Below are 57671 nucleotides of genomic sequence, written 5' to 3'. Positions count from 1 at the left end.
AATGATCCGGTCATTCCCTGCAGTTGGCTGCCTTGCAGGTTTGCCAGTTGCTGGAGTCTTGGGTAGAGCCTGTAGGCATCGGCACCCAGCGCGTAAAGTGTGCCCAGTTGGCCTTTGGATTGTTGCCACAGGGTATTGATCTGTTGTTCCAGCGGGTCTGGTGTTCCGGGAATTAACCACGGCATAACAGGAACCCGAATACCGTCCATATCCTGATCCTGACTGGTATTGGTGATGCCTGAAAATGCGCTGGATGTTGCATAGACCGGAATATTGCGAGCGTATTGATAGGCCAGGGCAGGTTTGATCTGTCTTGCTTCCTGGGGGCTGGCACCAATAAAGACCATGTCCACGTCCTGGCGTCGACGAGCCTGAAATCCCAGTTTTTCGCCCAGGACACGTTTCAGCTGTCTGGCTCTCGCTTCGCTTTGATCGGTGTGCAACAGGCTGCCGGCCAGGGCACTGAACTGGGTTCGCGGGTCAAATTCGCCGGAGCCGACAACTTCACCGCCGAGCTCTGCCCATCGGGCGGCAAAAGTGGCGTTGATTTTCTTGCCCCACTCGGTGTTCGGCGTAATGATAATGGCCGTCCTGTGTCCATCCAGTTTGCCTCGTTCAGCGGCCATAATGGCTTCATCTTCTGCCGAGAGCCCGAATTGGTAGAGACCTGCACGATACCCGGCCGGTGTTGCCGATGCGCCATCAACGGACAGCGGGTCGGCGGCGTCCTCAATATAGTTCAGCGCCAGAACCGGGATACGGTTGGTAATATCACTGTTGATCGCTTTTACCCGGCTTTTACTCAGAGGGCCAATAATCAGCTGTGCTCCCTCCTCAATGGCCCGGGTGGCCAGATCGTTGATATCGGTGTCCTGGGTATTATAAAACTGAAGTTCCGGGAGAGGTTCTCCGGACCCCACGGCTTCATAGTGAGAGGCCAGCAGGCCGTCTCTAAGGGCTTCACCGACCTTGCTCAGCCTTCCGGACAGGGGCAGTAGAAGAGCGATTTTGTCAGGACGCCTGGTTGAGCTGCTCTTCAGGGTTTCAAAGTCCCCGGGCAGATACTTGTGCGCCGGATGGGATGACCAGTCCCGCTTCCACTGTTCAAGTCCGGCCAGTTGCTGATCCAGGCTGCGACCAGTTTGATAGATTATGGCCAGGGCCAACCAACCTTTCAGTTTTTGTGACTTTTCCTGTTGAAGCAGGCTGTTGAGGCGCTCTGCCGGGACATGCAGGAGTGTCTGCCAGAAACTGTCGTAATGGGGTTCACGTTCTGCTTCTGTCAGGTAGGGGCCAGCCAGCAGCCACTCATCCAGGGAAGCCTGATATTCACCAAATCTGGCATAGGCCAGTGCTTTCAGAGTGTGCGCCCGGGCATTAATGGCGGTGCTGTTACTGACAATAACCGCCTCGCGATCAAGCCACTCAAACACCGCCCAGTCCTGACTGTTGATCTGGGCAATCTGAGCCTGCTGAACCGCCAGTTCCGCCTGGATTGGCTTTGGCAGTTGCTGGTACGGCATTTGATCCAGAATCTGCTGTGTGCGGGTCGGTTCCTTACTCATCAGCTCTCTGGTGATGGCAAGCGTCCGGGTGGCTCGCTCCGGGTAACTGAGTCGCACTGCCTCGGCCAGCCGCTGGTCGAGGCTTTTGATCGATTTTGCGATTGGCACAAGTGGGCTTTTGGGCTGTGATGAGCAGGCAGTCATCAGTGCAGGAATCAGCGCAGCGATAGCAATGGCTGCCAGCTTTCGGGGCAGGCTGTTACTCAGAGCGGTTGTATAAGTCATCATTTGCAGTCGTGGGCCAGGGGGCTTTGTTAATAGCTTCGATTGTACACAGGCCATGGAATCGACACTATAGGTGATGGTTATTGTTGGTTCGAATTTATTTATCTGTGATCGTAATGCATACCCAGCGGAGCCGATGGTTAATCATGTCCCGGAGGGAGATCGATCAGGTTAAATGGTATGAATTGTCAGTTTTGCTTGCTGCTTCGTCACTCCAGTTTTGGTAATGACAAAGTAAGATATTCCAATTCTCAACCATTGTTGGGTTGTAACAGCTATTCAGGGAAGAAAATATGGGTGTTGCTATCAGTGAAGGTTATGTGCAGTTTTCCGGTCGTGATGCTGCATCCTGTATCTACAATACCGGGAAGGGATTGGGCAGGCTTAAAGGGTTTGCCTATTGGCTGTTTCGCTGGAAAGTGACGGTGCCGGAATCCGATGTGGTCAGGCAAATCTGGGATTTGCGTGATGCCAGATTTATCAAGTCTTACCTGGGCAGCAGGCGCGTAACATTGGTTGGTGCAAATCACTTCGATACCTTACCAAAGCAACAGTACAACAATAGCTGTGCGGCAAGGTGCCTGCAGCAGGCAGCTTATGAGCTTGGTATACATCAAATACCCAGCAATAGACTCTATCAATTTAATGGCCAGTCCATTCTGGACAGCAGTGCTGAGGCAGCGATTTATGCAATTACCGGCAGACTGGTCAGTGGTGATGGGGAGTTGCAGCCTGATCTGCTGGGAGACCTGAATAACGGCCCTGCTTCTGGCCCGGTGGGTATCAGGAATGCTGCCAGACTGCTTGGGCTGGATAGTCGCTTATATTGCTCATCATGGCTTACCGAGTGGTATTTCGGGCAGAGAGATCCTGTCAACTGGAGAGAAATTAAACAATATTGTCCGGTGCATCGCACTTCACCGCCGAGGTTGTGCCAGAATGAGCGGCTGCTGGTACATGTTTGCAATTACTCCATGCTTGGTCTGGATGATCATGGTCTCAAAGTCCGGCGGGATCACTATATTATGCAGCGGCCAGATGGCAGTTGTTATAATCCGGACACAGGAATCAACTACCCTTCCGTGAAAGCCTACGCCAGGCGAACGGGAATAAGGCCCAGTGGTGTTTATATGCTGGTCAGCGATAAAGATTCCTATGCAACACTGCCTTCCCTTAAAAGCAGGACAGGTAATGTTGGAACAGGCAGGAGTGCTTTTGCTGGTGGTTAAAACTAAACGCTTCTGATTACCTCCTTGTTATCCGGGCAGGAATTTTCGACTCTCCTGCACTCAATCCAAGGTGAGTACAAAAAATATTTCTTTCGCGCCACCAGCCACCCCGTTCATATTCCCTGAACACCGCATCCGGAGTGACCGGCTGGCCATTCAACGGCAGATTTCTCAGGCAACATGCCTCTTTGAAGCGTGCCAGTTCCAGTGTTGCCTCGAGTGACTGATAATTCTTAACCACCTCATCCGGAGTGATCGTCTGGCCATTCAAGGGCAGATCTCTCAGGCAACATTCTGCCTTGAAGCGTGCCTCCTCCAATCTGGCCCCGATGGCCCGGAAATCTCTAACCACCGCATCCGGAGTGACCGGCCAACCATTCAGTGGGAGCCTCCTCAGGCAACATTCTGCTTTGAAGCGTGCCAGCCCCAGGGGTTCCCAAGTGGCCAGAAAACACTGAACCACCATATCCGGAGTGATCGGCTGGCCATTCAGTGGCCGCCTCCGCAGGCAACATTCCGCTATGAAGCGCGCCAGCGACACTGCTGCCCCGGTTGCCTGATAACCCCTAACCACCGCATCCGGTGTGACCTGTTGACCATGCAACGGCAGTCTTCTGAGGCAACATTGATCCAGAAAGCGCGCTATCGCTAATTTGTATTTATGATTTCGGTCTGGCATCCGGGTGAATTCCTGAATGACCTGATCCGGAGTAATCTTTCTTCTGTTAAATCGCATGTTCCGTAAGCAGAGCTTTTGCAGGAAGAAGCCGCTTCTCAGAGAACTGCTGTCCATTCCGTATACCGTAAGCACATCAGCCGGGGTTACTTTACGTTTTTGTAATGGTTTTTTTTCCCAAAAGGCATCCTCAACATCTTTGCCATCCAGGGGAATGGCGGTACCTACATAATACAGATGGCTGGTGACTCTTTTACCGTTAAAGGTACTTTCGAAGCGGTCAGGAAACCGGCTTGCACCGGCTTGTTGATCAACCCGGCTGGCAGGCCCCGGGTGATAGTAAGCTGAGGCTGTTGCTTGCAAAATAAACCCCTGATACAAATAACGACATTTGACCTCAATATAACTGTCAGGTTCCATTTATGTTGGGGGAGGCTATCAAACATGCCACTCTTTGTTGCAGCAAAACGTGGTTAATGAACGGCAGTCTATTTCTATAAGTATCTTAACTGGCGTTATGTTCATGAAATCATGAAATACTTAAAAATAACTCAGATTTTGCAGGCAATGGCAGATGATAATAAAAAAAATCCCGGTCATCTAACCAGCCTCCCCGTTCGTATTCCTTAACCACCTCATTTGGTGTGACCAGCTGGCCATTCAACGGCAGGCCCCTCAGGCAAAATTCCGCCTTGAAGTGTGCCAGCTCCCGGGTTGCCCTGACGGCCCGGTAACCCTTAACCAGCTCATCCGGTGTCACCAGCTGGCCATTCAACGGGAGATGCCGCAGGAAACAGGCGTTTTTGAAGCGAACTATCCCCAGTTTACCTTCCAGACTATTCGGGAATTGCTTGTCCAGCTCATCCGGTGTGAACTGCTGGCCACTCAACGGCAGGCCTTTCAGGTAACATGCCGCTCTGAAGTACGATAACTCCAGTTTGGCCTGAAGTGCCTGATAGTGCTTAATCACTGTATCCGGTGCAACCTGCTGGCCACCCAACGGTAAGCCCCTCAGGCAGCATTCCGCTTTGAAATACGCCATTCTCAGTTTGCCATCCGGACTCACCGGGAAACCCTTGACCACCTCATCCGGTGTGACCTCCTGGCCATTCAACAACAGCCCCCTCAGGCAACATTCCGCTTTGAAACGTGCCAGCTCCAGTGTCGACCTGGCTGTCTGAAAATCCTTAACCACCTCATCCGGCATGACCTGCTGGCCATTCAACGCCAGGCCATTCAGGCAGCATTGCTCTTTAAAGTGCAATGCCCCCAGTTTGCCTTCCGGACATTCCGGGAAATCCTTCATCACCTCATCCGGTGCAACTTTATGGCCATTCAACAGCTGGCCCCTCAGGCAACACTCTGCTTTGAAGCGTGCCAGTTCCAGTGGGGCCCTGGCGGACTGATAATCCTTAACCACTGAATCCGGTTTGACCGGCTGACCATTCAATGCCAGGCCCAAAAGGCAACATTGCCCCTTAAAGTTGGCCAGTTCCAGTATTAATTTGGCGGCCTGAAAGTCCTTAACCACCGCATCCGGTGTGACTGGCTGGCCATTCAATGGCAGGTTTTTCAGGCAACATTCGGCTTGGAAGCGCACTAATTCCAGTGGTGCCCTGATTTCCTGAAAGTCCCTGGCCACCTCATCCGGTGTGACCTGCTGGCCATGCAACAGGAGGCCCCTCAGGCAACATGCCTCTTTGAAGCGTGCTTTGCCCAGTTTGCCTGCCGGGCTGTCCGGGAACTCCTTGTCCACCTCATCCGGGGTGACATGATGGCCATGCAACGGCAGACCTTTCAGACAACATTCCGCTTTGAAGCGCACCAGCTCCAGAGTTGCCCTGGCAGCCCGAAAATCCTTAACCACCGCATCCGGTGTGACCTGCTGGCCATTCAGCGTCAGCCCCCTGAAACAACAATCCTCTTTGAAGCGTGCCAGGTCCAGTGTCGTATTGGCTGCCTGAAGATCCCTGGCTATTGTCCCCGATGCAACCTGCTGGCCATTTAAAGACAAGCCCTTCAGGTAACATTCCGCTTTGAAACGTGCCAGCTCCAGTACGGCACCGGCTGTCTCATAATCCTTAATCACCTCGTCCGGTGTGACCTGCTGGCCATTCAACGGCAGGCCTTTCAGGTAACATGTCTCTTTGAAGCGCGCCAGCTCCAGTATTGCATTGATGGCCAGATAACCTCTGGCCACTGTATCCGGCGTGACTTGCTGGTTATCCAGCGCCAGCCCACTCAGGTAATATTTTTCATTGAAACGCGCTATCCCCAGTCTGCCTTCCGGACTATCCGGGAAACTCTAACCACCTCATCCGGTGTGACTTCCCTGCCATTTAACGGCAGGTGGTTCAGGCAACATTCCTGCTTGAAACGGGCTAGCTCCAGTGTGGCATTGGCCGCCTGATAACCTTCAACCACTGCTTCCGGTGTGACCTCCCGGTTATTCAACAACAGACCCTTCAGGCAACATTCCGCTTTGAAGCGTGCTATCGCCAATGCCTGCTTGTTGCTTTGCACGGGTTCCCGGTTGAGTTCTTGCATGACCTGATCCGCGGTAATCTTTTTATTGCCATGTAGAATGTTCTGCAAGCAAAGTTTTTGCAGGAAGAGGCCAGGCCTCAGAGAGCTCTTGTCATATTTATAATAAGCTTGCAGCACCACCGCCGAGGTCACTTGACGCCCGTTTAATGGTTTTCTTTTCCAAAAGGCATCCTCAATCCATTTGCCTGCATCCGGGGCAGTGGTTCTCCTTCTGTGAGACTGATGATTTGAAATTCTTTTACCGATAAATGTGCTGCCGGAGGGGGCAGGAATCCCGTTGGAACCGGTTTGTTGACCGACCCGGAAAACAGGTTTCGGGTGAGAGTAGGTTAATGCTGTCGCTTTCAAGATAAACCCTGCACACTTGGTTATAAACACCGCCTTTCGACCTTAATATGATTATTTGGTTCCATTTATGGTGTTGTGGGGGGAGGTGTAAGCATCCCTCTATATCCAAAAAGTTGTTGATAGTGGTGAGGCGTTTGTCTTGTTTTCTGGGTATCTATATTCCACACCATGGAATAAATTGACACATCTGAGTGTGAACCAAATAGTCAGTTTGAGGTCAAACAGTCGCTGATATTCAAAGCCAGGACTTTATTATGCAAGCAACAGTAACACCATCTATCTACTCCCACCCGGAGCCTGCCAGTGACCTGCCAACCGACTCAAGCGGGACGACTGACCACGCCACAGGTATATTCAGTGGTAAAAAAATCTCAAGCCATCGGTATCTTGAAGACACAGCCTCCAGCCTGATCGAAGACCAGGGTATTGAGGATGCCTTTTGGGGAAAAAAAACATTACATGGGCGTCACATCACCTCGGCTGATGTGCTTGGTGCTTATGGAAAAGATAACACGTCTCTCAGGAGTGGCCTCTTCCTGGAAAAACTTTGCTTACATAACATTCTACACGACAATCGAAAAGTAATTCCCTATGACGTTATTCAAGAATTCAACCGGTTGCCAGATCAAGATAATTTGTGCAAATCAGCGATAAGGGATTTCAGAGAAAAATTAGCGATATCCAATTTGGAATGTAATGTTAGGAGGGTGCTCATGCCGGCTGGCATGCAGGTGACACCCGATGAGATGAGGCAGGATTGGCTGGCAGCCAGTAACCATCGTTGCAAGCAAGACCCACTCCTATTGTTGTTAGTGCGCTATGAATGTTACCTGAAGGGGATGACGTTGAATGACCAACAGGTGACACGGGATGAAGTGATACGGGATTATCAGACACTCAGAGCCACGCTGGAGCAAAAGTGCCTCAGATTTGAAGAACTCCTGACCAGTCAGCCGCCGGGTGACCAGCAGATGATACCAGATAAAATGATTCAGGATTATCAGGCAGCCAAAGCCTCACTGGAGGAGCTGGAGCACCTCACAGTGGAATATCGCCTGACTGACTAGCCGTCGGGTGACCAGCAGGTCACACCGGGTAATGCAGACGCAGTATCTGCCAGTCAGCCTGAGGCTTCTGCTGCCGTTGATAGAGAGCACCCTTCTTCAAATGAACCTTCTTCAAAAAAACAGAGTACAGACCCCCCCCCCGGACTGGCTTGCTCGGTGAGGAAACAGAAATTACCTGAGCCACTGGGCATTTGGCTGTCGAAGAATGGCAAAAGCACTGCGAAGCAAGGGTTACAGCATAGGTCGCCATCAGGCAACAACACTGATGAAACGGTTGGAGCTGGTCGTGAAGTATGCGAAAAAATTCAAGGTGACGACGAATAGCAGGCACAAGTTTCCAGTTGCAGAAAATCTTCTGAACAGGGAGTTTGCAGTCACGAAGGCGAATAAGGTCTCATTATATTTTCGAAACAAGAGCAGATGTTGAAGCAGCGGTTGTTGATTACATTTTGTTCTACAACAACCGCAGACTTCATTCCTATCTTGATTACGTGAGCCCTGTGGACTTTGAGCAACAGGAATTCAGGAAAGCGGCTTAATCAGGTGTCCATTTTGACCACTACATAAAAAAAGGGACTCAACTATTGAGTCCCCGCATAAAGATCAACGATCAGGCCTTACCAAACTGCCGCTGTTTAACCAGCAGGTAGAGGGAAGGAATCACAGTCAATGTTACCATCATCGAGATCACGCAGCCCCAGCCAACGACCAGCGCCATGGGCGACATGTAGTTATCGTAGCCGCCGAGGCCATAGGCCAGGGGGGTCAGACCGGCAACAGTGGTCACCGTTGTCAGCAAAATAGGACGTACACGGCTCTGGGTACCCTTGATGACAAACTCCACCATATTCTCCCTGGTGCACGCCTGCTCGGTCTCCATCAGGTGCCATACCAGCACCAGGCTGTTGTTTACCATAATACCGATCAGGGCGATCATACCGATAATGGCGAAGAAGCTCAGTACCTGACCATGGATGAACAGGATAAACAGTGCACCGCAGATACCCAAAGGAATAACAGACAGTACGATCAATGTTTCGAAGACACGGTCAAACAGCAGCAACAGCAGTAGCAGGATGCCAAACAGGGCAAAGCCGATAGCAACAGAAAATCCTCGCTCCGCCTCCAGGGTTTCCAGAATCTGGCCGGTAACGATAATACTCGCACCCTGATAATCGGTGCTCATGTTAGCGGTAGCGAACCGGGTCTGCACCTGATCAAAGACTGCCACCGGATCGGTTATGGTGGTATCCAGACCCGCCGAAACCCGAATTACCCGCTTGCCGTTGTAATGGTCGATACCAGCCAGAGCATTGGTAAATTCCCAGCGTACCAGCTTGCGTAACGGTATCAGCTGGTTATTCTTGCCGCGCACCAGCAATTCATCCAACTCAGTTAGTAGACGATCATTGTCGTCAAGTGCTACACGAAAGTGAACCTCTTCCTCACCGTTGAAGACCCGCGTCACGCGCTGGCCATCAATAGCGTACTTGATAATATCTCCGACCTGCGTAGCGCTGATACCGTAATAGTTGAGCCAGTCGTACTGCAACACTGCCTGCGCCTATGGTGATGGTGCATTGAGATCTCGCCGTACCCGATGACTGCCGGGTATCTCCTGCAAAAATGCCACCAGGTCATTGGCCAGCTTCTCCCGGCCTTCGTCACTGCCGCCGACAACCCGCAGGTCTACCGGACGACCAGCCGGTGGACCACCGCCATCGACATCAAACTCGATCTGGGCAAGACCGGTAATACTCTCGGCCTGCTTCTCCCAGTCGGCGACGATCTGCTCGGCATTGCGATCGCGCTGGTTGGCCGGTATCAGGGAGACACCCCAGGTGCTGACCGGTGTTCCGACCTGACCGTACCAGGTCGCCACTTCCGGGGTATTCTTGATGATCTTTTCCAGTGCCTGGGTCTCTTTCCAGACTTCATCCAGGGAAAGTTCAGTATCCGCCTCCGCTTCCATCTCGATAAGGTAAGCACCATCGACCGGAAAGAACAGATAGGTCAGACTCTGGTACGAAACCACCCCCAGACCAATAATGGTGGCCACCATAACCGGCAGGAAAACAGCACGCTTGCGAATCAGGCTGGCAACGATGGTATTCAGCCACTTAAGCTGGCTGGAACCTTTTTTGGCAACCACCTCTCCCTGCTTGAACACGCCTTTCAGGTGTGCCGGGATAAACAACAGTGCATCAATAAACGAGAAACAGAGGGCGATAATGACGGTGAGCGGAATCACATACATCATCTTGCCACTGTTACCGGGCAGGAACAGCAGCGGCACAAAGGCAATCATGGTGGAAAGCACGCTGGCCAGCACCGCTGGAAACACGCTTTTTATACCTTCGGTGACGGCACGTTCCAGCTCGTAGCCCTCTTCCACCAGTGCCACTATACGATCACTGACCACGACCGCGTCATCGACAATAATGCCGATAATCAGGATCAGTGCAGACAGGGTAAAGACATCGAGAATCTGACCAAAGGCCGGCAACACTGCCAGGGTACCGAAAATACAGACCGGGATAGATATTGCCACCCACAGGGCGATCCGCTTTCTCAGGAACAGTGCCAGCGTTACCAGCACCAGACCGAGGCCAACCAGACCATTATTTTGTACAATCGAGGCTTTCTCCTGAATCTCGTTAGAGAGATCAAAGCCGACACCCAGCGTATAGTTCTTGCCCAGCAGCTCCTGCTCTTTCGCCAGCAGATTGCGGACGCTTTCAGCCGTACTCAGTACATCGCCACTCTCATTGGTCGCAGGTCGAAAACAATACTCTTGTTGCCATTGATCGAACCGTAGACCTCGCCCTTTGCAAAACTCTCCCGAATATCTCCGGCCACATCCTTGAGCTTCAGACGAGGGGCAAAACCGATCATCATCTCCCGCAACTGTTCGACACTTTTCAGCTCGGCAGCGGTAATCAGCTCAGGGCTGTTTTTCAGCTGATCCAGACGACCACCGCTGATCAGTGCATTACGCTGGGCAACCAGTGCGGCCACTTCATCGATGGTCAGACCGTAGCGCTTCAGGGATATGGGTTCCAGGGCGATCAGAAACTCGGGATCACGAAGGTCTGTGGTATGAATATCACCGATACCTTCAATTTGCCGTATTTTTAGCTCCAGATCCCTGGCCTGCTTTCGCAACTCACTGTACGACACCGCATCGGAACCGGCGATACCGACCACCATAAAGTCCAGACTATAGGACTTTGTCGCAGAAAAGGTCGGCCCATCGGTGACACCGGCAGGCAGCCCAGAGACCTTGGTCAGTGCATCACGAATATCCTGATAGGTCGCATTTGGGTCGGAGACATCGCTCTCCAGAGTCACCCGGATACTGGAGCTACCGTTCTCAGACGTGGAGGTAAACTCCTTGATGCTGGATATCGACAGTAACTCTTTCTCGATCTTGCTGGTGATATTGCTCTCGATATCCAGTGCCGTGGCACCGGGATAACTTGTGGTGATATTGCCGCTCATCATGTCGTAACGGGGCTTTTCTGCCATCGGCAGGCCGATGGCGATAAACACCCCGATAGCGATGATCAGAAAGGTCAGCGCCTTGGCAGCAAACTTGCGCAGTGATAACAGTTCCAGCAATGTGTTCATCGTGCTTCCCCGGCGATTGTGCGACCAGTGACGTCCAGATAAACACGAGACTCCATACCGGCACTCAGTTTGCCGGCACGGTTATTGACGGTGACCTCCACCAGAAATCCGGGGGCATCTGCCTGAATAGCAGGAGAGAGTACAGTCACATGACCGGTCAATGACTGCCCGATGGATGGCACAACCACCTTCAGCTGGTCGCCTTTTTTCAGGCGAGTAAAGTCCGCTTCCAGAAGATGAAAACGTGCTTTGAGCTGCTGGGTATCAACGATGGTATAGAGAGGATCGCCGACAGAGATAAACTGCCCAAGCTCGACAGTACGCTTAACAATCACACCGGAAAACGGTGCCTTGGGAGCAGACTTGTTCAGGGTTTCCCGGGCAATGTCGTATCGGACATTGCTGGCATTACGCTGTGCCTGGCTGATATTGGTCAACCGGGTCTGGTTATCCAGATCACTGGCGGAGATACCTTTGGTCTTGTACAGGGACTGAAAGCGTGCCAACTGTTTCTGCTGGGTTGTTTTGCTCACATCCAGCTCATATCTGGCCAGATTGAGATTGAGCGTGTAATCCCTGGCGGAGATGGCTAACAGAGGGTTGCCCTTTTTGACCGGATCCCCATTTTCAAAGTTGTAGGCATCGACAACACCGGACACCTGGCTACGCACCACAACCAACTTTTCGGGCAACAGTGGTGCAACGCTGTACTGACCGGGATCGAATTCATTTGCGCGTAGCAATGACGAAAATAAAAGACATGTAAGTAATACAATTTTTTTCATGATAGTGATCAGACTCCAAATTTTAAATCTCGTTAAAGCAGTGTCTCTTTTTTCCGTTTTGATCCGGTTGGTGATCGTATGCCAGGTAGCGTGAAAAAAATGTTGGTTATGTGAAAATCGTCTATATTCAGTCTGCATTGCTGACCGGTAAAAGACTGGAAAGATAATATAAAAGCGCACGTTGCCCTTGAGCTGGATAAGAAAGAGCTGAGCCAAGGGGAGTAATACGGGCAAGGGGGATGTACTGTTTCATATAGTTGTGGCAGAAGCAACCCAAAACAGTGTGCTGCTTAGTTTGGCCCGGCAGCTCAAAAAACGAACAAATAACCCGGCTATCAAAGTTTCCAACTCCAGCCAAGGCTGCAATCATTGAGAGGATAAAATCCAGAGGCGGAATATTTCCTGTCGTATAGTAAAACCAGGCTGCTCAGCGATATTGGGCAACTGAGAGTGATGTACGTCAGTAGTTTTTTAATTAACTGAAGTGCTCATCTTGTTCAGCCTTGGTCATCTGAATTTTTAAGACTTGATGCCCAGTGAATAAATTTTATTAATGGTTTTTTGAGTTAAACAGCCTGACTTAATCAAACCAGTGATGATGTTAGTTATTGGTTGACAGATGCCTTTACAAAACATGAACGCTGACTTAAGCAAATCTTCACTGTGGGGTACTTTTTTTCCAGGGTTGAAGTTTAAATCAAGGATATCCGGGTTTGACCTGAAAACAGTGTACAGCATGTCAGGGTTGAGGTTACTTTTTAATAATATACCTTCAATCTTTTCAATAGTTTTTTCGTTCCGTGGTACCCAGGTATTGCTTTTTTTGATTTCTTTATAAACGGCCTTTTGCCAGCTTGACCAATCTGACTTAATCACTTTGGTCGGATTCTTGCCGAACTGCCCCGGATTAACGCCTATGACACTGACACCACACCTGTGAGTTTCATTCAGAATGGAAGTAAACTGATGCATTAGTTCAATTTTATCGGCATCAGTATCTTTCCCACTGGTAATAGCGGTTGTTATGAATTCTCCAGCCAGATCACAGGCTGAGACGATCTCAAGTTGGTTGCATGAAGTATTGTAATCCGGCAGCTGGCTATCGGGTGTTTCGTCGTTTACTGAACTGGCTTGATCCCCAGAACCCTGGGCGTATATCTTGTTAACCAGTTCTTCGTCCACGAGTCCCATTGAGATGGCTTTCGTAATAAAGTCTTTTGCGGGTATACATCGGCCTCGCATCAGCCAGGCCACCTGCTGAAAAGGCTTCTCTTTGTTTAAAATAGAAGTTATGGAAAAAAAGTCATAACACTTCGGGTCCAATGGTGGTAAAAATGCAAACAGCAGTTTTTCTGTGTCCTCCGATCCGATCTTGTCTCCTATTTCCTTGATGGCACCATATCCCTTATCAAAATCCTTCTGGTCGACGTTGTCTTGCCACTTTTTCCAATCGCAATGGCTAAAATTCTTTGGGTTGGTTAGTGCGCTCAGTTCAGTCGGGAGTATAAAAGGTCTGGGGATGCGCTCATTTAATTGCTTGATCATTCTGGCAAACAGTGATTTTTTGCATTGGTTAATGTCCCCCTGGTTGGATTTACGGATTGCTTCGGCGTTGACAATAAATTTTCTTGCCAGCTGTTCAATGGAATAAAGACTGTCATCGATGGCTTCCTGGTAAGTGGGGGGAGCATCAGTATTTAAACAGGTGGAAGTAGAAATGCCCATGATCATAGATTATCTCTGTAATTGCAGTAAAAACACATTGTGTGGAAAAAAGCATTCACCACTCATTGACCTATTGATTAAAAAAAAGTTCAGTACACTAACCTGGGGTCGTGAGTTCACAATGGCGTCTGGTGACTTATTGCGGGTGTTCATGTTCGTCGCTGGGGCTAAAGTCTTCTGCCACAATGGCAGTCAGGGTTTTGATCCTGTCTGGATTTTTTTCGGATGTGAAGTGGTCAAAATGGTAAGATAAGTAGTTGGCCAAATGGAATCGTATATTTCTGGCTAAGTGGACAGTTACTATGCAAGGCACAACGCAGGGAGCATAGCCGTAGCTATGTGACCGGAGTTGTAACGCCGCAGAGTGACTGTCCACTTAGTCAGAAAATATGATTTCATTTGGTTAACTACTTATTGCCTGAAAATTCATATCGGTTTTTTTTTGTCATGTCTGACCCGCTTCTTTATATAGTTTCTACGCCAATGGGTAATCTGGGTGATATGACGCCCAGGGCCATAGAGGTGCTTCGTCAGGTTGACGTTATTGCCGCAGAGGATACCCGGCACAGTAAGCGTTTGATGAATCACTTTGGTATTGATACTCCGCTGATTCCCTGCCATGACCACAATGAACGACATCAGGCCGGGATGATTGTGCGACGTATGCAGGCGGGGGAGACCATTGCCCTGATCAGTGATGCCGGTACGCCGTTAATTTCTGACCCGGGCTTTTATCTGGTCCGGTCGGTGAGAGAGGCCGGGTTTCGGGTGGTTCCCATTCCCGGGGCCTGCGCATTTATCGCCGCGCTGTCAGTCAGTGGTTTGCCCACGGATCGTTTTTATTTTGCAGGTTTTCTGCCCGCGAAAGGGGCGGGGCGTCGCAAGCGAATAGAATCGTTGGCGGCTTTTGCCAGTACCTGGGGGGTTTATGAGTCGCCACACCGTATTATGGAACTTCTGGAAGATCTGGCAACGGTGCTCGGTGGTGACCGGTACATTGCTCTTGCCCGGGAAATCACCAAAACCTTTGAAACCGTGATGACCGGGACGGTGTCGGAGATTCAGGCCGTTTTGCAATCCGATGCCAATCAGCAGCGTGGCGAGTTTGTGGTGCTGATCGAGGGCTTTAAGGAGGAAGAGGATTCTGAAATCAGCCCCGATATTACAAAAATGCTGCAACGTCTGTTACAGGATTTGCCCATTAAAAAAGCAGCTGCAGTGGTCGCTGATCTGACCGGGTTGAGAAAGAAAGACCTCTATGAATTGGGTTTGGACATGAAGAAGGGGGAGTAGCTGCTGTTCCCGGGAGTTGTCCTGAAATAGACGCTTCCCGCTTTCCGCCGCCCGCTACCCGAAATGTGCTTTTGCGAGCAGCGGCTTTTTACCAGACCAGGTAAAGTGATGCAGGTATTCCGGGCAAATCATAAGTGGGTTTTTGCTGCAAGTGGGGATATGAATGACGGTTTTGCCAACCCCGAAAACGGGTGGTTTGTTATTACTGTTGATTATTGCAGATTTCACAAGTAATATTCGCCGCCGCGAGCTGGCCGGGCAGTCGCTGTTTATTCTGGTTGTTTGATCAGAGTGAAGGGAGGAAAGTCCGGGCTCCAGAGGGTAGGGCGCCAGGTAATGCCTGGGGGGCGAAAGCCTACGGAAAGTGCAGCAGAGAGTAGACCGCCTAAGCCAGTGTTCTTTTCAACGCTTGTTGTAAAGAAGTTGGCCGGTAAGGGTGAAAGGGTGCGGTAAGAGCGCACCGCATGGCTGGTAACAGTCCATGGCACGGTAAACCCCGCCTGGAGCAAGACCAAATAGGAATCCTATAGGTGTGACCCGCACTGGATTCGGGTAGGTTGCTTGAGGTGTCTGGTGACAGACATCCCAGATGAATGATTGCCCAGGCCTGCTTTGGCAGGCTGGACAGAACCCGGCTTACAGGCCGGCTCGCGACTCTTTTTTTCGCTTCAAGTTTGCTTTTCCTGATCGTTTCCAGGGTGTCTGTTGCCCCCGACGCGATTCTGTCTTTGTCTCACTGTCTTTAAATCCAAAGTCTTTATCGCAATAAAAGTGTTTTGTACCCGCTGTTGCTGCCTTTAAAAAAATAGAACCATAGTTCTTTAATTCCTCCATAGATTCTGTTTTGCCCTTTGTTTAAAGGCTTTCGCTATTCATTTTTCAAACTGTTCTTTTATTGGGTTGTCCAATAATGACGGGGAAGAGGTAGAACCCCTGCTTGACGTGGGTTTTTCAGATTCCTATAGTGTGCTTTAGTGGTGTAAAGTGGATTATTGTGGGGCAAATTGGCGGGGCCAATTGGTGGAACGAAACAGGTGGAGCGAAATGGGTGGCCGAATGGAGTTGGCTCTCATTAGTGCTTTTTATAAGTGATGGTCACTTTAAGGTTTTCAGGGGTTCGGGGACCAGGGAGAAGGTAATGTGTTTCGCGGTGTAAATGCCATTAATCTGGATGCCAAAGGGCGTCTTGCCATACCAGCCCGTTATCGGCAGGTGTTGCGGGATCGCTGCGGTGGTGCCCTGGTGGCAACGATTGACACCGACGAACCTTGCTTGCTGATTTATCCATTGGATGAGTGGGAGCTTATTCAGCAGAAAATTGAAGCACTTCCCAGTTTTCATCCAATGACCCGCCGGATTCAGAGGCTCTTGATTGGGCACGCCACCGATGTAGAGCTGGACGGCAATGGGCGTATTCTTATCCCTCCACTGTTGCGTGACTACGCAGGTCTTGAAAAGCGCAGTATTTTGCTGGGTCAGGGCAAGAAATTCGAGCTTTGGGATGAACATTGCTGGAATGAACGCCGCGACCAATACCTGAAAGAAGCCAGTGAATCAGAAGAGATTCCGATGGAATTGCAGTCGCTCTCTTTGTAAATCACTTTTTTGCTGTTGTTGAGTTAAGAAAGCTTTGTGAAAAGTTTATGAAATCGTTAAATCGTGTTGGTAGTCAGGCAGATGTCAGCAAAGGTAGCAAGGAAATGGTAGCCGCCCAAAATGAGGTGGCTGACCATGTGCATAAAACAGTGCTGCTGAATGAGGCTGTCGATGCGTTGCTGACGGATCCTGCCGGAATCTATGTCGACGGTACTTTTGGCCGGGGCGGGCACAGTCGTTTGATTTTGAACACCCTGTCAGAGCAGGGGCGGCTGGTGGGTATTGATAAAGATCCATTGGCCATTGCCACCGGTGTCCAGCTGGCCAGTGAGGACCCACGCTTTGCCATTCATCACGGTTCTTTTACTGATGTGGATTCCGTGCACAGTGACCAGTTGGTGGATGGGATTTTGCTGGATCTTGGGGTTTCTTCGCCCCAGCTGGATGATCCGGAAAGAGGTTTCAGCTTTATGCAGGAGGGACCTCTGGATATGCGGATGAATCACCAGGATGGCGAGACTGCCGCTGGCTGGCTGGCGCGGGCAGAAGAACAGGAGATCAGCCGGGTCATCTGGGAATATGGCGAAGACCGTTTTTCCCGCAGGATGGCCAGGGCCATTGTCAGGGAAAGGGATATTGAACCGATTCTGACCACACGACGGCTTGCCGATATCATTGCTGCGGCCTGCCCCACCAGGGAGAAGGGTAAGCACCCGGCGACCCGTGCGTTTCAGGCCATCAGAATCCATATCAACCGGGAGCTGGAGGATCTGGTGCTTTGTCTGGATCGGGCCCTGGAAAAATTGAAGCCCGGTGGCCGACTGGTGGTTATCAGCTTTCACTCATTGGAAGACAGGATTGTCAAACGCTTTATCCGCAAGCATCAAAAGGGTGATGAGCTGCCAAGCTGGCTGCCGGTGACAGAAGATCAGTTGAATCGGCGGATGAAAAGTCTGGGCAAGGCGATCAAACCTTCCCGGCAGGAAGTGCAGGAAAATCCCAGGGCACGAAGTGCGGTTATGCGTGTGGCAGAAAAGCTGGTTTGATGATGGGCCTGATGATGGATAGTGGTCTTCTGGCGTGTCTGCATCTTCTTCGATCTTATGGTGCTGCGCTTTTGCTGTTGTTACTGGTGATATTGTCGGGATTGTCTGTGGGTTATGTTTCCTACGAGAACCGTCTTCTGAATAACCGGATTCAGCAGGAGCTTGAGAATCGGAACAGTGCACAGGTTGAGTGGGGTAAGTTGTTGCTGGAACACAGCACACTGACATCGCCGGGAAAAATTGAACAGGTTGCCAGGGAGAAACTGGACATGGATGTGCCAAAGACCAGCCAGATAGAGATGGTTCTGCCATGACTCAGGGGCGAGCTCAGGGGCAGAAAGTATCACCGCGAAACCGGTCAGCGGCCGAGAGCAAAGCTGGCAAGGGAACTGTCTGGATTGGTCGTGTGGTGAATAGCCTGACCCGTAAGTGGCGGCTGAAAATGCTGCAATCGGTCCTGTTGGTGGCAGGGCTGGCCATTGGTTACCGAATTGTTGATTTGCAATTGCTGGATCGGCACTTCCTGCAAAATGAAGGTGATAAACGTTCTGTTCGCTATGAGTCAGTGGCTGCGCACAGAGGCGTAATTTTTGACCGCAATGGTGACCCGCTGGCGGTCAGCACGCCGGTTGTCACGATCTGGGCTGACCCTGAAGTGCTGTATCAGGCCAGTGACCGCTGGCAAGACCTGGCAAAGGCGTTGGGCGTTTCCCATAAGTGGCTGTCGGATCGTGTGCAGGCGGCCAAAACCCGGGATTTTATCTACCTCAAACGGCAGTTGACTCCGGAGCAGGGGGCAGCGGTCATGGCCTTGAGAGTGCCGGGTGTCCGGGCGATCGATGAACACCGGCGCTACTACCCGGCTGCCGAGGTGACCGCCCATCTGGTGGGTTTTACCAATATCGATGAGTCTGGTCAGGAAGGTCTGGAGTTAGCCTACAATGATTGGCTGTCCGGTGAGCCAGGTCAGCGAAGGGTGCTGAAAGACCGTAAAGGCCAGCTTGCCCGACAGGCTGAGCTGATGAAAAGTGCCAGCCCCGGCAAGGAACTGATGCTCAGTATTGATCTGAGGCTTCAGTATATGGCCTACCGGGAGTTGAAAAAGGCGGTTGAGCAGCACAAGGCCAAGGCCGGTTCTTTGATCATGCTGGATGTCAAGACCGGGGAAGTGCTGGCAATGGTCAATCAGCCTGCCTACAACCCGAATAACCGGGCGGATATGCAGGCCCATAAGATGCGCAACCGGGTGGTGACCGATATGGTCGAGCCGGGGTCAACAATGAAACCTTTTGCGGTAGCGGCTGCCCTGGAGTCTGGTCAGTTTCACAAAGACTCAGTGATTAATACTGCACCCGGTTACCTGCGACTGGGCAGGGATCAGGTAAAGGATAACCGGAATCACGGTGCTATTGATGTGACCACTGTGCTGAGACAGTCCAGTAACGTCGGGGTGTCAAAAATGGTGCTGGCCATTGGTCCGGATAAGATGCTGGATTTGCTCCAGAGGGTTGGCCTTGGTCAAAGCACCGGCACCGGTTTTCCCGGTGAAAATCCGGGCTATTTGCCCTATAGGGATCGCTGGAGTGATATCGAGATTGCTACCTTATCCTTTGGCTACGGTTTGACCGTGACACCGTTGCAACTGGCTCAGGCCTATACCGTACTTGGTGCCGGTGGCATGATGCGCCCTGTCTCGCTGATCAAGAGAGATGTGGTGCCCGACGGTGTTCGGGTAATGGATCAGCAGGTGGCGGATGATCTGAGGAAAATGCTCCGTGAGGTGGTTCATGGCGGAACCGGTGGCCGGGCGATGATCGATGCCTTTGAGGTTGGCGGGAAAACCGGAACGGCCAGAAAGGTGGGGCCAAACGGTTATATCAAGGATCGCTACATAGGTATGTTTGCCGGTTTGGCACCTATTGATAATCCACGGTTTGCCATGGTGGTCATTATTGATGATCCCTCTGGCAAGAACTATTACGGTGGCCTGATTGCCGCGCCGGTATTCTCCAAGGTGGCAGCCGGGGCGCTGCGAATGCTGGGGGTTGAGCCCGGTGAGTTGGGTAATCCGGGGGCAGATCGGCGTATGGCATTTAATCCCCATGATCGGGATGAGCAAATTTCTACACCATTGGAAGAAGGTTAAAGCGAAAAGCAATGACAGCTGAGCAAGAGAATACTCTCAATGGCGTGCTTGCCGAACTGCAGCTACCGCTGGTAGCGGTAGACAAGAAGCTGAATCAAATGACCCTCGATAGTCGCAAGATTACCGGGGGTGAGTTGTTTATTGCGATTCCCGGTATTCAGTCCGATGGCCGCAACTACATTGCTGATGCCCTGGAGAAAGGTGCCGCAGCGGTGCTGGTGGATGATAGCGAAGGGTTTGATCTGTCTGCAGCGGCAGGCAATGAGTCCGTTTTTTTGTTCCGGACCTCAGTGGCAGGGTTGGGTCCCTGGCGGATCGTTTTTATCGGCACCCTTCTGAGCAGTTGAGCGTTTTTGGCGTTACCGGCACCAATGGCAAAACCTCCTGTTGCTGGTTTCTCTCTGAAATCCTCGGGCAGCTGGGCAAGCCCTGTGCATTAATGGGCACAGTGGGGCGCGGCTTGCCGGGGCAGATGGAGGCTTCCTTAAATACCACCAGTGATGTGATTTCCCTGCAGCAGTACTTGGGGCAACTGGTAGCGGATGGCGTAGAGGCGCTGGCTATGGAGGTTTCATCCCACGGGCTTGATCAGGGGCGGGTGTCCGGGGTCTCTTTTGAGGTGGCGCTGTTTACCCATATCAGCCGTGATCATCTGGATTATCATGGTTCTCTGGAGAACTACGCAGCGGCCAAGGCCCGACTATTTTCCGAGTGTACATACCGGTATGCGGTTATTGGCAAGGACGATGAGTTTTCACCGCTGATGCTTTCCTCCTGCCCACAGAATGCCAATATCACCACCTGGTCCCTGGAAGATGCTTCGGCAGATGTGTATCTCAGTAACATTGAGACGTTACCGCAAGGTTTCAGGGCAACCCTTCATACGCCCTGGGGGGTGGGTACATTGGCGACTTCATTGCTGGGGCGTTTTAACCTGGAAAATCTGTTGGCGGTTATCGCTGCGTTGGGTGTTCAGGGATATGCACTTGATCGCCTTCTGGCAGCCATTCCAGCGATTTCTGCCCCTCCCGGCAGGATGCAGCAGTTTGGTGGTGGCAGCCAGCCGCTGGTGCTGGTTGATTATGCCCATACGCCGGATGCCATTGACAGTGTGCTTTCTTCGTTGCGTGAGCACCGTGCGCAAATAAAGAGAATGACGCCTTGTGCAAAAGATTGCGAACAAGACGCCGGGAAAATTGTCTGTATATATGGGTGTGGTGGTGACCGGGACAGAGGTAAACGACCTTTGATGACGTTCGCCGCTTTGAACGGTGCGGATAAAGCAGTGCTGACCAGTGATAATCCCAGAACTGAAGATCCCCGCCAGATCATCACTGATGCGCTGGACGGTATTACAGAGCATGACCGTCAGTGCATTCAGGTGATTGCTGATCGCTCTGAAGCCATCCGTTCCACAATTACTTCCGCCAGTGCCGGTGACATTATCGTGATCGCGGGCAAGGGGCATGAAAACTATCAGGAAATTGATGGTGTTCGACATCACTTCGATGATGCAGAGCAGGTGCAGCGGGCATTGCAATCGCAATGTGCAAGCGCCCGGTCGCAAAATGTTCAAGAGGATGTGCAGGCATGATTGAATCGATGCGCCTTGCCGAAGTTGCCGGGATTGTTAACGGTCAGTTGCATGATCTGCCAAATGATGAGCTGTCAGTCACCGGTGTCAGTATTGATACCCGAACATTGCAACCGGGTGATCTTTTTATTGCTATTAAAGGTCCTCGCTTTGATGGTCACGATTATCTGGGGCAGGCACAGGCGGCAGGCGCTGTTGCTGCCCTGACCGAACACTATGTCACTGGTGCTGCTTTGCCGCAGATTGTGGTGGCAAATTCCGAACAGGCACTTGGGCTGTTGGGTGCTGCCAATCGCAATCGCTTTGCCGGGTGTCTGGTGGGTGTTACCGGTTCCTGCGGCAAAACATCGGTTAAAGAGATGTTGCTGGCCATTTTCTCCGAAGCTGGCCCAACGCTGGCAACGCAGGGCAACCTCAATAATGCGCTGGGCACACCCTTAACGTTGTTAAGAATCAACGAATCCCATCAGTTTGCCGTGGTTGAGATGGGCACCAGTGCTCCCGGTGAAATTGAATACATTGCCAATATGGGCAGCCCTGACGTATCCGTGATCGTCAATGCCGCTGAAACCCATCTGGCGGATTTGAAGAGTGTTGAAGGGGTTGCCTGGGAAAAAGGTTTTATTCTGGATGCTCTGCCGGATGATGGTACAGCAGTTCTGAATATGGATGACCGGTTCTATGGTCAGTGGTGTGACCGAGTTCTGCAAAAGCCGGGTCGACACATGATCAGTTTCAGCGCTCAGAGTCCTGAGGCGAACTGTTTTGCCAGTGATATCACGCCCAATCAGGAAGGCACCCGATTCACGTTGCATATTCGCAGAGAGGGGCAGCAGCCAGAGCAACAATCGCTGCAGCTTTCCTTCTGGGGTCGTTACCAGGTGACCAATGCCTGTTGCGCGGCGGCGGTTGCACTTGCCTGTGGGTTGTCGCTGGACATTATTGCCCGTGGACTGGAAAATGCCCGACCTTATCAGCGGCGTGGACAACGCTTTGTTCACTCGTCCGGTGCAGTCCTGATTGATGAAACTTACAATGCCAACCCGAAAGCGACGCTGGCGGCACTGGAGCAGCTGGCGGACTGTGGTGGCCGGACCATTATGGTTCTGGGCGACATGCTGGACCTGGGTGAGATATCCGATGAACGCCATCGGGACATTGGCCGCTATGCGCAAGAACTGGGTATTCAGCAGTTTTTGAGTTTCGGGCCTTCAGCACGCCTGGCCAGTGAAGCCTTTGGCAGCGGACAGCACTTCGACGATAAAATCGAGTTGATTGCCTTTCTGAAAGCACAGCTTCAGAGCATTACTAACAGCGACAGTATGGCTGTCATGGTGAAAGGATCAAAAGGGATGAAGATGTTGGACATTATCCAGGCTCTGATTGGGTCTGATTACAAGGGAGATGCCTGATGCTGGTCTGGCTGGCAGATTATTTAGCCCAGTATTACCATGGATTTCTGGTGTTCAAGTACCTCACGTTGCGGGGTATTTTCGGGGTCCTCACGGCTCTGGCCATGAGCTTATGGCTTGGGCCTCACTTTATTCGCAAACTGAGTTTTTACCAGATTGGCCAGGCGGTCCGTGATGACGGTCCGCAAAGCCATTTAAGCAAGGCTGGCACCCCGACCATGGGGGGTGCCCTGATTCTTATCTGTATTGCCATCAGCACCTTGCTATGGGCCGATCTGAGTAACCGCTACGTCTGGGTTGTGCTGTTCGTTACCGGTATTTTCGGTGCGGTTGGCTGGGTGGACGATTACCGTAAAGTGGTTGAAAAGAACTCCCGTGGTCTGCCCGCACGGTGGAAGATGTTCTGGCAATCGGTTGCTGGCCTGGGTGCCGCTTTGTTCCTGTTTTTTACCGCGCCATCCGCGACAGAAACAACCCTGATTATTCCCTTTTTCAAAAATGCCACGTTGCAGCTGGGGCCATTTTTTGTGGTGCTGGCCTATCTGACCATTGTCGGTTCCAGTAATGCCGTCAACCTGACGGATGGCCTGGATGGTCTGGCTATTTTGCCCACTGTGATGGTGGCTTCAGCCCTGGCGGTATTTGCCTATCTGAGTGGACATGCAAGCTTTGCCCAGTACCTGCTGATTCCTGCGGTGCCGGGAGCCGGAGAGCTGATGGTATTTTCTGCTGCCATCGCCGGGGCAGGCCTTGGTTTTCTCTGGTTTAACACCTACCCGGCCCAGGTCTTTATGGGCGATGTGGGTGCGCTTGCGCTGGGTGCTGCCCTCGGGGTTGTTGCGGTTATCGTCCGCCAGGAAATCGTGCTGATTATTATGGGCGGTGTTTTTGTTATGGAGACGGTCTCTGTCATTTTGCAGGTGGGCTCCTACAAGTTAACCGGTCGTCGTATATTTCGCATGGCACCGCTGCACCACCACTTTGAGTTGAAAGGGTGGCCTGAACCGCGGGTCATCGTGCGCTTTTGGATTATTACCATTGTGCTGGTTCTGATTGGACTGGCATCGTTGAAAATTCGCTAACGGGTTTAAGGGTAACGGGATTGTGACAAGAAGCACTCTTGTTAAGAAAACAGCTGCAGCAGATAACGAGCCATCAGGGCTGATTGGCTCGAGCTGTCATCGTGTGATTATCGGTCTTGGCAAGACCGGGTTGTCCTGTGCCCGTTATCTTCATAGCCAGGGTTTGCCGTTCAAAATTATTGATACCCGGGAAACGCCACCGGGTGAAGCGGAATGTCGTCAGCTATTTCCTGATGTACCTTTGCATACCGGTGGTTTCAACGAGCAGTGGTTAATGGCTGCTGATGAGTTGGTGGTTAGTCCGGGTGTCGCTCTGTCGGAACCGGCGATTGCCCGGGCGATGGACAATGGCGCGATTGCCATTGGTGATATTGAGCTGTTTTGTCGAGCGGTCAATGCTGCTTCGGCTGTTTCATCAAAAAAGAAGCCGCTCGTCGCCATTACCGGCTCCAATGGCAAAAGCACGGTGACCACGCTGGTTGGTGAAATGGTCAGCTGTTCAGGGCTTAAGCCCGGCGTAGGGGGCAATATCGGAACCCCGGTGCTTGATTTGCTGGATGATGACAGTATTGATGTTTACGTTCTGGAGCTTTCCAGTTTCCAGCTGGAAACCACCCATAGCCTCCGTGCAACGGCAGCGACGGTTCTGAACATCAGCCCGGACCATATGGATCGTTACCCGACGTTGGTTGAATACCACCAGGCCAAGCAGCGCATTTACAAAGGGTGCGGAACCGCCGTATTTAACCGGGATGATCCTCTTACTTCCCCATTGCTTCCAGTGACTGCGGGAGCTGTGACCTTTACCAGCGGGTCTCCGGATCTTGGCCAGATGGGGCTTCTTGCTGACGATGATGGCGTCTGGCTGAGCAAGGGGCTGGAAAAGCAGATCAATACCCGGCAGATGAAACTCAAAGGCCGTCACAATTATTTGAATGCCCTTGCTGCTTTGGCTCTGGGCGAGGCGATAGGTCTCGATGCCAATGCCATGTTCGAAGCGCTGATGGCCTTTCCCGGGTTGAAGCACCGTTGCCAATGGTTGGGTGAGCAGGATGGCGTTGCCTGGTTTAACGACTCCAAAGCCACCAATGTCGGAGCCTCCGTTGCGGCTATTGAAGGCCTGGGCGATGGGCTGGCAGGCAAGATTATTCTGATTGCCGGTGGTGACGGTAAAGGTGCGGATTTCTCTGGTTTGCAGCCAGCGGTCGCGCGTTATGTCAGTCATCTGATCCTGATTGGGCGTGACGGGCCCGCCATTGAGCAGGCCGTGAAGGGTAGTGCCGAGATTCATGAGGTTGCCAGTCTGGATGATGCCGTCAGTCTTGCTGCACAGTTGGCCGAACCCGGTGATGCCGTGCTGTTGGCACCGGCATGCGCCAGTTTTGACATGTTCAACAGCTTTGAGCATCGGGGTGACCGATTTGCCGAGCTGGTCAATGGTTTGATTGTATGCTGAAGCGGGTTCGACACAGCTTTCTCACGGAGAAAGAGTCCATAGAACAGAAAGGGTCAAGGTCCACGAATGTTGACATGACCCTGTTCGGGGCTGTGCTTGCCTTGCTGGCCATTGGTCTGGTGATGGTGGGTTCTGCCTCCATGGATGTTTCCAGTGCGACCTTTGGTGATCCATTCAGAGTCGTCTTTAAGCAGTTTCTGTTTATGGTGGTGGGGCTGGGTGCCATGGGCGTCATGATGCTGGTGCCTGTCAGCCGGATTCAGCAGTTGAGCTGGGTTGGCTTGCTGGTTGCGTTCTTCCTGCTGGTGCTGGTGCTGATTGTGGGTCGGGAAATTAATGGCAGTGTCCGCTGGATTCCCCTTGGTTTTTTTAACCTGCAAGCCTCAGAGGTTGCCAAACTGTGTGTGGTGATTTATCTGGCAGGCTATCTGGTGCGACATCTTGATGAAGTGCGTACTCGCTGGAGTGGCTTTATCAAACCCATGCTGGTGCTGTCCGGGTTGGCATTGCTGCTGCTTGCGGAGCCGGATCTTGGTGCGCTGGTGGTGCTGACCGTGGCGGTGATGGGGATGATCTTTATGGCGGGTGCACGGTTCCACCAGTTTCTGGTCATGATTGCCGGCGTAATTATCCTGATTGTCCTGTTGATCTGGATGGAGCCTTATCGTATGGCTCGTATCACCTCCTACATGGATCCCTGGGCCCACGCTTTTGGCAGTGGCTATCAGTTAACCCAGGCTCTGATCGCGTTTGGTCGGGGAGCCTGGCTGGGTGAAGGGCTGGGCAATAGCATTCAGAAACTGTTTTACCTGCCGGAGGCGCACACGGATTTTGTTTTTGCCGTATTGGCAGAAGAGTTTGGCCTGATTGGTTCGTTGCTGCTGCTTGGGCTGTTTCTGTTTGTTGCCTGGCGGTCATTGCAGCTGGGCTCAAGAGCGGAAGCCAGGGGGATGTTATTCCATGGCTTCGTCGCTTATGGTATTGCCCTGCTTTTTGCCTGTCAGGCGTTGATTAACATTTCTGTGAATACCGGACTGCTGCCCACTAAAGGGCTGGCCTTACCCATGATCAGCTATGGAGGCAGCAGTTTAATTGTCAACTGTCTGGCATTTGGTATTTTGTTGCGCATTGATTTTGAACGTCGTCTGACTAAAGCCACAGAGGTTAAGCCGGTTGCTGGGCGTAAAGCTCAGGAGCAAAAGACGAGTGAAGCCGCTGGAGGTAATACAAATGGCTGAGCAGGCAGTTTCTCAAACGCCTTCGGAGGCACCCAAAGTGATTATCATGGCAGGGGGCACCGGAGGACATATTTTCCCGGGGCTGGCTACAGCCAGGGAACTCATTAAGCAGGGGTACCGGGTTCATTGGCTGGGCACTCCCGGAAGCATGGAAGCCGAGCTTGTGCCCGGGCATGGGATTGATATCAGCTTTATTCCGGTCACCGGCCTGCGGGGCAAAGGGTTGAGCTTTCTGTTGCAAGCTCCCTGGCGTCTGGCTGTTTCATTATTTAAAGCCGTTCGGGTTCTGAGAGAACACCGGCCGGTTTGTGTTGTTGGTATGGGGGGCTATGTCACAGGGCCGGGTGGTGTGGCTGCGCGGTTGTTGGGAATTCCCCTGGTGGTTCATGAACAAAATGCCGTGGCAGGTCTGACCAATAAACTGCTGGCCAGGATTGCTACCCGGGTGCTTGAAGCGTTTCCGGGAACCTTTGCGGGGCTCTCTTCACGCATTGCCCGGAAAGTTGTACTGACCGGGAATCCGGTGCGTCCGGAGATTGTCACCGTTCCTGCCCATTTACCACGTATTCCCTTAAGACTGCTGGTCGTTGGGGGGAGCCGGGGAGCCCTGGCAATCAACCAGATGATTCCCCGGGTTTTACAAAACTGTGGTGCTCAGATTGACGTCTGGCACCAGACTGGTAAGGGAACCTTTGAGCAGTGTCTTGCAGATTATCAGCAGCTCGGCGTTTCCGGTCGGGTAGAGCCGTTTATTGATGATATGGCTCAGGCTTATGAGTGGGCGGATCTGGTCATCTGCCGCTCCGGCGCATTAACCATCGCAGAACTGGCAGCGGCAGGAAAACCCGGAATTCTGGTGCCTTTCCCGTTTGCAGTGGATGATCATCAGACAGTGAATGGGCGTTACCTGGTCGATCGAGGTGCAGCCTTGATGGTTCAGCAAAAAGATTTGAATGTGGACAGTTTGACAAACATGATTTTGAAGCTGGCAGATAATCCTGAACAGCTTGAACGAATGGCCTCATCAGCAAGAACGGCCAGTTTGCCACAGGCGACTGATGACGTGGTCAGGCTCTGTCTTGAAGCGGCTGGTAAGGAGGTCTCTTATGCCTGATGTAAAAAGTCGGATTCCCGTTGTGGCGGTGCCAGAGATGAGGCGTATCCGTAAAATCCATTTTGTCGGTATTGGTGGTTCCGGCATGTGTGGCATTGCCGAGGTCCTGCTGAATCAGGGGTATGAAATCTCTGGCTCGGATATTCGTGCATCCTCAGTGACTGAGCGTCTTGAAGGGCTCGGGATTGAGGTGTTTATTGGCCACCGTGCCGACAATGTGATCAACGCAGATGTGATTGTCACCTCAACCGCGGTTGCTGGAGATAACCCGGAAGTGGTTGAGGGGGAAAGACGTCGGCTGCCCATTGTTCCCCGGGCCCAGATGCTGGCGGAATTAATGCGCTATCGCCACGGCATTGCGGTAGCGGGTACCCATGGCAAGACCACTACCACCAGTCTGCTGGCTTCGGTTCTCGGGTTCAGTGGTATGGACCCGACGTTTGTGATTGGGGGCAGGCTCAACTCGGCCGGTACCAATGCCAAACTGGGTGGCAGCCGTTACCTGGTGGCCGAGGCGGATGAGTCTGATGCCTCTTTCCTGCATTTGCAGCCGATGGTGTCCATTATCACCAATATTGATGCTGACCATATGTCTACCTACGACGGTGACTTTGGCAAGCTGAAAAAGGCATTTATTGATTTCTTGCACAATCTGCCTTTTTACGGTGTGGCGATTGTCTGTATCGACTGTCCGGTTGTTCGGGAACTGTTGCCGGAAATCAAACGACAGGTGATTACCTATGGTTTCAGTGAAGACGCGGATTACCGGGCAGTGAATGTTCGTCAGCAAGGCATGAGAACCTCGTTTGACCTGGTTCGCCGCACTGATGTCGAAGAAGCCCCTGTGACCATTGAACTGGGTATTCCCGGACGCCATAACGTGCTGAATGCTCTGGCCGCGTTTGCCACGGCGGCTGATGAAGGCATTCCGGATCAGGTGATTGCTGAAGGGCTGAGTCGTTTTGATGGTGTTGGCCGACGTTTCCAGGTGCTGGGAGAGTTTTCTACCCGGGTTGGCGACGTGATGCTGGTGGATGATTATGGCCACCACCCGACGGAAGTGGATGCGACCATTAAAGCGGTTCGTGATGGCTGGGAGGACAAACGACTGGTGATGATTTACCAGCCGCATCGCTTCTCTCGTACCCGTGACCTGTATGAGGATTTTGTCGATGTGCTGTCCAGGGTTGATGTTCTTCTGTTAATGGAAGTGTACCCTGCCGGAGAAGAACCGATTGCAGGGGCGGACAGTCGCTCACTATGCCGGAGTATTCGCCAGCGTGGACTGGTTGATCCGATATTTATTGCCCGGCCTGAAGACGTTGAGTCAGTATTGGCGGATGTACTTCAGGATGGTGACTTGCTGTTGGCTCAGGGAGCCGGGGATATTGGCGCACTGGCTCTAAGGCTGGCCAGTGCTGAGTTGGCTCTGCCGAAGACAGAACAGTAAAGCTACGAATTGAATAGTAAAGGAAAACAGTGCATGAAGTACGACCGGAGTTGTGATCACTTCGATCCAAAAGCTTTTGGCAAGGTTGCTGTACTTTTCGGTGGAAACTCCGCAGAAAGGGCAGTGAGCCTGACCAGTGGTGAGCGTATTTATGCCGCGTTGCATCGCCAGGGTGTGACATGCCAGCTGATTGATACCTGTGAGAATGTTGTTGAGCAGCTTCAGCAATATGCACCTGACTACGCCTTCATTGCCTTGCATGGCGGTGGGGGAGAAGATGGAACGATACAGGGAATGCTGGAAACCATGGGTATTCCCTATCCCGGCAGTGGTGTTATGGCATCGGCCCTGGCGATGGATAAATACCGCTGCAAGCTGCTCTGGCAATCCATTGGGCTGCCAACACCGGAGTTTGCCCTGGTTATGGGGGTTGACAATCTTGGCCATGCCGAGTCGCTGTTGCCCGCCTTTGTCAAACCCAGCATGGAGGGCTCCAGTGTTGGTGTGGCACGGGTTGACCGTAGGGAAGACCTTGAGGCTGCCTGCGAGCGCGCAGCGGAGCACAAAGGAGCGGTTCTGGTGGAGTCGTTTATCGATGGGCCTGAGTTTACGGTGGGTATTCTTAATGGTCAGCCACTGCCTGTTATCAGGATTGAGGCAGAGGGTGAATTTTATGATTACCAGGCCAAGTATCTGTCGGATAATACCCGCTACTCCATTCCCTGTGGCCTGACTTCTGTTAAGGAGCAGGAACTGCAGGCGGTCGCCCTGACGGCATTTGAAGCCCTTGGGTGTTCAGGCTGGGGGCGTGTTGACTTTATGCAGGATCAGCAGGGACGATTCTGGTTGCTTGAGGTCAATACTATTCCGGGGATGACAGATCATAGTCTGCTGCCGATGGCCGCAGCGGATGCCGGTTTATCTTTCGATGAACTGGTGATTGAAATATTGAAAACAGCGGATGTCTGATCGAGCAGGTTGGTCTGTTTCAGCCGGTTGGTCGGGGGAAGTACGGGGCGCATCCCGAAGGGACGGTCAACAGGTTGTTGGCAGAGGGAAAAAACACTGCCGTGGAAAAGAGTGCTTCAGGTTCTGGTGTCTCTTGTTCTGCTGGCAGGCTTGCTGGGCTCAATGCCGTGGTTGGTGAACTGGTTGAATCAGCCGATAGCACGGGTGGAAGTGCATGCAGGCTTTGAGTATTTATCCAGAGAGCAAGTCGAGGGTGTTTTGCAGCCTCACTTACAGGACCGTTTTTTTGCCCTGGATTTGCGCGAGATGCAGCAGGTTCTGATGGCAATGCCCTGGATTAAGACCGCCTCGGTTCGACGACAGTGGCCTGACAGTGTCCAGGTGAGCCTGACCGAACAGCAGCCGGTGGCGAGGTGGGGCAGCAGCGCCCTGATCAGCAATGAAGGTGAGGTGTTTGCACCAGAGGATATTGCCGGTTTTTCCGCCATGCCGGTTCTGGGTGGCCCGGAAGAGCTGGCGGTGGAGGTGATGCAGCAATATCTGGCCATCAGTCAGTTGCTCCGGCCTATGGGGCTCAGGCTGACCATGCTGAAACGTAGCAATAGTGGCTCATGGCGATTTACCATAGGACATGTTGAGGTCAATATTGGTCGTGACCGAAGGATGGAAAGACTGCAGCGTTTTGTCCGTCTTTATCATGCCAGGCTGGAGTCTCGCTGGGATCAGGTAAAGCGGGTAGATTTGCGCTATTTGAACGGTGCTTCGGTTGCCTGGAGTGAGACGCTGGTTAACACGGGGTCAAAATAAGTCAGCCAGGCTCAGATTTATGATCGTTAGAGAAGTTTGGGAAGATTGATGCCATGACAGCGGCAGATAATGGAAGATTGATCGTTGGGTTGGATATAGGCACCTCGAAAGTCGTGGCTATTGTCGGAGAGCTCAACGCTGAGGGTGACATTGAAGTCATCGGCATCGGCTCGCATATTTCCCGCGGGCTTAAGCGTGGCGTTGTGGTTAATATTGACTCTACGGTCCATGCCATTAAGAGAGCCGTTGAAGAAGCTGAGCTGATGGCCGGGTGTCAGATACACTCGGTCTATGCCGGTATTGCCGGCAATCACATCAAGAGTCTTAACTCCCATGGTATCGTTGCGATACGTGAGCGTGAAGTGAATGGTGCCGATATTGACCGGGTGATTGATGCCGCCCAGGCGGTGGCGATCCCGGCGGATCAGCGTATTCTGCATATTCTTCCACAGGAGTATGCCATTGATAACCAGGAGGGAATCAAGGAGCCTCACGGGATGTCCGGTGTCCGGCTGGAAGCCAAGGTTCACCTGGTGACCTGTGCTGTTAATGCGGCCCAGAATATTGAGAACTGCATCCGTCGCTGTGGTCTGGAAGTGGACGATATTATTCTTGAACAGCTGGCTTCAAGTTATTCGGTGCTTTCAGAAGATGAGAAAGAGCTGGGCGTCTGTATGGTGGATATCGGCGGTGGCACGACAGATATTGCCATCTTTACCGATGGTGCGATTCGGCATACGGCAGTGATTCCCATTGCCGGTGATCAGGTGACCAATGACATTGCCATGGCCTTGCGGACACCGACGCAAAATGCCGAGGACATAAAGATTAAATATGCCTGTGCCCTGGCGCAGCTGGCTGGAGCCGATGAAACCATTAAAGTTCCCAGTGTCGGTGAGCGACCTTCCAGGGAGCTTTCCCGGCAGGCGCTGGCAGAGGTGGTAGAACCTCGTTATGACGAGCTGTTTACGTTAATTAATGCAGAGATCAGGCGCAGTGGTTTCGAAGACCTGATCCCCGCAGGCATCGTTCTGACCGGTGGTACTTCCAAGATCGAGGGAGCTATTGAATTGGCAGAAGAGATTTTCCACATGCCGGTCAGGCTGGGTGTGCCGCAGTTAGTGAAAGGGCTGAGTGATGTGGTCAGTAATCCCATTTATTCAACGGGTGTCGGGCTGTTGCACTACGGCCAGAAAATGCAGAAAGACGGTTTGAAAAAGTCGATCGCCAGCAAACCTCAGGATGCTGGGCTGATGGACAAGATGAAGCGCTGGTTTCAAAACTTTTAAGTGTTTAGCCGCGCAGGTTTTCAGTAACGGTATTGGTAAGTATTTGTTAGATTAAGGGTGATAAAAAGGAGATGACCATGTTTGAATTGGTGGATAACGTACCGCAGGAAGCGGTCATAAAAGTTATCGGTGTCGGTGGTGGTGGTGGTAATGCAGTCTGCCACATGCTGAATAGTCAGCTCGAAGGTGTTGAGTTTGCCTGTGCAAACACTGACGCCCAGGCGCTGAAAAAGCAGCATTTGCAGGCCCATACTCACCTGCAGCTGGGAGCCTCGATCACGCGAGGGCTTGGTGCAGGCGCGAACCCGAATGTCGGTCGCGAGGCGGCGATGGAAGACCGGGAGCGTATCGCCGAGCTCCTCAAAGGTGCGGATATGGTCTTTATTGCCGCTGGCATGGGCGGTGGTACCGGGACCGGTGCAGCTCCGGTGGTTGCCGAGATAGCCCGGGAGCTTGGCGCACTGACCGTGGCCGTGGTCACGAAGCCATTCGGTTTTGAAGGCAAGCGCAGAATGGCGGTTGCCGAAGAAGGTCTGAAAGAGCTTCAGGAACATGTGGATTCGCTGATTACCATTCCCAATGAAAAGTTACTGCCAGTGCTTGGCAGTGATGTCAGTCTGCTCAATGCCTTTGGTGCTGCCAATGATGTTCTGCTGGGTGCGGTGCAGGGTATTTCTGAACTGATTACCCGTGATGGTCTCATCAACGTTGACTTTGCCGATGTTCGCACAGTGATGTCAGAAATGGGTATGGCGATGATGGGTACCGGAGTTGCCACGGGTAGCGGCCGTGCAGCAGAAGCAGCTGAGAAAGCCATCCGCAGTCCGCTGCTGGAAGATGTTGATCTGCAGGGAGCCAAAGGTGTTCTGGTTAACATTACTGCCGGCCTTGACTTTACCGTTGGTGAGTACAACCAGGTAGGCGACGTTGTAAGTCAGTTTGCGTCTAACGATGCAACCGTTGTTATCGGTACTGTTATTGACTCGGAATTAACGGACGAGCTGCGGGTAACTGTCGTGGCAACCGGTATCGGTGCGGGCGGCGTTGCCAGGGAGCAGTTGAAGGTGGTTGAAAAAGCACCGCCAAAAAACAAAGATGGCACACCTGACTACGGCAGGCTGGACATTTCTCCTCTGTTGCGTGACAAAAAGAAGGAGGAAGGGGAAGTGGCTCCGAGGGAAGAAGGTAAACGGGCAGCGGTGGCGACCGGAGATAGTGTCGATTACCTCGATATACCGGCATTTCTGAGGCGTCAGGCGGATTAATCAGGGCGTATAAATGCGAACTTGTCTCAATTGTTACTTTTGTTACAATGTGACGTTGCATCCAAATAACAGGGACCTTTCAGGTCGCGGAACAGCGTTATCATGATCAGACAGCGTACACTGAAAAATATTATTCGTGCTACGGGCGTGGGCCTTCACTCCGGTGAAAAGGTTTACCTTACTCTTAAGCCTGCTCCCGTAGATACCGGCATCATTTTCTGTCGTACAGACCTTGACCCGGTCATTGAAATTCCGGCACATGCCCTGAATGTCGGGCAGACGACACTGTGCACGTCTTTGCATAAAGACGGCACCCGAATTGACACTGTTGAACACCTTCTCTCCGCCCTGGCTGGGCTGGGTATTGATAACGCCTACGTTGAGGTCAGTGCCCACGAGGTTCCCATAATGGACGGCAGCGCTGGTCCATTCGTATTCCTGCTACAGTCCGCAGGTATCCAGGAGCAGAATGCGCCCAAGAAGTTCATTCGCATCAAAGAAGATGTGACGGTGACGGATGGGGATAAAACGGCAACCTTCAAACCATACGACGGTTTCAAAGTAAGCTTCACCATTGACTTTGATCATCCTGTTTTCAAAAGCCGCTCCCAGACAGCGTCGATTGACTTCTCCAGTACCTCTTTTGTGAAGGAAGTGAGCAGGGCCCGTACTTTCGGCTTTATGCGTGATGTCGAGTACCTGCGTTCCCAGAATCTGGCCCTTGGCGGCAGCGTGGATAATGTGGTTGTTGTCGATGAGTACCGAATTCTCAATGAAGATGGCCTCCGCTATCACGATGAGTTTGTCAAGCACAAGATGCTGGACGCGATCGGCGACCTTTATTTGCTGGGGCATAGTTTGATTGGCCAGTTCATCGGTCATAAATCTGGCCATGAACTTAACAATAAACTGGTTAGAACGTTGCTTGCCAATGAAAAATTATGGGAGATAGTGACTTTCGAAGAGGCTGAGGTTTCTCCGATCTCCTATCAGAAGCCCGTTGCTGTAACGGCCTGATGACTGCTTTTTGAGTTAATGCTGATCATTACGTGATTTTTTGCGAGGCTGGACAAATTTAGTCTTGAATCAGGCCACAATGATAGTGGCCTTTTTTCTAGGAGGCTGTCAGTAAAAAGTCTTTATCCCGAACTGGTTTCTGATAAGGGCATGTTGTTCAAGAGTACTGTTTTTTTGACCTTGAACTGTCGTTGAGCGCATTAAAAAATACCGTTTTACAACGATAACATCAGTATCAGGTGGCTCCCGTGCAGGGTGGGATGTAGACGAGCGTAGCTGTGGAAGTGAGGAAATCCGTCCTCTGGTTCTGTATTTTGCATGCTCCTGAAATACAATAGTGGAGATATGCTGCGGGTTGGGCATTAAGGGTTGCTGATGAAAATTATTGTTGTTAACCAGGATCATTCTCAAACCCGAACTTATTCCGGAAGTGGAAAACGGGTAGGGGTTCTGTTTTGCTGTGCTTTTTTGCTCTCCATGGCCGTTGGTGGTGGCGCAATGTATGCCTGGTTGACCAATAACCAGGAGCACATGTTAACCAGTGAGGGCGTTAAAAACTGGAAACAGGTTCTGGATACACAGCAACAGGATCTTGGCCTGGTTCGTCAGCAGGCACAAAACCAGCTGGATGCCCTGATGCTCAGGCTGTCTGAACTTCAGGGGCGTATGACCCGACTTGATGCCCTTGGCGAACGCCTTACCAGCAAGGCAAAACTGGATGACGGTGAGTTTGACTTCAATGAAGCGCCTGCACTGGGTGGACCTCAGGAGTTTACTGAAGCAGAAGCAGCCTACAGCAAGGTGAGTCTGATTGAGGCTATTGATCAATTGGCGGATCAGATCGATAACCGTGAAGAACAACTGGACCTTCTGGATAATCTTATTGCCAACAGAACCCTGCACGACGATGCATTTCTGGCGGGGTTGCCCGTCAGAAAAGGCTGGCTCTCTTCCCGCTATGGTCGCCGTACCGACCCGTTTACCGGTAAGGGTGCCTGGCATAATGGTGTGGATTTTGCCGGTAAGCGCGGCTCAGACATTATTTCCGTGGCGGCAGGTGTTGTTGTCTGGTCAGGCACCCGCTCAGGCTTTGGGCTTCTGGTGGAGGTCAATCATGGCAATGGTTATCTGACACGTTATGCCCACAATGATGAAAACCTGGTCAAGGTCGGTGATATTGTCACCAGAGGGCAGGCCGTTGCCAGAATGGGCAGTTCCGGGCGGTCAACCGGACCACACGTTCACTTTGAGGTCTTGAAAAATGGTAAGCCTCAGGACCCTTCGAGATATATCTACAGAGCAAGTAAGTAGAATTTAAGGCTGATTTTTTTCTTCCTCAGGGCGGTTTTTTTTAACGTCAGCTTTCAGTCGAGAAATGCCCGCAGGTAGCGATCGAAGGCTTCGGTTTCTACCAGGAAGGCATCATGGCCATATTGAGAGGGGTGATTGATATAGTGACAGTCCACCCGTCCCTTCAGCAGCCCCTGGTACAGCTCTTGCTGTTGTTGCGGAGTGAACAGAATATCACTCTCTACCGAAATCACTGTGGTTTTAGCGGTGATTCTGCCGCAAGTGGCTTCGAGTGATCCGTATGGCTGCGTCACATCATATTGGTCCATTGCGGCGGTCAGTACCAAATAGCAATTGGCATCAAAGCTGCGGCAAAACAGATCGGCGTTATAATCCATATAGCTGTTGATTTCCTCATCACGCATACCGATGTTGTTGAAACTATTGAAGCGTCGGTTCCATTCAGCGGCGTTACGATAAGTATAAAGCCCAAGCTTTCGTGCCAATCGAAATCCGTTCAGCCGGGCATCCGGTGCATAATTGCCATCTTGAAAAGCCGGATCCAGCCGAATCGATTCCTGCTGGATCCGACGGTTAGCAATATTGGCCGGATATGCCTTATAGGACGAACTGGTCAACAGTAACCTTTGCACTGAATCTGGATAATCAATTGCCCAGGTCAGTGAAACCATAGCGCCCATTGAGTTACCAATCATGGCATACAGGCTCTCAATGCCGAGATGATCCAGTAATAACTTCTGACTGTGCACCATGTCTGCCATCACCACCTCCGGAAAGTCCCCTGCCCAGGGCTTGCCGGTCACCTGATTAATGGTCAGCGGACTGGTTGAACCAAAACAACTGCCCAAATTATTGATGCAAATAACATGATACCTGTCGGTATCAACCGCTTTGCCCGGCCCCACCAAGGCCTGCCACCAACCCTTTTTCGGATTGGCTTCAGTGGCAGCGACATGGGGCCCGACACTCAAGGCATGATGAATCAGAACAACATTATCCCTTGGCTTATTCAAATGACCGAACGTTTCGTAACACAACTGCCAGTGTTCCAATACCCGGCCATTGGCAAGGGTGAACGGCTTCGTACTTGTAAACAGTCTGGAGCCGTCTTCGAGGTTCTGTATCGAATAACTCAAGACAGTATTACTTTAAGGTTTCCAGCACTTCGTCGTCTGAACCTTCGGCTATATCCTCAAACAGGAAGGTAGACATGTAACGTTCGCCGGTATCCGGCAACATGGCCAGAATGGTAGAGCCTTCAGGCGCAGTTTCAGCCACTTCAAGTGCAGTCGCAACCGTTGCACCGGCAGAGATACCACAGAAGATGCCTTCTTTGCGAGCCAGTTCAAGCGCGGTATCACGGGCAACCACGTCATCAACCGGCAATACTTCATCAATGACGTCACGGTTAAGGACCGGGGCGATAAAATCCGGTGTCCAACCCTGAATCTTGTGCGGTGCCCACTCTTTGCCACTGAGCAATGCCGCACTGGCAGGTTCGGTGCAGATGATTTTGATGTCTGGACGGGCAGCCTTAAGTACTTCACCGACACCGGTGATGGTACCGCCGGTGCCGTAGCCACTGACAAAATAATCCAGCCGCTGGCCGGCAAAATCCTGCAAAATTTCAGGGGCGGTGGTGTTCCGGTGATATTCAGGATTGGCTTCGTTTTCAAACTGTCGAGCCAGGAACCAGCCATTTTTCTCGGACAACTCTTTGGCAACCCGCACCATGCCGGTACCACGCTCGGCAGCCGGCGTCAGTACAACTTTGGCTCCCAAGGCGCGCATGATTTTGCGTCGCTCAACAGAGAATGTTTCGGTCATAACCGCCACAAAAGGATGGTTCAATGCCGCACACACCATGGCCATGGCGATACCTGTATTACCGGAGGTCGCTTCTACGACGGTTTGACCTTCTTCAAGTTCACCTTTTTGCCGGGCGTCGTTGATGATGGCAAATGCCAAACGGTCCTTTACAGAGGACATAGGGTTAAAGTACTCGGCCTTCACGTAGAAGTTGACGTGTGCCGGTGCCAGGCGATTGATTTTAACGATGGGAGTCTGGCCGATCGTTTCTAAAATTGAATTGTAAATCATAAGGGTATGTCTCTTGCTGCCGCCCCGGTTGATATTTTTCTGAGCTCTGTTGCCAAAGGGCTGTTCAGATTTTCAGGCGCACCAGTATGCCGTCAGTTCAATACCAGTGCAAAAATCTAAACCAGCTTGAAAGCATTGAATATTTTTTACCGACTCAGCTTAATGGACAGCACAGAAATACAGCTAATATAGGTGAGACTTTGCCGTGATTGTCATAGAATGTTGGACTATTGTGCGCTTGTCTGCTCCGGCCCGGATTTGTCGGTAGGAGGACAGCTCCGGAAACAGAGTGTGAGACTGTTAACAACTTATGTTTGCTTCGTTAATTAAGAAAGTTATTGGTAGCCGGAATGACCGCCAGCTGAAACGGATGGGCAAGATTGTCAAATCAATCAATGCCCTGGAAGAAAGCCTGGCGGCTTTGAGCGACGATGAGCTGAAGGCTAAAACCGGAGAGTTTCGTGAGCGCTTCAACAAAGGCGAAACCCTTGATGACCTGTTGCCTGAGGCGTTTGCTGTGGTTCGTGAGGCGGGCAAGCGGGTGATGGGCATGCGTCATTTTGATGTCCAGCTTATTGGTGGTATGACCCTCCATGAAGGGCGCATTGCCGAGATGCGCACCGGTGAAGGTAAGACACTGGTAGCCACCCTGCCTGCTTATTTGAACGCGATTCCCGGTCAGGGCGTTCATGTGGTTACCGTGAATGATTATCTGGCTCGTCGTGATGCGAACTGGATGCGCCCGCTCTATGAGTTTCTGGGGATGAGCGTGGGCATTGTTGTTCCGCAGCAGGATCCGGAAGAGAAGCGTCAGGCTTATCAGGCGGATATCACCTACGGAACCAACAACGAGTTTGGTTTTGACTACCTTCGTGACAACATGGCCTTCCGGAAGGAAGATCGCTTCCAGCGTGATCTCTTCTTCTCCATTGTCGATGAGGTTGACTCGATTCTGATTGATGAGGCCAGAACACCGCTGATTATTTCCGGCCCGGCTGAAGACTCCTCAGAACTTTATAAAAAGATGAATCAGCTGGTTCCCAGGCTGCAACGGCAGGAGCCCATTCCTGAAGACCAGGATCCCAATACCGTTGAACTTACCGGTCATTACTCAGTCGATGAGAAGACCCGCCAGGTTGAGTTGAATGAACTGGGCCATCAGTTTATTGAAGAGCTGCTGCAACAGGAAGGTTTGTTGCCGGAAGGGGAAAGTCTTTACGCCTCCAACAACCTGAACCTGCTGCACCATGCGAACTCAGCCCTGAAAGCCCATGTGCTGTTTAACCGCAATGTGGAATACATTGTGCAGAATAATGAAGTTCTGCTGGTGGATGAGCATACCGGCCGGACCATGCCGGGCCGTCGTCTCTCGGAAGGTCTGCATCAGGCGATTGAAGCGAAAGAAGGGCTGCGTATTCAGGCGGAGAGCCAGACTCTGGCTTCCACAACGTTCCAGAATTATTTCCGGAATTATGACAAGCTCTCCGGCATGACCGGTACTGCCGATACCGAAGCGTTCGAGTTCCGTCAGATTTATGGCCTGGACGTGATTGTTATTCCTACCCATAAGGAGATGGTTCGTCAGGATGGCAATGATCTCGTCTATCTGACGATCGCGGAAAAATACGACGCCATTATTGAAGATATCAAGGAAACGGTGAAAGCCGAGCGTCCGGTTCTGGTGGGTACGGCGTCTATCGACTCTTCTGAGCATCTGTCTAAAGCTCTTGATAAAGCGGGCATTGCTCACCAGGTACTGAATGCCAAATTCCATGAGAAAGAAGCGGATATCATCGCCCAGGCTGGTCGCCCCGGTGCGGTCACCATCGCCACCAATATGGCGGGCCGTGGTACCGATATCATGCTGGGCGGTAACTGGAAGGCAGAAGTTGCTGAGCTGGATAACCCGGCCCAGGAGCAAATTGATCAGATCAAAGCGGATTGGCAGAAACGCCACATGGCGGTGCTTGAAGCCGGTGGTCTGCATATTATCGGTACCGAGCGTCACGAGTCACGACGTATTGATAACCAGTTAAGAGGCCGTTCCGGTCGTCAGGGCGACCCGGGCTCTTCCCGTTTTTATCTGTCTCTGGAAGACAGCCTGATGCGGATTTTCGCTTCTGAGCGGGTCAAGAACTTTATGAAAGCCCTGGGCATGGAAAAAGGTGAAGCCATTGAACACCGCATGGTGACCAATGCCATCGAAAAAGCCCAGCGTAAAGTGGAAGGTCGCAACTTTGATATTCGTAAGCAGCTGCTGGAATATGATGATGTTGCCAATGACCAGCGTAAGGTCATTTATCATCAACGGGATGAACTGCTCAGTGCGGAGGATGTTTCTTCCAGTATTGAAGCACTCCGTGAAGACGTGGTCAGTGGCCTGATCAGTCAGCACATTCCACCCCAGAGCCTGGAAGAGCAGTGGGATGTGAAAGGTCTGGAAGAGAAACTGGCCAGCGAGCTCAATGAGCGTATGCCGGTTCAGCAGTGGCTGGATGAAGATGATCGTCTGGATGAAGAGGCGCTTCGTGAGCGTATTCTTCAGGGGGTAATCGATTCTTACCGCAAGAAGGAAGAACTGGCCGGTGCTGAAGTTCTGCGCAACTTTGAAAAGCATATTCTGCTGCGGATTCTGGATGACAAGTGGAAAGAGCATCTGGCCACCATGGACCACCTGAGACAGGGTATTCATCTGCGTGGTTATGCCCAGAAGAACCCCAAGCAGGAATACAAGCGTGAGGCGTTTGAGTTATTCCAGCAGATGCTTGAGGATATCAAGTACGACACGATTCGTATTATCTCCCATGTGCAGGTGCAGGAAGATGATCGAACCGCTGAGATGGAACGTCAGCGTCGTGAGGAAATGGCCCGGAGAATGCAGTTTGAGCATGCCAGGGCCCAGGGTGTAGAAGCAGAAGCAACCGGGCAGGAAGCACCTGAAGAGGAAGCTCACCAGCCATTTGTCCGGGAAGGGCGTAAAGTGGGGCGGAACGATCCGTGTCCATGTGGTTCCGGTAAAAAGTTCAAACAGTGCCACGGTAAAATTGCCTGATCAGGGCCGGTAACTTAAACTGCGGGTCAGCTTTAACAGGCTGACCCGTTTTTGTTTGTGCATCGGCATCTGCTCTAGGAGCCTGTCCGAGAATAGACTGCCCTACCGGCAACTGCTCCTGCGTTGCTCTAGCTCCTGCATCCATGCAGTCGTGCGGTGGCAGCAAATTGGTCTAAAAATTCCGTTTTGTTCGGCAAATAGCCCCGCTATTCACCTCACAAAACGAAATTTTTATCCTCAATTTTCTGCCATCCTCGCTACGGGCGCTATTCTCGGACAGGCTCCTAGGCGTAACCACAAAATCAGTCAAGAATAAGCAACGATATCACCAATGGAGTCAATCATGGCAACGGGTTCTGGGGAATGGACTGCAGTGAAACCGGTCAGGGGCTTTCGCCTGGGAACGGCAATGGCGGGGATCAGAAAACCCGGCCGCCGGGATCTTGTGGTGATGAACTGGGATAAGGGCAGCTCCGTGGCCGGGGGTTTTTACCCTTAACCGCTTCTGTGCGGCCCCGGTTCATTTAAGCCGTGAGCGCTTAACCAGTGATCCCCGTTACTTTCTGATTAACACCGGCAATGCCAATGCAGGCACCGGTGAACAGGGAATGGTGGCAGCCAGGCAGACATCATCCGAGCTGGCGACGTTGTCCGGCGTTAATGAGTGTCAGGTCCTGCCGTTTTCAACCGGCGTGATTGGTGAGCAGCTTCCGGTCAATACGCTCTGTGCAGCGCTACCAGCGGCGCTGTCTGATCTGCAAGAAGATAACTGGTTGCATGCCGCTGAAGGTATCATGACCACCGATACGCGACCTAAAGGCAGCAGCCGTCAATTTCAACATGAGGGAACCACCTATACAGTCTCCGGAATCAGTAAGGGTGCCGGAATGATCAAGCCCAATATGGGCACCATGCTGGCTTATATCGCAACGGATGCGGCGGTTGAACAAACGTTTTTGCAAAACCTGCTGTTGGACATTACCAACCAATCCTTTAACCGGATCACCATCGATGGTGATACATCGACCAATGACAGCTTTATGGTGGTTGCTACAGGGGCGGCTGGTAATGATCCAATCACTTCCCGAGATTCCGGGTTGGCCGGGAAGCTAGCGGCGAGCCTTCGCGAGGTGGCCGTTGAGCTTGCCCAGGCGATTGTCAGGGATGGCGAGGGAGCCACCAAATTTGTCACTGTAAAAGTGGCAGAGGCGGCCTCCCATCAGGACGCCCTGGAAGTGGCTTATACCGTCGCCCATTCGCCACTGGTTAAAACCGCCCTGTTTGCCAGTGACCCAAACTGGGGGCGAATTCTGGCAGCGGTTGGCCGGGCCGATATTCCTGCGCTTGAGATTGACCGTGTATCCATCTGGCTGGGGGATACTGCCATTGTTGACTGTGGCCAGCCCGCAGTGGGTTATACCGAAGAAGCCGGCCAGAAAGTAATGGATCAGGAGGACATTCTGATCAGGATTTCCCTGGGCGCAGGCCATTGCACCGAAGAGATCTGGACGACCGATTTATCCCATGAGTATGTTAAGATCAACGCCGAGTATCGCACCTGAATCCATTGCCTCAATGATTATTGACAATAGAAACGTGGTTCATGTGGCAGTTGCTGTGATTCTTGGGGACGATGGCCGGGTTTTACTGGCCAAGCGTCCTGAAGATAAACACATGGGCGGATTATGGGAGTTTCCCGGCGGTAAAGTCGAGTCCGGGGAAGATATCAGGGTCGCCCTGAGTCGGGAACTTCGCGAAGAGCTGGATATCGGCGTTGCCACTTTTTCACCACTCATCAAAATTCGCCATGACTACCCTGATAAGTCCGTATTGCTGGATACCTGGGTGGTCAGTGGTATTCAGGGCGAGCCGAAAGGCAATGAAGGTCAGTTGATTCAGTGGGTTGAGAAGGAATGTCTTAATGACTATGAGTTTCCTGAAGCCAATAAGGTGATTCTCCGGGCGCTGCAACTTCCTGACCATTATATGATTACCGGGCATTTTGCGGAAAAAGAAGCACTCTTCAACAGCGTTTTGGCAGCGCTGGATAACGGTATTCGCCTGATTCAATTTCGGGCTCATTGGCTTGAGGCGGGTGACTATCTCCGGCTGGCACGGGAACTGTCAAGTTGCGCTCAGGCCGCTGGTGGGACGCTGATCATCAAAGGGGATTTCTCCCTTTTGTCAGAGTCATGGTGCCATGGGCTGCATTTGACCTCCCGTCAGCTGGGTTTGCCGGTTAAACCTGAAAAGCGCCATAGCGGCCAGCTTTTGGTCGCCTCATGTCACGATAAGGCGCAGATCAAAGCGGCTGAGGCAATGGCGGTGGACTTTATTACCCTGTCACCGGTCAAGGCAACCGCTTCCCATCCTGAGGCCAGCCCTCTGGGGTTAGAGCGGGCTAAAATGCTGACTGGCATAGCAAAAGTACCTGTGTTCTGGCTTGGGGGGATGAATCCAGAAGATGCGCATCTTGCCCGGCAGCTGGGTGCCCGGGGAATTGCTGCCATTCAGGCTTTTTGGGGCTGATTTTCTCTGGCTTCGGAACGCCTGCTCAGAGCTATAGGGCCTATCAATTATTGGTCAGTTTTGCTTTTATTATGACTTTTAAATAACTAGAATTTTTTTAATTCCTAAAAATTATAACTGACTATTGAACCAACTCATAATTTTCCTCTCTAAAACACCAGTATCACTTAAAAAAAATCACAAACAACCAATAGAGGAAGTTATTATGCCTAGTTCAATCGGTGCACCTGCACCTCAAGTAATCGTTGTGGAACCCCACAAAAGAGATTGGACCATCGTGAGATGGTGCCACAAAGTTGCCGATAGTGTTTCCAGAAAATTCGACGAAGGAAGCACATTCGGTAAATGGCTCGGACGTGCAGTTGCTGCAGTCTTTGTGCCTTTTGGAATCTTGCCTTCCCTGGTTGGTGATGCCATCCACGGTATTAGAGGTAAAGACCTTTCTGACAGGCGTGTTGAAACCACACAGGCAGTTGAAAAGAAAATTCCGACCACGGAGGAATTTGCAGCCCTGACAGCGGAAAAAGAAGCCCTGAAAACGGATAAAGAAGCACTGCTTAAGAGAGTTTCTGCTGCAGAAGCGGATGCCAAGCAAGCAAAGCTTGAAAATGAGGATCTTAATACTCGTGCTGAAAGACAAGCTGACGCTCTGGTTCGTATTGCTCATGAAGAAAAGCAAGAGCTCTTAAAGAAGGCACAGGATAAATTCAATAAAGAGCGCGAATCTAAAGTTCGTTGTATCCGCAGGCAGCATGGTGAACTTAAAACCAAGGACGCGGAATTAGAAAAGCAGGCAATAAAACTGAAATTTCAGGAATGGAAACTGAAAGTTCGGGAACAGAACCAGGCAGCACTGGGGGCAGATCTGAAAAACTACAAGGCTGTTGCTATTCATTACAAGAATCAAGCTGAAACTTTCAAGAAAGTCGCAGTTGATAATATACAAAATGCTTTCAGAGAAGCAACTAGGTCTATTTCTACGGAGAAAGAGTTGGAAAGGGAACAGACAATAACCCGTTATATGGCAGAAGAGTTGGTGAAGGAACGGCAAAAAACCTGGCAAGAGAAATATCTGAATGACCTTTTTAAAGATTTCAGTGTTAAGCAAGGTTTGAAAGTTTTGCTGGCTGAGGAAAATTTGGTAAGTTGTGACGAGTTGGACAATTTAGATGAATACTCTGTTGTTAAGGTTGAAATGAATGAGGATGGGAAGGAGCCAATCTTTAACCTTACCGTTATAGCGCCAGGGGCTGATAAGAGAGTTGTCAGTATCAATTTAATTCAGTTGAACACTTTGTTGAATCGCATGGAGCAATTTGATAATGAATTGATGGACTTTGGTGCACGTGTTCGTGATGGCATGTACGCTCTGAAGACGCATGCTGAAGTACCAGGTTATGGCCCGGGTTCTAGAGGTTTCGGCTATTATAATGCAGATGAAGCTGAATCCGTTCATGGTAGCGTTGATGGTGAACAGCCTTTGTCGTTTGATAATTATGATCCGTCTTTGCAATTGGAACAACCTGGTGAGAGTCTCTTGCCTCCGGCGGGTCAGAATGGCACTGGAAACCAACCTGGCGCAGAGGTTTCTGTTGATAAGCAAGATTCGGAATCTGTGAAAGCTAATAATGGTGGAGAGGGGGAATAAATCTTCGCGACTCACCTGATCTCAAGCCATTGTTTGCCTATGGCAGCAAAGCTTGAAAAGTAGTGCCATAAACCGGGGATATCCCCGGTTTTTTTATTGGCTTGCATGTCTTCTTGAGCGTCAACAGGCCCTGAACATGACTACTTAATGCCGGGTGGGCACCTCATCAAGCTCTTGGGACATCAGGTCATCAAAGGCCGGATCACCCGGAATGGTATGTTCTTCTTTTGCCCAGGCACCAAAGTCAATCAGCTTGCAGCGTTCTGAGCAAAAGGGACGGTACTTGCTTTCGGGAACCCACTTCACGGCTTTTCCGCACTGTGGGCATTTAACGGTTTTGGTCATGTGCTAGCCAGATAGACTTGGAAAAGGTATATCGCCTCAATTCACCACAGGTGGCTGTGGCGGAGGTGCGTCCTGAATTTTGGGTTTGGAGCGGCCAATCAGGCCGAAGGTTAGCGTGCTCCAGATGGATGGATCCACGTCTTCAAACACCTTGTAACCTACAAAATTGCCATTCTTGTCCAGCGCCGGGTGGTTCGGGTAGTTCAGCCTTAACACCTCCAGGGCCTCACCGGCGGGTTCTGGCAGTTCCAGATGTTGATAGCCTTCGACCATAATGGCCAGGGCTTCGGGAACGGCGGGTGTCTGTTGCATATTCTCGACAACATAGCGCCCACGGTTGACCGCAGCGACATAGGCCTTACGTTTCAGATAATAGTTAGCGGCATGAATTTCGTACTCAGCCAGCCGGTTACGGAGGGCAACCATGCGCTGGCGGGCATCCGGCACGTATTTACTCTCAGGGTAACGGCTCAGCAATTCAGAAAACTCGTTAAAAGATACCCGCGCCTGGCCAGGATCACGGCGGGTCAGATCCATTGGCAGGTATCGCTCCAGCAGGCCCATGGACGCAGTGTTGGACGCCAGCCCTTTGATGTAATAGGCGTAGTCTGCGTCAGGGTGCTGCGGGTGCAGGCGGATAAAACGGTCAGCGGCAGCTCTGGAGGCCTCCGGCTCGGCATTTTTGAAATAGGCGTAAATGATATCCAGTTGTGCCTGTTCAGCAAATGCACCAAAAGGATAGCGGGACTCCAGGGTTCTCAGAGATTTAATGGCTTCGGAATAGCGACCGTCCTCAAGTGCCTTGCTGGACAGTTGGTAAAGCTCGGGCTCAGACAGGGCTTCCGGGAGTTGCTCTTTATTTTCGGTGGATGCACAACCCGCCAGAAGAACAGTGGCAAACACCATCAAAATGGATCTGGTGAGAAACGGGGGCAGTAGCCTGGGCAATTTTGCAGTCAAGATGGTCATGGTGTTGATTGGTTTCCGTACTTGTCCCGTGCTCTTTACACATCAATTTCTGTCGCTTTCGACAACCACTCAGGCTTGAGAGTCTTCTTGTGGTAAACTCTTCAAACCGATAAAAGACTTACTAAACCTGCATTTAAACATAGTCTGCCGGAAAACGAAAGACAAGATTTTACGGCGTTCTGGTTACAGGCATGTGCGGTTTGCGTTGTCGGTACTGAAAGTAGATTTATGAACTGAGTGTTGCTGAATGGGCGAAGTTACTAAACATGTCATCAAAGAGAGTGTCACGGTGCCTGATGATCAGGGTGGTCGTCGATTTGATCAGATAGCGGCGGCCTGTTTTCCGGAGTTTTCCAGGGCCCGGCTTCAGGAGTGGATTCGTGAGGGCTTTCTGGTGGTGGATGGCGATGCCCGAAAACCAAAAGAGAAGCTCTATGGCGGGGAACAGTTATCTCTGTCCGTTGAGGTTCAGCCTGAAGGGCAATGGGCCGCGGAAAATATCCCGTTGGACGTTGTTTATCAGGATAACCATATCATGGTGATCAATAAGCCTGCAGGTCTGGTGGTGCATCCCGCTGCGGGAAACTATACCGGGACGCTGCTCAACGCCCTGTTGTACCACTATCCGGATAATGCAGCGTTGCCCCGGGCTGGTATTGTGCACCGGCTGGATAAGGATACCACCGGCCTGATGGTGGTTGCCCGTTCCCTGGCAGCGCACACCGACCTTGTTGCACAGCTGCAGGATCGTACGGTTCATCGTGAATATGAGGCGGTTGTGCGAGGGGTAATGACGGGAGGGGGTGTGGTTGATGCGCCGATCGGCCGACACCCGCAAAACCGCTTGAAGATGGCCGTTGTGCGCGGTGGCAAACCGTCGGTTACCCATTACCGGGTAGTGAAACGTTATAAGGCGCACACCCATATCCGGCTTAACCTGCAAACGGGCAGAACTCATCAGATCCGTGTGCATATGAGTCACCAGCACTTCCCCCTGGTGGGTGATGACCTTTACGGTGGGGGGCTGAAGTTGCCCAAGTCATGTCCGGCTGCGTTGGAAGCCGTTCTGAGAGCCTTCAGACGACAGGCCCTTCATGCCCGTCAGCTTGGTCTGATACATCCGGCCACGGGAGAGTATATGGAATGGGAGGTGCCCCTGACCGATGATTTCCAGATGTTATTGGACAGTCTGGCTGCCAATGAGCCGCTCTCAGATTAAGACAGAGGAGAATGTGGGTGAGCAGTGAGCGCTACCTGTGGGCCGACTGGCCTGCGCCGGAGGGTGTTAAAGCGTTGGTGACTACCCGAAAGGGTGGGCTGAGTGACGCTGGTTTTTCCAGCTTCAACCTCGGGCTCTACTGTGGTGATGACCAGGACACGGTTCGGGCAAACCGGCAGCGACTGGAGCAGGACCTTGATCTGACCACATCCCCGCTGTGGTTAAGACAGGTGCATGGTGTTGCCGTTGCCGATGCCAATGCTGATCACCAGGAAACGAAAGCAGACGCTTCGGTTGCCCGCCAACCGGGCGCAGCCTGTGCTGTGCTGACGGCAGACTGTTTACCGGTTCTGTTCTGTAACCTGAAAGGAACGGTGGTCGCGGCAGCTCATGCTGGCTGGAAAGGGTTAGTGGCCGGGGTTCTTGAAGCGACGGTTCATTCCATGGCAGTGCCACCCCAAACCGTTATGGCTTGGCTGGGGCCTGCCATCGGTCAGCATAATTTTGAGGTTGGACCGGAAGTCAGGGAGCAGTTTCTGGCGGCAGATACTGGCTGCTCGGAAGTATTTATTCCCGGCCGTGGTGATCGCTGGTTTGCCGATCTTTATTTGCTGGCGCGCAGGCGGCTGAACGGACTCGGCATTAACAAGGTGTACGGTGGTGAGTTCTGTAGTTATGACCAGTCTGATCTTTTCTATTCTTACCGTCGCGATGGAAATGCGTCGGGAAGGATGGCCTCCCTGATCTGGAGGGTGCCATCTCTGGGCTGACACAGGCCTCCCAGGAGCCTTTTGCCTCCCTGCATGAATGCTTCCTGTTTCAGGGAAGGGGAAGGTTCATTCAGGAATGGGGGAGAGTCTTTTGGTATAGGTGCTAGCAGTCCAATGGTGGCCATGGGGTTCTGATGCCTGTTGTTTATCGGTGTCGGGTTTGATTTGCGGGTAACAGTTATCTGCTGGCTCAGATACCGGTTGGAATGTGCTCATACGGGGCGTCTCGGGTTCTGCTTTGCGCAAAGCCAGTTCGATCCACTGGCTTTCTGAGGGTACTTGCGCAGAGAATGTTTTTCTTACGAAGTCTCCGGGCAGGCTATCGAAACTTTGTAAATGCCGGGTTGGTGAGCTTATTGTTTCTATTTGTCCGTGCTTAAACGGATTGATGGTGTTTGGCGGTTTTTTTTGGTAGGCATCTGTTGGAGTCGAAACATTTTGAGGGCTTTGCCGGTTGAAACTTAACCGGCTGATCCCTGGTAAACAGTTCATTCAGTTCATCCTCATAATGCCTGGCTCAAAAATAATAGACTGGCAATAAGGATGATTGGTTCCTGTTGATTAAATAAAAAGACGTTTTCACAGTTACGATTGACAGTTCATCCTTGAAATGCCACACACCAGCACTATATAGATAGTTAACCATATGAAAACATCTGTTTCTGGCTACTTAGAAGTAAAGATCATGAGTAGGAGAAGGTCATTATGAGAATGGATCGGCTGACCAGCAAACTCCAGTCAGCTCTGTCTGATGCCCAGTCTCTGGCTATTGGCAAAGATAACAGTCAGATTGAGCCCGTCCACCTTTTGCTTGCGCTCATCGACCAGAAGGGAGGCTCGGTCAAGCCTCTGCTGATGCAGGTCGGCTTTGATGTGAACATCCTTCGTGGTGAGCTGACCGACATGCTGGAACAGTTGGCCAGGGTATCATCGCCAACCGGTGATATTCAGATGTCCCAGGCCCTCTATCGAATGCTGAACCTTGCGGACAAAAAAGCACAGCAGGCCAGTGACCAGTTTATTTCCAGTGAAACCATGCTGCTGGTCATGATGGAAGACAGTGGTCCACTGGGCAAATTACTGAACAGTCAGGGAGTCAGCCAGAAAGCGCTGGAAAACGCCATTAAAAATATTCGCGGAGGCGCGTCTATTGACGACCCGAATGCGGAAGATTCCCGAAACTCCCTGAGCAAATACACCATTGATCTGACCGAACGTGCAGAAGAGGGTAAGCTGGATCCGGTCATTGGCCGGGATGATGAAATCCGACGGACGATCCAGGTTCTGCAGCGAAGAACCAAAAACAATCCGGTGATTATTGGAGAGCCGGGCGTCGGTAAAACCGCCATTGTTGAAGGTCTGGCCCAGCGTATCGTCAATGGTGAAGTGCCGGAAGGTTTGAAAGGAAAAAGGCTGCTATCGCTGGATATGGGCGCATTGATCGCTGGTGCCAAGTTCCGTGGCGAGTTTGAAGAGCGGCTGAAGTCAGTGCTGAATGACCTGGCCAAACAGGAAGGTCAGATCATCCTGTTTATTGATGAAATACATACCATGGTGGGTGCCGGTAAAGCGGATGGAGCCATGGACGCCGGGAATATGCTGAAACCTGCGCTGGCCAGGGGCGAGTTGCATTGTGTCGGTGCCACGACCCTTGATGAGTACAGACAATATATTGAGAAAGACGCAGCCCTGGAAAGGCGTTTCCAGAAGGTGCTGGTGGATGAGCCCACGGAAGAGGATGCCATCGCCATTCTCCGTGGCCTAAAGGAACGCTATGAGGCGCATCACGGGGTTGATATTACTGATCCGGCCATTATTGCCGCGGTCAAACTGTCCCAGCGTTATATCACTGATCGGCAACTGCCGGATAAGGCGATTGATCTGATTGATGAGTCCGCCAGCCGTATTCGGATGGAAATGGACTCCAAGCCGGAAGCCATGGATCGACTGGAACGTCGCCTGATTCAACTCAAAATAGAACAGGAAGCCCTGAAAAAAGAAGATGATGAAGCGTCCAGGGAACGTCTGGCCAGGCTGAATGAGCAGGTTGGTGAACTGGAGCGCGAGTATTCCGACCTGGAAGATGTCTGGAAAGCGGAAAAAGCCCAGTTGCAGGGTGGGCAGAAGCTGCGTGAAGCAAAAGAAAAACTGTTGATTGAGCTGGAAGCCGCCAGACGGGCAGGGGATTTAACCAAAATGTCCGAAATTCAGTATGGTACCCTGCCGGAACTGGATAAACAGCTGGCCCAGGCGGATGCCCTGGAAACCGGCGAACATCAGCTGCTGAGAAACCGGGTAACGGAAGAAGAGATTGCCGAAGTGGTGTCCAAATGGACAGGCATTCCGGTTGCCAAGATGCTGGAAGGCGAGAAAGAGAAGTTGCTGCGTATGGAGGATGCGCTCCATAAACGGGTGGTTGGCCAGGATGAGGCAGTGATTGCGGTTGCTAATGCGGTGCGGCGCTCCCGGGCCGGGTTAGCGGATCCCAACCGCCCTAACGGCTCCTTTATGTTCCTTGGCCCAACCGGTGTTGGTAAGACCGAACTGTGTAAGGCGCTGGCTGAATTTCTGTTTGATACGGAAGATGCCATTGTCCGTATCGACATGTCAGAGTTTATGGAGAAACACTCGGTTTCCCGCCTGTTAGGTGCGCCTCCGGGGTACGTAGGTTATGAGGAAGGTGGCTACCTGACCGAAGCCGTACGTCGTAAGCCGTACTCCCTGGTGTTGATGGATGAAGTTGAGAAGGCGCATCCGGATGTTTTTAATATTCTTCTGCAGGTATTGGAAGATGGTCGTCTGACCGATGGTCAGGGGAGAACGGTAGACTTTAAAAATACCGTTATTGTCATGACATCAAACCTGGGGTCTGACCTTATTCAGACATTCCAGAACAAAGAGACCGGTGAAACCGATTTTGAACAGCTGAAGAGTACCCTGATTGAAGTGGTAGGCACGCACTTCCGGCCAGAGTTTGTTAACCGGATTGATGAGGTAGTGGTATTCCATCCGCTGGGTGCCAGCCAGATCAAATCCATCGCCAGCATACAGTTGGCTAACCTGGATCGCAGGCTGGCGGACAATAATCTACGGCTGGCGCTTTCTGATGAGGCAATGGATCAGCTGGCAGAAGTCGGTTTTGACCCGGTGTATGGTGCCCGGCCATTGAAACGGGCTATTCAACGGAGCATAGAAAACCCGCTGGCTGAAGCTATTCTATCTGGCCGATATAAACCAGGTGATACCATTAAGGTGGCAGTGCAGGATGGGGAGTTGGCGTTTTCCTGATTGAGAAAACTACGGATTGAACGATTTTCCACCTGGCCTTACGTTAGCAGGTATTCTTTTTAATGGAAGGGACTGCCTGCTTCCTCAGGATACTCTTCCTCAGTTTTCTGCAATAGGATTTGCATAGAGGTATTTATATGTATCCAGTGGTTGTATCCGATCTTGATGGAACTCTGCTCACCAAGCAGCATGAACTTTCTCCCAGAACCCGTGACGTGATTCGGCACCTGAGTGAGAAAGGTATCAAATTTATTTTTGCTACTGGCCGCCACTTTCAGGATGTTGAAAGAATAAGATCACAGCTTGGCGTGGATATGTATCTGATTACCAGTAATGGTGCCAGAGTTCATAATCCGAAGGGCGAAATGATTGTTCAGCACGATATTAACCCCGAATTTGTGCAGCCATTATTGTCCCTGCGAAAACCCTTTGCAGACAAGGTTCATACCAGCGTTTATCAGGGAGAGCAGTGGCGGGTTGAGGTTGAGCATAAGGACCTCCATGGGTTCAGCAAGGCGAGCGGCTTTACCTATCATTTGGCTGATTTTGATACGGTTGAAACCAGTGCCATCCAGAAGATCTTTTTGTCGCGGAATCCCACGCTGACTTATTGCCACTGTCTGACCGGGCCCGTGAACTTTACGGTGATCAGTTTTATATGACCTACTCTCTGCCGGAGTGTTTTGAAATTATGGCACCGGGCGTTTGCAAGGGGACAGCACTGGAAGAGGTGCTGAAGCTGAAAGGCTATGGTCTGCAGGATGCCATCGCTTTCGGTGATGGTATGAATGATTTTGAGATGCTGTCCAGCGTCGGCAAAGGTGTGGTGATGGGTAATGCTGACCCATCGCTGGTGAACAGTCTGCCGGGGTTTGAGCGTATTGGTCATTGTGATGACCACGCGGTGGCTGAGTACCTGGCGAAGCTGTACAGCCTTTAACTTTTCCTGTTGGTGGTCCTGGCGCATGGCTGCATTGGCATGGCCAGCAACGGGCCACCGTCTTCCTCGTCAGCCGTGCGCTGGCTTGCCAAAAGCTTTACATCATCATTGTTAATATCTATTGCATTTCTTGATGCCGGGTTGACATAAACCCTGGGCGGTTCATGTTATGGAGGAACTTTTATAAGAAAGAACAGTCCTAGCTTTTGATTCAGTTATTCAATCATTAAATCATTCAATTATTCAATTATTCAATTATTCAATGACTGATCCATTTTTTAACACACACTTTTTGTGTATGGAGTTTCAAAAAGCGTACGAATCTGTTATGTCGAACAATGGATTGGTTTGGTATGGCTGGCCGCAGCAAAGAGGTTTAGCGTTTGGACTGCAGGTTGAACAAGCTGCACCTGTCAGGTATTTGGATACTTCGATTCCATGTGGTGCAAGCTTCAATAACCCGGTCAGGGATGTTCATTTTAAAAAAGTGCCTGCCAGTGCTATTTATTTTCAAGAATCTGAACAAGGCGAACCGATAGACTTATCTCATAGACTCGGAACATACCGGCAAGCCGAAAATACTAAAATCCTTACCGTTCAACCTGAAGCAAGAATTGATCGGGTTGGGAGTATGGGAGGTGAAGCGAATGCTTACTTATATTCTATCAATGCTAATCACACCGCACCTGCTTCAACACTGCAAGACACTGCCGTAAATGAGTCAGATGTTAAAGCTTCTACTTCCGGCTCTGGTGAATCTCCGACCATATCTCATGATAAGGGGTACCAGAAGGCTAATGCCCAGTCCGAAAAACGGGAGGCTACCCGAAAAGCTTACCGTGAGCCCGATAAAGGAAGGGTGTGTCAGAAAACTCAAACACGGTCCGAAAAACGGAGGGCTTCCCAGAAGGCTTATGCACATTCCGAGAAAGGAAAGGCTACCCGAAAGGCTTACGACCAGTCCGAAAAGCGGAGGGCTGCCCAGAAGATTAACAATAAGACTTACAATAAGTCCGAAAAAGGGAAGGCTGTCCGATGGGCTTATGAGAATTCCGAGAAACGGAAGGCTTGCAAGAGGGCATACCAGAAGGTTTACCATAAGGCTTATTATCAAGTTTTCAAAAATACCGGTGATAGAGAACGAGCAAGAATTGCTGCCAAGCAAGCGATTGCCTTAAAAAGAGAATCAGATAAAACAAAGAATAATGAGCTTTCAAACTGACTCAGTGTCATTAATCGAAGGTAAACGCCAATTTAACCTGCGTATGTTGCCATTTTAACCGTAAAATGTTTGTGTCAGGGCAACTGATTTATCCTTGTAGGAGGCTATGTTTCCCCTTAAGGGTTGATGAGTCTAAACTGTCGTAAAGCCCTGAAATGGGAGATTCTGTTATGCAGTCTCAACAGTTTCAAGACCTTCTTAATGCATATCACAGCCCTTGCAGGAACTCTTCCATCCAGTCATCGTTGTTGACCAGTTCTGACTCTGTCGCCAATGAATCCAATGTCGCCAACGAATCCAAATCCCATGCCACTATTTCATCAAGCCCAAGTGGGTCTCTTCTCCTTTTCTCGCTGGCTTCATGCCATTCTTTCCGTGTTGCTGAATCCACTGCGTAGCTCATTTTGCAGATAGCAGTGCTTAATTCAACATAAGTCATTCGGCTTCGGTGGAGTTCTAGCAGTTCAAGTTCTGCATTGCCCAATTCGCGAAAACGATCGAGAGCCTCCATTGCCGCGTCAAAGTCAGATAGCGGCCCTTGAATGCGACGGTTGGCAACCTGGTTCTCTTGAGTTGGTATGCTTGCCCTTGCTGGAAGTCCTTGCAGAGGGATTGATGTTACTACTGGCGTTTTTGCTGCCTCAATCTGTTCCAACTTTGCAACCACCGCTTTCTTAACGAGGTCTGGAACCATGCCGTCTTTATCATCTTTGATAACCGGGCTGAGTGCCATGCATAAACGGGTGTTTAGCTGGCCGCTGCTGGCATAGTGTTCAAGAGATGACCAGACCGCAGGCTTTAACGGTTTATTGTAATTGATTAGTCTAATAATCAGAGAGGGTGCCACCAGGTGTGGTATTTTTTCAGGCTCGGCTTTCTTGCGCTCTTTGGTTCTCGCTTGCATTTGGGCTAGTTTTACCTCAAGCCTGATCGCATAGGGGTCGCGCTTGTCCTGAGGTTTTTTATACCATTGTTCTGTGAACTCGGTTGCCTTGAAAAAGGCGGTTAACTGTTGCAATGTCCAGTTCTTGATAACAAAGCCGGTATCTCTCAGGGTAAACTCTGGATTTTGGAGTACAACCGGATCGCCATCGTCTGGCAAAACGGTTAGTGTTTGATTCTTGAATTGATATTCTGTTTGTTCAAGCTCAATTAACATGGCCGTGATAAAGCGCCACAGGCGTTCCTGGCCCGACATGGCGGGATCACCACCGACCATCACCCCTCTTTTATCATCTGTTGACACTCGGTTTGAAAAGCAGAGATCCGGTATTTTCTCTTGTTCAGGTAGAGAGTGGTTGGTGAGCAGCATTCCTTCCAGCAACCGTTGCTGAATCCTGACATCAGGAGCGGTTTCAGGGGTAGCCTGATAGTCAAGACAGGCATCCATGAACTGCTGCATTTTGTGTGGTCTAAGCACCCGATGTAACCCGCGCCACTGTGAGATAGTGGGCAAGGTTTTGAATAGCTCATCCATCTTATCCGCGTATTTTGAGCGGTCATCTTCTGATTGTTGCCAGAGAATCTCCAGCATTGTGCGTTTGGATTGCGTGAAGTCAAATTGCTGGCCAAGCTGTTGGCAAAGTGGTTTTAATGCATACCACTGTTCCTGAGTCGGGGCTGGCTTCAGGTTTCTGCACAGTTCAAGGTATTCCTGCATCTCAGATTCAGGGAGTTGCGTTAGTGCAAATTTTGTTAAAGCCAGTGGTGCAGGAATGGCTAATGCCTGAGTGAGTACTCCTTTGCAGCGTGGATTTTCACGATATTTTGCAATCCAGAACGGGAGACCAGTTCCTCCATGGATAGCCAATATCGGTAGCAATGATTTCAGCGCAGCACGAACAGCCACTCTGTCATGTCGAGGACTCTTGTGGGCAGCCAGATATTGTTGGAATTCGGCAATTTTCATGCGCCATTTTGCGGGCCCGGAGAAGAACAGAGCCAGTGCTTTCATTTGACTCGATTCTAAAAGATCTTCATCACTATTGTCGTCGCCATGTTCAGTGGCACAACCATGCCGATTAAGACATTGGCGCAATGTTTTCTCATTTTCAGTCAGTTTTTTTCCTGAGGGCAAACCAAAACTGGCAAATATTCGGCAAGAAAGTTTCAGAATATTCTTATTTTCATCCGAGGGTAGCCATTTAACGAACGCTTCCACCTTCGCTTTGTCGGGCAAGCCTTTGCCATTACACATGGAGGAAAAGGCCCGCAGGCGTTCCAGGCTGAATTCGCCGTTCACCTTCCAGCACTCCCACGCCACGAGCGCTTCCACCTTCGCTCTGTCGGGCAAGCCCCTACTGCTCATCATGGAGGAAAAGGCCCTCAGCAGTTCCGGGCTGAATTCGCCGTTAACCTTCCAGCACTCCCACGCCACGAACGCTTCCACCTTCGCTTGGTCGGGCAAGCCTTTGCCATGACACATGGAGGAAAAGGCCCGCAGCAGTTCCAGGCTGAATTCGCCGTTCACCTTCCAGCACTCCCACGCTTTGAGCGCTTCCACCTTCGCTTTGTCGGGCAAGCCTTTGCCATGACACATGGAGGAAAAGGCCCGCAGCAGTTCCAGGCTGAATTCACCGTTCACCTTCCAGCACTCCCACGCTTTGAGCGCTTCTACCTTCGCTTTGTCGGGCAAGCCCCTACTGCTCATCATGGAGGAAAAGGCCCGCAGCAGTTCCAGGCTGAATTCACCGTTCACCTTCCAGCACTGCCACGCTTTGAGCGCTTCCGCCTTCGCTTTGCCGGGCAAGCCTTTGCCATGACACATGGAGGAAAAGGCCCGCAGCAGTTCCAGGCTGAATTTACCGTTCACCTCCCAGCACTCCCACGCTTTGAGTGCTTCCACCTTCGCTTTGTCGGGCAAGCCCCTGGTGCTCATCATTGAGGAAAAGGCCCGCAGCAGTTCCAGGCTGAATTCACCGTTCACCTTCCAGCACTCCCACGCTACGAACGCTTCCACCTTCGCTTTGTCGGGCAAGCCTTTGCCATTACACATGGAGGAAAAGGCCCGCAGCAGTTCCAGGCTGAATTCGCCGTTCACCTTCCAGCACTCCCATACTTTGAGCGCTTCCACCTTCGCTTTGTCGGGCAAGCCCCTACTGCTCATCATGGAGGAAAAGGCCCGCAGCAGTTCCAGGCTGAATTCGCCGTTCACCTTCCAGCACTCCCACGCTTTGAGCGCTTCCACCTTCGCTTTGTCGGGCAAGCCTTTGCCATGACACATGGAGGAAAAGGCCCGCAGCAGTTCCAGGCTGAATTCGCCGTTCACCTTCCAGCACTCCCATGCTTTGAGCGCTTCCACCTTCGCTTTGTCGGGCAAGCCTTTGCCATGACACATGGAGGAAAAGGCCCGCAGCAGTTCCAGGCTGAATTCGCCGTTCACCTTCCAGCACTGCCACGCCACGAACGCTTCCACCTGCGCTTTGTCGGGCAAGCCTTTGGCATGACACATGGAGGAAAAGGCCCGCAGCAGTTCCAGGCTGAATTCGCCGTTCACCTTCCAGCACTCCCACGCCACGAACGCTTCCACCTTCGCTTTGTCGGGCAAGCCGTTGCCATTACACATGGAGGAAAAGGCCCGCAGCAGTTCCAGGCTGAATTCGCCGCTCACCTTCCAGCACTCCCACGCTTTGAGCGCTTCCACCTTCGCTTTGTCGGGCAAGCCCCTACTGCTCATCATGGAGGAAAAGGCCCGCAGCAGTTCCAGG

Annotated in this window: 46 protein-coding genes, 1 other RNA gene and 2 pseudogenes (2 of these 49 running past the window's edge); 34 read left to right on the top strand and 15 right to left on the bottom strand. The window is 51.5% G+C overall.

Going from position 1 to position 57671, the window contains the following annotated elements; translation table 11 throughout:
* Nucleotides 1–1793 carry the 5' portion of a penicillin-binding protein activator gene (locus O3276_RS07420; protein WP_269675057.1) on the bottom strand. Its footprint begins 187 nt before the window's first position, so 1793 of the gene's 1980 nt are visible here — the first part of the coding sequence; its start codon is at nucleotides 1791–1793; its stop codon lies beyond the left edge, outside the window.
* Nucleotides 1794–2083: 290 nt separating this feature from the next.
* On the opposite strand from O3276_RS07420, the gene O3276_RS07415 reads away from it, so the two are divergent.
* Nucleotides 2084–3019 carry a T3SS effector IpaJ family cysteine protease gene (locus tag O3276_RS07415; protein ID WP_269675056.1) on the top strand — a complete coding sequence of 312 codons (936 nt, stop codon included), beginning with the start codon at nucleotides 2084–2086 and terminating at the stop codon, nucleotides 3017–3019.
* A gap of 16 nt (nucleotides 3020–3035) precedes the next feature.
* On the opposite strand, the gene O3276_RS07410 is transcribed toward O3276_RS07415, so the two are convergent.
* The 3 genes from O3276_RS07410 to O3276_RS07400 all read right to left on the bottom strand — a co-directional run bounded on the left by O3276_RS07410 (nucleotide 3036) and on the right by O3276_RS07400 (nucleotide 6590).
* Entirely contained in the window at nucleotides 3036–4058 is a 1023-nt protein-coding gene (locus tag O3276_RS07410) for a hypothetical protein (protein WP_269675055.1), read from the bottom strand.
* Between the two features lie 166 nt (nucleotides 4059–4224).
* A complete protein-coding gene (locus O3276_RS07405) occupies nucleotides 4225–5895 on the bottom strand; it encodes a hypothetical protein (RefSeq protein WP_269675054.1) in 1671 nt (556 codons plus the stop codon).
* Nucleotides 5896–5963: 68 nt separating this feature from the next.
* Complete coding sequence (locus O3276_RS07400; protein ID WP_269675053.1) at nucleotides 5964–6590, bottom strand: hypothetical protein; 627 nt, start codon at nucleotides 6588–6590, stop codon at nucleotides 5964–5966.
* A gap of 254 nt (nucleotides 6591–6844) precedes the next feature.
* Between O3276_RS07400 and O3276_RS07395 the strand changes: the two genes are divergently transcribed.
* The 3 genes from O3276_RS07395 to O3276_RS07390 all read left to right on the top strand — a co-directional run bounded on the left by O3276_RS07395 (nucleotide 6845) and on the right by O3276_RS07390 (nucleotide 8196).
* Nucleotides 6845–7657, top strand: coding sequence for a hypothetical protein (locus O3276_RS07395; RefSeq protein WP_269675052.1), 813 nt, complete (start codon nucleotides 6845–6847; stop codon nucleotides 7655–7657).
* 175 nt (nucleotides 7658–7832) lie between these two features.
* A complete protein-coding gene (locus O3276_RS25700; RefSeq protein ID WP_442876592.1) occupies nucleotides 7833–8084 on the top strand; it encodes an IS3 family transposase in 252 nt (83 codons plus the stop codon).
* The gene (locus O3276_RS07390) at nucleotides 8026–8196 is read left to right on the top strand and encodes an IS3 family transposase (RefSeq protein ID WP_269675051.1); all 171 of its coding nucleotides are present in this window, start codon (nucleotides 8026–8028) and stop codon (nucleotides 8194–8196) included. The genes O3276_RS25700 and O3276_RS07390 overlap by 59 nt, the downstream gene beginning before the upstream one ends.
* A gap of 71 nt (nucleotides 8197–8267) precedes the next feature.
* On the opposite strand, the pseudogene O3276_RS07385 reads toward O3276_RS07390, so the two are convergent.
* From O3276_RS07385 to O3276_RS07365, 5 genes and pseudogenes are all read right to left on the bottom strand, one after another.
* A pseudogene (locus O3276_RS07385) lies at nucleotides 8268–10358 on the bottom strand (efflux RND transporter permease subunit).
* A gap of 47 nt (nucleotides 10359–10405) precedes the next feature.
* The gene (locus tag O3276_RS07380) at nucleotides 10406–11287 is read right to left on the bottom strand and encodes an efflux RND transporter permease subunit (protein ID WP_269675050.1); all 882 of its coding nucleotides are present in this window, start codon (nucleotides 11285–11287) and stop codon (nucleotides 10406–10408) included.
* On the bottom strand, nucleotides 11284–12072 hold the full coding sequence (locus tag O3276_RS07375) for an efflux RND transporter periplasmic adaptor subunit (RefSeq protein ID WP_269675049.1): 789 nt from the start codon (nucleotides 12070–12072) through the stop codon (nucleotides 11284–11286). The genes O3276_RS07380 and O3276_RS07375 overlap by 4 nt, the downstream gene beginning before the upstream one ends.
* Nucleotides 12073–12199: 127 nt before the next feature.
* Nucleotides 12200–12442, bottom strand: a complete 243-nt coding sequence (locus O3276_RS07370) for a hypothetical protein (RefSeq protein WP_269675048.1) — start codon at nucleotides 12440–12442, stop codon at nucleotides 12200–12202.
* A gap of 149 nt (nucleotides 12443–12591) precedes the next feature.
* Nucleotides 12592–13803 carry a hypothetical protein gene (locus tag O3276_RS07365; RefSeq protein WP_269675047.1) on the bottom strand — a complete coding sequence of 404 codons (1212 nt, stop codon included), beginning with the start codon at nucleotides 13801–13803 and terminating at the stop codon, nucleotides 12592–12594.
* Between the two features lie 441 nt (nucleotides 13804–14244).
* On the opposite strand from O3276_RS07365, the gene rsmI reads away from it, so the two are divergent.
* From rsmI to O3276_RS07265, 20 genes are all read left to right on the top strand, one after another.
* Complete coding sequence (rsmI, locus tag O3276_RS07360) at nucleotides 14245–15090, top strand: 16S rRNA (cytidine(1402)-2'-O)-methyltransferase (RefSeq protein ID WP_269675046.1); 846 nt, start codon at nucleotides 14245–14247, stop codon at nucleotides 15088–15090.
* Between the two features lie 246 nt (nucleotides 15091–15336).
* An RNA gene (gene rnpB / locus O3276_RS07355) (RNase P RNA component class A) lies at nucleotides 15337–15745 on the top strand.
* Between the two features lie 485 nt (nucleotides 15746–16230).
* A complete protein-coding gene (gene mraZ, locus O3276_RS07350; protein ID WP_269675045.1) occupies nucleotides 16231–16686 on the top strand; it encodes a division/cell wall cluster transcriptional repressor MraZ in 456 nt (151 codons plus the stop codon).
* Nucleotides 16687–16790: 104 nt separating this feature from the next.
* Nucleotides 16791–17732 carry a 16S rRNA (cytosine(1402)-N(4))-methyltransferase RsmH gene (gene rsmH / locus O3276_RS07345; protein WP_269675948.1) on the top strand — a complete coding sequence of 314 codons (942 nt, stop codon included), beginning with the start codon at nucleotides 16791–16793 and terminating at the stop codon, nucleotides 17730–17732.
* Nucleotides 17733–17743: 11 nt separating this feature from the next.
* Nucleotides 17744–18046, top strand: a complete 303-nt coding sequence (gene ftsL / locus O3276_RS07340) for a cell division protein FtsL (protein WP_269675044.1) — start codon at nucleotides 17744–17746, stop codon at nucleotides 18044–18046.
* On the top strand, nucleotides 18043–19878 hold the full coding sequence (locus O3276_RS07335) for a peptidoglycan D,D-transpeptidase FtsI family protein (protein WP_269675043.1): 1836 nt from the start codon (nucleotides 18043–18045) through the stop codon (nucleotides 19876–19878). Before ftsL ends, O3276_RS07335 begins: the two co-directional genes overlap by 4 nt.
* 11 nt (nucleotides 19879–19889) lie before the next feature.
* Complete coding sequence (locus O3276_RS07330) at nucleotides 19890–20225, top strand: Mur ligase domain-containing protein (protein ID WP_269675042.1); 336 nt, start codon at nucleotides 19890–19892, stop codon at nucleotides 20223–20225.
* Nucleotides 20186–21472: a UDP-N-acetylmuramoyl-L-alanyl-D-glutamate--2,6-diaminopimelate ligase gene (locus O3276_RS07325; RefSeq protein ID WP_269675947.1), complete on the top strand. Its 1287-nt coding sequence runs from the start codon at nucleotides 20186–20188 to the stop codon at nucleotides 21470–21472. Before O3276_RS07330 ends, O3276_RS07325 begins: the two co-directional genes overlap by 40 nt.
* Nucleotides 21469–22884, top strand: a complete 1416-nt coding sequence (locus O3276_RS07320; RefSeq protein WP_269675041.1) for a UDP-N-acetylmuramoyl-tripeptide--D-alanyl-D-alanine ligase — start codon at nucleotides 21469–21471, stop codon at nucleotides 22882–22884. Before O3276_RS07325 ends, O3276_RS07320 begins: the two co-directional genes overlap by 4 nt.
* The gene (mraY, locus tag O3276_RS07315) at nucleotides 22884–23966 is read left to right on the top strand and encodes a phospho-N-acetylmuramoyl-pentapeptide-transferase (protein WP_269675040.1); all 1083 of its coding nucleotides are present in this window, start codon (nucleotides 22884–22886) and stop codon (nucleotides 23964–23966) included. The genes O3276_RS07320 and mraY overlap by 1 nt, the downstream gene beginning before the upstream one ends.
* Before the next feature lie 22 nt (nucleotides 23967–23988).
* The gene (murD, locus tag O3276_RS07310) at nucleotides 23989–25422 is read left to right on the top strand and encodes a UDP-N-acetylmuramoyl-L-alanine--D-glutamate ligase (RefSeq protein WP_269675039.1); all 1434 of its coding nucleotides are present in this window, start codon (nucleotides 23989–23991) and stop codon (nucleotides 25420–25422) included.
* Complete coding sequence (gene ftsW / locus O3276_RS07305) at nucleotides 25416–26660, top strand: putative lipid II flippase FtsW (protein WP_269675038.1); 1245 nt, start codon at nucleotides 25416–25418, stop codon at nucleotides 26658–26660. The genes murD and ftsW overlap by 7 nt, the downstream gene beginning before the upstream one ends.
* Nucleotides 26653–27774, top strand: a complete 1122-nt coding sequence (gene murG / locus O3276_RS07300) for an undecaprenyldiphospho-muramoylpentapeptide beta-N-acetylglucosaminyltransferase (protein WP_269675037.1) — start codon at nucleotides 26653–26655, stop codon at nucleotides 27772–27774. Before ftsW ends, murG begins: the two co-directional genes overlap by 8 nt.
* On the top strand, nucleotides 27767–29224 hold the full coding sequence (gene murC / locus O3276_RS07295; protein WP_269675036.1) for a UDP-N-acetylmuramate--L-alanine ligase: 1458 nt from the start codon (nucleotides 27767–27769) through the stop codon (nucleotides 29222–29224). The genes murG and murC overlap by 8 nt, the downstream gene beginning before the upstream one ends.
* 33 nt (nucleotides 29225–29257) lie before the next feature.
* On the top strand, nucleotides 29258–30193 hold the full coding sequence (locus O3276_RS07290) for a D-alanine--D-alanine ligase (protein WP_269675035.1): 936 nt from the start codon (nucleotides 29258–29260) through the stop codon (nucleotides 30191–30193).
* A gap of 126 nt (nucleotides 30194–30319) precedes the next feature.
* Nucleotides 30320–31000: a cell division protein FtsQ/DivIB gene (locus O3276_RS07285; RefSeq protein WP_269675034.1), complete on the top strand. Its 681-nt coding sequence runs from the start codon at nucleotides 30320–30322 to the stop codon at nucleotides 30998–31000.
* A gap of 53 nt (nucleotides 31001–31053) precedes the next feature.
* Nucleotides 31054–32289 carry a cell division protein FtsA gene (gene ftsA / locus O3276_RS07280; RefSeq protein ID WP_101746660.1) on the top strand — a complete coding sequence of 412 codons (1236 nt, stop codon included), beginning with the start codon at nucleotides 31054–31056 and terminating at the stop codon, nucleotides 32287–32289.
* A gap of 77 nt (nucleotides 32290–32366) precedes the next feature.
* Entirely contained in the window at nucleotides 32367–33554 is a 1188-nt protein-coding gene (gene ftsZ, locus O3276_RS07275) for a cell division protein FtsZ (protein ID WP_269675033.1), read from the top strand.
* Nucleotides 33555–33656: 102 nt separating this feature from the next.
* Complete coding sequence (lpxC, locus tag O3276_RS07270) at nucleotides 33657–34571, top strand: UDP-3-O-acyl-N-acetylglucosamine deacetylase (RefSeq protein WP_101746658.1); 915 nt, start codon at nucleotides 33657–33659, stop codon at nucleotides 34569–34571.
* Between the two features lie 375 nt (nucleotides 34572–34946).
* The gene (locus O3276_RS07265; RefSeq protein ID WP_269675032.1) at nucleotides 34947–35882 is read left to right on the top strand and encodes a M23 family metallopeptidase; all 936 of its coding nucleotides are present in this window, start codon (nucleotides 34947–34949) and stop codon (nucleotides 35880–35882) included.
* 53 nt (nucleotides 35883–35935) lie between these two features.
* Here the strand turns inward: O3276_RS07265 and metX are convergent, their stop codons facing one another.
* Together metX and cysK are read right to left on the bottom strand one after the other, a co-directional pair.
* A complete protein-coding gene (metX, locus tag O3276_RS07260; protein WP_269675031.1) occupies nucleotides 35936–37018 on the bottom strand; it encodes a homoserine O-acetyltransferase MetX in 1083 nt (360 codons plus the stop codon).
* Between the two features lie 7 nt (nucleotides 37019–37025).
* Nucleotides 37026–37982 carry a cysteine synthase A gene (gene cysK, locus O3276_RS07255; protein ID WP_269675030.1) on the bottom strand — a complete coding sequence of 319 codons (957 nt, stop codon included), beginning with the start codon at nucleotides 37980–37982 and terminating at the stop codon, nucleotides 37026–37028.
* 310 nt (nucleotides 37983–38292) lie between these two features.
* On the opposite strand from cysK, the gene secA reads away from it, so the two are divergent.
* From secA to O3276_RS07235, 4 genes and pseudogenes are all read left to right on the top strand, one after another.
* Nucleotides 38293–41034: a preprotein translocase subunit SecA gene (gene secA, locus O3276_RS07250; protein ID WP_269675029.1), complete on the top strand. Its 2742-nt coding sequence runs from the start codon at nucleotides 38293–38295 to the stop codon at nucleotides 41032–41034.
* A 343-nt stretch (nucleotides 41035–41377) separates the two neighbouring features.
* Nucleotides 41378–42596, top strand: a pseudogene (gene argJ / locus O3276_RS07245) (bifunctional glutamate N-acetyltransferase/amino-acid acetyltransferase ArgJ).
* The gene (locus O3276_RS07240) at nucleotides 42559–43563 is read left to right on the top strand and encodes a Nudix family hydrolase (RefSeq protein ID WP_269675028.1); all 1005 of its coding nucleotides are present in this window, start codon (nucleotides 42559–42561) and stop codon (nucleotides 43561–43563) included. The pseudogene argJ and the gene O3276_RS07240 overlap by 38 nt, the downstream one beginning before the upstream one ends.
* A 205-nt stretch (nucleotides 43564–43768) precedes the next feature.
* Nucleotides 43769–45211, top strand: coding sequence for a hypothetical protein (locus tag O3276_RS07235; protein ID WP_269675027.1), 1443 nt, complete (start codon nucleotides 43769–43771; stop codon nucleotides 45209–45211).
* Nucleotides 45212–45355: 144 nt separating this feature from the next.
* Here the strand turns inward: O3276_RS07235 and yacG are convergent, their stop codons facing one another.
* A complete protein-coding gene (yacG, locus tag O3276_RS07230; RefSeq protein ID WP_269675026.1) occupies nucleotides 45356–45556 on the bottom strand; it encodes a DNA gyrase inhibitor YacG in 201 nt (66 codons plus the stop codon).
* A gap of 36 nt (nucleotides 45557–45592) precedes the next feature.
* A complete protein-coding gene (locus O3276_RS07225) occupies nucleotides 45593–46525 on the bottom strand; it encodes an outer membrane protein assembly factor BamD (protein WP_269675025.1) in 933 nt (310 codons plus the stop codon).
* Between the two features lie 247 nt (nucleotides 46526–46772).
* On the opposite strand from O3276_RS07225, the gene rluD reads away from it, so the two are divergent.
* Complete coding sequence (gene rluD / locus O3276_RS07220) at nucleotides 46773–47744, top strand: 23S rRNA pseudouridine(1911/1915/1917) synthase RluD (protein WP_269675024.1); 972 nt, start codon at nucleotides 46773–46775, stop codon at nucleotides 47742–47744.
* 11 nt (nucleotides 47745–47755) lie between these two features.
* Nucleotides 47756–48514: a peptidoglycan editing factor PgeF gene (gene pgeF / locus O3276_RS07215; protein ID WP_442876571.1), complete on the top strand. Its 759-nt coding sequence runs from the start codon at nucleotides 47756–47758 to the stop codon at nucleotides 48512–48514.
* Nucleotides 48515–48580: 66 nt separating this feature from the next.
* Here pgeF and O3276_RS07210 read toward each other — a convergent pair whose 3' ends face one another.
* The gene (locus O3276_RS07210) at nucleotides 48581–49006 is read right to left on the bottom strand and encodes a hypothetical protein (RefSeq protein WP_269675022.1); all 426 of its coding nucleotides are present in this window, start codon (nucleotides 49004–49006) and stop codon (nucleotides 48581–48583) included.
* A 213-nt stretch (nucleotides 49007–49219) separates the two neighbouring features.
* Between O3276_RS07210 and clpB the strand changes: the two genes are divergently transcribed.
* From clpB to O3276_RS07190, 4 genes are all read left to right on the top strand, one after another.
* Nucleotides 49220–51802 carry an ATP-dependent chaperone ClpB gene (clpB, locus tag O3276_RS07205; RefSeq protein ID WP_269675021.1) on the top strand — a complete coding sequence of 861 codons (2583 nt, stop codon included), beginning with the start codon at nucleotides 49220–49222 and terminating at the stop codon, nucleotides 51800–51802.
* A gap of 137 nt (nucleotides 51803–51939) precedes the next feature.
* Nucleotides 51940–52464: an HAD-IIB family hydrolase gene (locus O3276_RS07200; RefSeq protein ID WP_269675020.1), complete on the top strand. Its 525-nt coding sequence runs from the start codon at nucleotides 51940–51942 to the stop codon at nucleotides 52462–52464.
* Nucleotides 52461–52742, top strand: coding sequence for an HAD hydrolase family protein (locus tag O3276_RS07195; RefSeq protein WP_442876570.1), 282 nt, complete (start codon nucleotides 52461–52463; stop codon nucleotides 52740–52742). The genes O3276_RS07200 and O3276_RS07195 overlap by 4 nt, the downstream gene beginning before the upstream one ends.
* A gap of 262 nt (nucleotides 52743–53004) precedes the next feature.
* On the top strand, nucleotides 53005–53964 hold the full coding sequence (locus tag O3276_RS07190) for a hypothetical protein (protein ID WP_269675018.1): 960 nt from the start codon (nucleotides 53005–53007) through the stop codon (nucleotides 53962–53964).
* A gap of 208 nt (nucleotides 53965–54172) precedes the next feature.
* Here the strand turns inward: O3276_RS07190 and O3276_RS07185 are convergent, their stop codons facing one another.
* A protein-coding gene (locus tag O3276_RS07185) for a hypothetical protein (protein ID WP_269675017.1) crosses the window boundary here: on the bottom strand, nucleotides 54173–57671 show its 3' portion. Its footprint extends 1523 nt past the window's final position; 3499 of the gene's 5022 nt are visible here — the last part of the coding sequence; its start codon lies off the right edge, out of view; the stop codon is at nucleotides 54173–54175.

This window comes from Endozoicomonas sp. GU-1 (assembly GCF_027366395.1).
Lineage (GTDB): Bacteria > Pseudomonadota > Gammaproteobacteria > Pseudomonadales > Endozoicomonadaceae > Endozoicomonas.
Note: the sequence above shows the minus strand (reverse complement) of the source record. Positions and strands in the feature narration are given on the sequence as shown.

What these genes read in the sequence shown, in the direction of transcription:
- O3276_RS07380 (WP_269675050.1), bottom strand. Translation starts at nt 11,287, where the DNA reads ATGAACACATTGCTGGAACTGTTATCACTGCGCAAGTTTGCTGCCAAG.
- O3276_RS07370 (WP_269675048.1), bottom strand. Translation starts at nt 12,442, where the DNA reads ATGATTGCAGCCTTGGCTGGAGTTGGAAACTTTGATAGCCGGGTTATT.
- O3276_RS07365 (WP_269675047.1), bottom strand. Translation starts at nt 13,803, where the DNA reads ATGATCATGGGCATTTCTACTTCCACCTGTTTAAATACTGATGCTCCC.
- ftsW (WP_269675038.1), top strand. Translation starts at nt 25,416, where the DNA reads ATGCTGAAGCGGGTTCGACACAGCTTTCTCACGGAGAAAGAGTCCATA.
- ftsZ (WP_269675033.1), top strand. Translation starts at nt 32,367, where the DNA reads ATGTTTGAATTGGTGGATAACGTACCGCAGGAAGCGGTCATAAAAGTT.
- O3276_RS07320 (WP_269675041.1), top strand. Translation starts at nt 21,469, where the DNA reads ATGATTGAATCGATGCGCCTTGCCGAAGTTGCCGGGATTGTTAACGGT.
- mraY (WP_269675040.1), top strand. Translation starts at nt 22,884, where the DNA reads ATGCTGGTCTGGCTGGCAGATTATTTAGCCCAGTATTACCATGGATTT.
- pgeF (WP_442876571.1), top strand. Translation starts at nt 47,756, where the DNA reads ATGTGGGTGAGCAGTGAGCGCTACCTGTGGGCCGACTGGCCTGCGCCG.
- lpxC (WP_101746658.1), top strand. Translation starts at nt 33,657, where the DNA reads ATGATCAGACAGCGTACACTGAAAAATATTATTCGTGCTACGGGCGTG.
- O3276_RS07225 (WP_269675025.1), bottom strand. Translation starts at nt 46,525, where the DNA reads ATGACCATCTTGACTGCAAAATTGCCCAGGCTACTGCCCCCGTTTCTC.
- secA (WP_269675029.1), top strand. Translation starts at nt 38,293, where the DNA reads ATGTTTGCTTCGTTAATTAAGAAAGTTATTGGTAGCCGGAATGACCGC.
- O3276_RS07335 (WP_269675043.1), top strand. Translation starts at nt 18,043, where the DNA reads ATGACTCAGGGGCGAGCTCAGGGGCAGAAAGTATCACCGCGAAACCGG.
- O3276_RS07290 (WP_269675035.1), top strand. Translation starts at nt 29,258, where the DNA reads ATGAAGTACGACCGGAGTTGTGATCACTTCGATCCAAAAGCTTTTGGC.
- yacG (WP_269675026.1), bottom strand. Translation starts at nt 45,556, where the DNA reads ATGACCAAAACCGTTAAATGCCCACAGTGCGGAAAAGCCGTGAAGTGG.
- O3276_RS07190 (WP_269675018.1), top strand. Translation starts at nt 53,005, where the DNA reads ATGACTGATCCATTTTTTAACACACACTTTTTGTGTATGGAGTTTCAA.
- rluD (WP_269675024.1), top strand. Translation starts at nt 46,773, where the DNA reads ATGGGCGAAGTTACTAAACATGTCATCAAAGAGAGTGTCACGGTGCCT.
- O3276_RS07395 (WP_269675052.1), top strand. Translation starts at nt 6,845, where the DNA reads ATGCAAGCAACAGTAACACCATCTATCTACTCCCACCCGGAGCCTGCC.
- rsmH (WP_269675948.1), top strand. Translation starts at nt 16,791, where the DNA reads ATGGTAGCCGCCCAAAATGAGGTGGCTGACCATGTGCATAAAACAGTG.
- O3276_RS07200 (WP_269675020.1), top strand. Translation starts at nt 51,940, where the DNA reads ATGTATCCAGTGGTTGTATCCGATCTTGATGGAACTCTGCTCACCAAG.
- ftsA (WP_101746660.1), top strand. Translation starts at nt 31,054, where the DNA reads ATGACAGCGGCAGATAATGGAAGATTGATCGTTGGGTTGGATATAGGC.
- murG (WP_269675037.1), top strand. Translation starts at nt 26,653, where the DNA reads ATGGCTGAGCAGGCAGTTTCTCAAACGCCTTCGGAGGCACCCAAAGTG.
- O3276_RS07330 (WP_269675042.1), top strand. Translation starts at nt 19,890, where the DNA reads ATGACAGCTGAGCAAGAGAATACTCTCAATGGCGTGCTTGCCGAACTG.
- cysK (WP_269675030.1), bottom strand. Translation starts at nt 37,982, where the DNA reads ATGATTTACAATTCAATTTTAGAAACGATCGGCCAGACTCCCATCGTT.
- O3276_RS07235 (WP_269675027.1), top strand. Translation starts at nt 43,769, where the DNA reads ATGCCTAGTTCAATCGGTGCACCTGCACCTCAAGTAATCGTTGTGGAA.
- O3276_RS07375 (WP_269675049.1), bottom strand. Translation starts at nt 12,072, where the DNA reads ATGAAAAAAATTGTATTACTTACATGTCTTTTATTTTCGTCATTGCTA.
- clpB (WP_269675021.1), top strand. Translation starts at nt 49,220, where the DNA reads ATGAGAATGGATCGGCTGACCAGCAAACTCCAGTCAGCTCTGTCTGAT.
- O3276_RS07240 (WP_269675028.1), top strand. Translation starts at nt 42,559, where the DNA reads ATGAGTATGTTAAGATCAACGCCGAGTATCGCACCTGAATCCATTGCC.
- O3276_RS07265 (WP_269675032.1), top strand. Translation starts at nt 34,947, where the DNA reads ATGAAAATTATTGTTGTTAACCAGGATCATTCTCAAACCCGAACTTAT.
- O3276_RS07415 (WP_269675056.1), top strand. Translation starts at nt 2,084, where the DNA reads ATGGGTGTTGCTATCAGTGAAGGTTATGTGCAGTTTTCCGGTCGTGAT.
- murC (WP_269675036.1), top strand. Translation starts at nt 27,767, where the DNA reads ATGCCTGATGTAAAAAGTCGGATTCCCGTTGTGGCGGTGCCAGAGATG.
- O3276_RS07210 (WP_269675022.1), bottom strand. Translation starts at nt 49,006, where the DNA reads ATGAACTGTTTACCAGGGATCAGCCGGTTAAGTTTCAACCGGCAAAGC.
- rsmI (WP_269675046.1), top strand. Translation starts at nt 14,245, where the DNA reads ATGTCTGACCCGCTTCTTTATATAGTTTCTACGCCAATGGGTAATCTG.
- ftsL (WP_269675044.1), top strand. Translation starts at nt 17,744, where the DNA reads ATGATGGATAGTGGTCTTCTGGCGTGTCTGCATCTTCTTCGATCTTAT.
- O3276_RS07195 (WP_442876570.1), top strand. Translation starts at nt 52,461, where the DNA reads ATGACCTACTCTCTGCCGGAGTGTTTTGAAATTATGGCACCGGGCGTT.